Below are 57,671 nucleotides of genomic sequence, written 5' to 3' on the forward strand. Positions count from 1 at the left end.
TCCCGAACTCAGCAGTGAAACGATGCATCGCCGATGGTAGTGTGGGGTTTCCCCATGTGAGAGTAGGTCATCGTCAAGATTAAATTCCGAAACCCCTATCTGCGTATGCAGGTAGGGGTTTTGTTTTTGGCCCCCCTGTAGGAGCGAGCCCGCTCGCGATGAACCCGAGCGCACAGCGGGGTACCAGATTTCCCGCGTCATCGTTGGCGTCCATCGCGAGCGAGCTCGCTCCTACAAGGTCATTGTAAAAAAAATCACATAAACCTGACTCCGCGCTTTTGCTAAGGTGCAGCTCATTTTTAATGGACTGAGTTTGCGCCCACGGATCGGCATTCTTTTCAAAGAGTTGCTGTAGAAATGCCCGAACCGATACCCATCAAGGACCACGAGAAAGAGACACGTCTGGTCAATAAAAGGCTGATGGCCTGCGGCTTGTTCGTTGCCGCTGTCACCTGTGCGCTGGTAGTGCGCCTGTATGTCCTGCAGGTAGTCGAGTTCGACTATCACTCAACCATCTCCGAAAACAATCGCGTACATGTCCTGCCAATTACACCGACTCGCGGGTTGATCTACGACCGCAACGGCGTACTCCTCGCGGATAACCGTCCCAGCTACAACCTGACCATCACCCGCGAACGTGCTACCGATGTAAACGAAGAGCTGGACGAGGTAGTCAATCTCCTGCATTTGCCCGCTGAAGACCGCTCGCAGTTCGACAAGGCGATGAAGCAGGCACGTCACCCCTTCGTACCTGTGACGTTGTTCTATGAACTGAGCGAAGAGCAAATTGCCGTACTCGCCGTCAACGAGTTCCGCTTGCCGGGCCTCGATGTCGAGCCGCAGTTCGTTCGGCATTATCCATTGGGCGAGCACTTCGCCCATTCGGTCGGCTACGTCGGACGTATCAACGAGAAAGAGTCAAAGGCTCTGGATACCGTGGAGTATCGAGGCACCCAATCCATCGGCAAGACCGGGATTGAAAAATTCTACGAGAAGCAACTGCACGGCCATGTCGGTTATGAGGAAGTCGAAACCAATGCCCAGGGCCGCGTGCTACGAGTGCTCAAGCACACTGACCCGGTGCCAGGCGAAAACATTGTCCTGAGCCTCGACGTCAAGCTTCAGGAGGCCGCCGAGCAAGCCTTGGGCGATCGCCGTGGCTCGGTGGTCGCACTGGATCCCTCGACCGGTGAAGTGTTGGCCATGGTCAGCAACCCGAGTTTCGATCCGAATCTGTTCGTCACCGGTATCAGTTCCAAGGAGTACTCCACACTACGGGACTCCATCGACCGACCGCTGTTCAACCGTGTGCTGCGCGGTCTCTATGCGCCGGGTTCGACCATCAAGCCGGAAATGGCAATCGCTGGCCTCGATGCCGGTGTCGTCACGCCACAGACCCGTGTGTTCGACCCCGGTTATTACCAGCTGCCGGATTTCGATCACAAATACCGCAACTGGAACCACAGCGGCGACGGCTGGGTGGACATGGATGCGGCGATCATGCGTTCCAACGACACCTACTTCTATGACCTGGCACACAAGCTCGGTATCGATCGTCTGCACGACTACATGGCCATGTTCGGACTGGGCGAGAAAGTCTCCCTGGACATGAATGAAGAGTCCCCCGGCCTGATGCCATCCCAGGCCTGGAAACGCGCCACCCGTCGTCAGGCCTGGTTTCCGGGCGAGACGGTGATTCTCGGTATCGGCCAGGGCTACATGCAGGTCACGCCACTGCAGTTGGCCCAGGCGACGGCGCTGATTGCCAACAAAGGCGTGTGGAATCGCCCGCACCTGGCCAAAACCGTGGACGGTGTCGCGCCGGTGGATGAGCATCCGATGCCGAACATTCTGCTCAAGGATCCTCGCGACTGGGAGCAGGTCAACCATGGCATGCAGATGGTGATGCACGATGCCCGCGGGATTGCCCGGGCCGCAGCCGCGGGCGCGCAGTACCGTATCGCCGGCAAGAGTGGTACCGCGCAAGTGGTGGCGATCAAGCAGGGTGAGCGTTACAACCGGGAGAAAACCCGCGAGCGTAACCGCGACAACGCCTTGTTCGTCGGCTTTGCCCCGGCCGAGCACCCGAAAATCGTGATTTCGGTGATGATCGAAAACGGCGAGGCCGGTGGTCGCGTCGCCGGGCCGGTCGTGCGGGAGATCATGGACGCCTGGCTACTTGATCAGGACGGGCACCTCAAGCCGCAGTACGCAGCGCCGGGAAAGGCACCGGGCGATCCTCACGTCTGAACCTTCATGGCTTCACAGCACAGGCTCACGGATGCTGAGCATGTGCTGGAAGCTCTCGAGGAACACCGATTCGGCCTGGCTCATCTTCTGTTCGCGATTCCACAACAGCTGGATATCGAAATCCACCACCCCGTCTTCCGGCGGCAAGCGCCAGAGCAGACCTTGCTCGACATCCCGGCGCACCAGATGGGTGGGCAAGGCGCCGATGCCGTAACCCGCGCAGATCAAGCGGTAAATTTCTTCGAAACTGGTGGAGGAGGCTACGATCTTGCCGGTGAAGCCTTGCTGGTCGCGGAACAGCGTCAGGGGTGAAAGATTGCCGCCGAGTTGATCGCTGGTGAAGCTGACGAAGTTTTCCGCCGCCAGTTGTTCCAGGGTCAGATTCTGTTGCCCGAACAGCCGGTGACGTTGGCCACAAAAGTAAGCATAGGTCTCGCGAAACAGTACCCGTTGTTCCAGTCGTGGCTGTGGCAAGCGGCACAGGCCAACGCCGACTGTCGCAGTTTTTTGCAGCAGCGAACTGATGATGTTCGAGCTGCCCATCACCTCGACTTCCAGCTCGATTTTCGGATGGGTTTCATGGAAATCAGCGAGAAAGTCATCGTAATGCCGAGCCTGCACACCGCTGACGGTGAGGATGCGGATCTTGCCCACCACGTCGTCGTGGCGACTCTCCACCACCGTCCCCAGGCGTGAAATATCTCCGTAGATATCCGCCGCTATGCGCAGGACTTCTTCCCCGGTTTCCGTCAGATCAAAGCGTCGTCCGCTGCGGGCAATCAACACGCATTCCAGTTGTTCTTCCAGTCGTTTCAGCGCCTGGCTGACGGCCGACTGGGTGATGTGCAGTCGCGCGGCGGCACGGCTCATGCTGCCTTCCTGGCCGATGACCAGATAGGTGCGCAGCAGGTTCCAGTCGAGGCGGTCATTGAGAAAGCGGCGGCCGACCCACGGGTTGGAATTGGAAGGCATAAAACCTCATGCAGTAGCAGTGCTAATAGTAAAGATAAGGAATTGAAAATTGACTAATCCTGGCATGGAAGCGATAAAGCCCACAAGTGCCACAGAGCGCAACCGTCATCAGCCTTAACACCTGCCCAAAAACTATAAGTACACAGGGTCCTTGCATGCACACTACTCCCCAACCGCGCCGAGCCGCGGCCGCTGCCTTCATTGGCACGACCATCGAGTTCTACGACTTTTACATCTACGCCACCGCGGCGGCGCTGGTCCTTGGGCAAGTGTTCTTCCCCAGCAGCGACCCGGTCATGAGTACCCTGGCGGCGTTCGGCAGTTTCGCTGTCGGCTTCATTGCCCGTCCCATGGCCGGGATGGTGTTCGGTCATCTGGGCGATCGTCTCGGGCGCAAGAAAATGCTGTTGGTGACCATGGCCTTGATGGGCGTCGCCACGGCGGGTATTGGCCTGTTGCCGAGCTACGCCAGTGCCGGCATCTGGGCACCCATTGGTCTGATCGTGCTGCGTGTCATTCAGGGCATTTCGGTCGGTGGTGAGTGGGGTGGGGCGGTGTTGATGGCGAGCGAACACGCGCCGGCCAAGCGCAAGACGTTCTACGCATCGTTCGCCCAGCTCGGCAGTCCCGCCGGTTTGTTGCTGGCACTGATCGCTTTCCGTCTGGTGACGTCCCTTGAACCAGAGGATTTCCTCGCCTGGGGTTGGCGCTTGCCGTTCCTCGCCAGCGGCGTGTTGATGATGGTCGGGCTGTTGATCCGTTCCGGCGTTCACGAGTCGCCGGAATTCGCCAAGGCCAAGGACAACAACGAGACCGCCAAATACCCGGTGATGGACGTGATCCGTACCTGCTGGCGGCAGATCCTGTTCGCCGCCGCTGCCGTGACCATCGGCTCGGCCGGGTTCTTCTTCACCAACACCTTCATGATCACCTATGTCACCCAATATCAGGGCATAGCCCGATCGACGATTCTCGATTGCCTGTTTCTGGTGACAGTCATCCAGTTGCTCTCACAACCGCTCTCGGCGCTGATCGCCGAACGTATCGGCGAAGGTCGTTTTCTCAAATGGGTCGCGTTGCTTTGCATGGTCACGCCATACCCGATGTTCCTGCTGGTAGGCACGCAGAACATTGTGTTCATGACTGCCGGTATTGCCCTGGCAGTGGTGATTCTCTCGGCGCTGTACGCGGTGATCGCCGGCTACATGACCCAGGCCTTCCCGGTGCACCTGCGCTACTCGGGCATTTCCATCGCGTACCAATTGGCTTGCGCCGTGGCCGGCGGCACCACGCCGCTGATCGGCACCCTGCTGGCCAGCAAGTTTTCCGGACAATGGTTGCCGCTGGCGGTGTTCTTCACCTTGCTCTCGGCCCTGTCCCTGATCGGTGTTTGCGGCCTGGCCCGCCTGCGCGCCAACCCGGTCGTCACCCACGCTGCTAAAGAGGTGTATTCGTGAGTAAACCTGCACACATCGACCCGGTTGAATGGCAAGCCCGTTGCGAACTGGCTGCGCTGTATCGACTGGTCGCGCACTTTCGCATGACCGACCTGATCGACACCCATATCACCCTGCGGATTCCGGGGCCTGAGCATCACTTCCTGATCAACCGCTACGGGGTGATCTTCGACCGCATGCGCGCCTCGGACCTGGTGCGCATCGATCAGGAAGGGCGGGTGGTCGACCCGGAGTACGCGGGCCATCGGGTCAACGCTGCCGGCTTCGTGATTCACTCGGCGATCCACATGGCGCGTCCGGACCTGAACTGTGTGATCCATACCCACACGGCGGCCGGCATGGCGGTCGCGGCGCAGAAGCAGGGCCTACTGCCGATCAGTCAGCATGCGCTGAAGTTCTACGGCAAGCTGGCCTATCACACCTATGAGGGCATCGCGCTGTCGCTGGATGAGCGCGAGCGCTTGATTGCCGACCTCGGTCCGCACCGGGCGATGATCCTGCGCAACCACGGTTTGCTGGTGGGTGGATCGGGCGTGGCCCAGGCGTTCCAGGAAATCCACTTCCTGGAGCGGGCCTGTCAGGCCCAGGTGCAGGCGCTGGCTGGTGGTTCGGCACTGCATTACCCGTCGCCGGAAGTCTGCGCGCACACCGCCGAGCAGTTCGACCGTGATGAGCAGGACAACATCATCGACCTGGCCTGGGAGGCCGCCCTGACGTTGATCGAATCCCAGCGCGAGTCATATTTGTCATGAACGCCGTCATCAACACTGTGGTTCTGCTGTCCCGCGACACCTTGCTGCTCAAGCAATTGCAGGCGGCGTTTGCCCGCAGTGCGCCGCAGCTCACCGCCGTGCTGGCCGACGATTCCCGGGCCGCCAATGCACAGATGGCGGCGTGCTGGTTTCCCTTGCCGGGCAGTCTCGGCGCATTGCCGAACCTGCAGGTGATTCACTCGGTGGCCGCCGGTATCGATCACCTCGATCACGATCCGTCGTGCCCGGATCTGCAGGTTTGCCGTGTGGTCGACCCGGGCCATCGCCAGGGCATGACCGAGTACGTGCGCTGGGCGGTGATCCACTATCACCGCGGTTTCGATCAGGTGTTGTCGCACCAGCGGGAGCAACGCTGGGAGCGGCCGCTGCAACGGGCGGCGGGGCAGTTCAAGGTCGGTGTGATGGGGCTCGGATCGCTGGGCAGCGCGATTGCTCTGGATCTGGTCGCAGCCGGTTACGACGTGCGCGGCTGGGCGCGGCGCAGCAAGGACTTGCCCGGTGTGCGCACGTTCGCCGGGGGTGATGCGTTGCATCCTTTTCTCGACGGCGTCGAGTTGCTGATCAACCTGTTGCCACTCACCAGCGAAACCCGCGGGATTCTCGGACGAGCCACTTTCGAACAGCTCGCCAGCGGCGCGGCACTGATCAACTGTGGCCGGGGCGGTCATTTGAATATCGACGATCTCGAACAGGCCTTGGCGAGCGGGCACTTGCGCGGCGCCTTGCTGGATGTGTTCGAGCAGGAACCGCTGCCGGTCGATCACCGGCTGTGGACGATGCCCGGTGTCACCATCACCCCGCACATGGCCTCGGCGGCTTCCCATGACTGTATTGCCGAGCAAGTGGCGGAGAACTTCCGTCGATTGAATGCTGGCGAGCCGTTACTCAACTGTGCCGACCGAGTATTGGGATATTGAACTAACACACCCCTGTAGGAGCGAGCCCGCTCGCGATGGTCGTTAACGATTTCGCGTGTTTGCCGGTTAAACGCGGTGTTCTTGAGTTCATCGCGAGCAGGCTCGCTCCTACAGGAACCAGCTTCCCGTAAGCCATAACAACAACCGTCGCCTCAACCGTTTTACTGCCAGTTAAAAACAATTAAATAAATTCCTGGAGACAGTGATGAGCGATCTTTCGTCCGCAGAAAAGTCCGGCGCACCACCGGAAGTTGCAATCAGCATGAAAAAAGTCGCGGTGGCCAGTGTGATCGGCACCACCGTGGAGTGGTACGACTTGTTCGTGTTTGCCACGGCTTCAGCGCTGGTGTTCAACAAAGTGTTCTTCCCGGATTTCGTGCCGCTGATCGGAACGCTGCTGGCGTTCGGCACCTTCGCTTCGGCGTATCTGGCACGGATTGTCGGCGCGGCGTTGTTCGGGCATTTCGGTGATCGCCTGGGGCGCAAGTCGATGCTGTTGATCTCGCTGCTGACCATGGGCGCGGCCACCTTCGCCATCGGCTTGTTGCCTGACTTTGCAACCATCGGTATCTGGGCGCCGATCCTGTTGTTGCTGCTGCGGGTCGTGCAAGGCCTGGCATTGGGGGGCGAATGGGGCGGGGCGGTGCTGATGGCGGTGGAGCATGCGCCGGCCAACAAGCGTGGCTTGTACGGCTCCTGGGTGCAGATCGGTGTGCCGGCCGGGACCATGATTGCCAACCTGGCATTCCTGTTGATCGCGGCGTGGCTGTCCCCGGAGGATCTGTTGGCCTGGGGGTGGCGTATTCCGTTCCTGGCCAGCGTGTTGCTGATCGCCGTCGGTTTGTATATCCGCCTGAACATCTCGGAAACCCCGGCTTTCAACAAGGTCAAGGAAGCCGAAGTGCAAGTGAAAATGCCGTTGGCGGAAGTATTCCGCAAATACTGGAAGCAAGTGCTGCTGGGGGGTATTGCCACCATGTCCACGGGCGCTTCGTTCAACATTATCGTGGCGTTCGGCTTGACCTATGGCACACAGAACCTCGGCTTCAGCCGCAGCGTGATGCTCGGTGTGGTGCTGCTGTCCTGCGCCTGGTGCATTGTCATGTTGCCGGTATTCGGTGCGCTTTCGGATCGCTTCGGACGCAAACCGATCATTGTCGGCGGCATCATCGCCGAAGCGCTGGTGGCGTTCCCGATGTTCTGGCTGATGGACACCAAGGAGCTGTCGATGGTGGTGTTCGGTTATCTGTTGTTGATGACCGCGTTCGCCGCCAACTACGGGCCGATCGCGACCTTCCTCGCCGAGCTGTTCGGCACCCGGGTGCGTTATTCCGGTTTGTCCATCAGCTACATGTTATCCGGCCTGCTCGGCAGCGCGGCGACGCCCATCGTCACCACGGCATTGCTGGCCGCGACGGGCAAAGGCTCGTCGGTGGCCTGGTACATGATCGGTGCGGCATTGATTTCCCTGGTGGCCCTGTTGCTGTTGACCGAGACCTTCAAGAAGGACATCAGCGAGATCCCCAGCGTCGTCCCCACAGACGATCCGGCCCCCGGTAAACCCTTCAAATCGGCTACGGCCTGACATCTGGAGTTCTACAACATGCGCAGAATTCAATCGGCCCCGGGCTACATCGGCCCGGTCGGGCCTTACTCCCAGGCCGTGGTCAGCGGCCACCTGGTGTTCACCGCCGGGCAGATTCCGGCCCACGGCAGCCTCGACGAACAGCCTGCTGATTTCCCCGAGCAGGTACGGCAAACCTTGCGCAACCTCGAAGCGATCCTGATCGAGGCGGGCTCCGGTTTCAGCCATGTGATCAAGGTCAATGCCTACCTGACCGACCCTGCGCAACTGGAGCCGTTCAACGCCGTGTACCGCGAGTTCCTGGGCCATGCGCCACCGGCGCGCACCACGGTGTGCGTGGCATTGTGGGGCGTATCGCTGGAGATCGACTGTGTTGCCGAACTGATTGCCGGGGAGCCGCAGCATGGATGAGTCGCAACTGATCGAACAGCTCAAGGCCGTGAGCTTTCCGACCCTCGGGCACTTTCTCGAAGAGGGTTTTGCCGATCCGCAACTGCGGGCCATGGTGCCCAATGTGAAAGTCGTTGGCCGTGCGTTGACCCTGAAACTGGTGGGCGCCGATGCCATTGCCGTCAACCGGGCCCTGGCGCAAATCAGGCCGGGCGACGTGCTGGTGATCGACACCGGTGGCGATCATCGGCATGCGCCGGTCGGTGCGGTGACCAGTTGCGCGGCACGCTTTGCCGGCGCTGTGGGTATTGTGGTGGACGGCGCAGTGACCGATCTGCTGGAGCTGCGTGAAGCCGGGTTGCCGGTGTTCGCCCGAGGCACCAGCCTGTTGACCACCAAGCTGCACGGTCATGGCGACAGCGCCATCAATCAGCCCATCCACTGCGCCGGCGTGACGGTGCAGCCGGGGGATTGGGTGCTGGCGGACGACAACGGCGTGTTGTTTCTCGACACGGTATCGGCGGTGGCAGTCATCGATCAGGCGCTGGCTTCGGATCGCAGCGAGCCGCGCTTGCTCGAACGCTTGCAGGCCGGTGAACCGGTGACGCAAGTCTTGCGCGTTTAGTCCGTCAGCCGTTGTTGCAGGCTTTCGAGAAAGATCGTCTCGGCACGGCTCATGCGCTGTTCGCGGTTCCACAGCAAATGAATGTCCACATCGGCAATCCCCTCGTGGGGCGGCAGGCGCCAGAGCAATCCGGCGTCGACGTCGGCCGCCACCACGTGTTCGGGCAGACAGCCGATACCGAAGCCGGCGATCACCAGTCGCCGGACTTCTTCCAGGCTCGGTGAGGACGCGACGATGCGACCACTGAAACCCTGCTGATCGCGAAAAATCGTCAGCGGCGAGAGCATGCCGCCGATCTGGTCACTGGTGAAACTGACGAAGTTCTCCCGTTGCAAATCCCCTTCGGCGACGTCCTGCTGGCCGAACAGCCCATGGTGCTTGCCGCAGAAAAAAGCATAGCGTTGACGCAGGAACAAGCGCTGCTCCAGGCGTGGCTGCGGGCGCCGATTGAGGCTCAGGCCGAGGGTCGCGGTTTTTTCCTGGAGGGCGCTGACGATGTCGGAACTGCGCATCACGTCGACTTCCAGGTCCACTCGCGGGTATTGGCGATGGAAGTCGGCGAGAAAGTCATCAAAGCGCTCGGAGAAGATCCGGCTGATGATCAGCAACCGCACTTTGCCGATCACTTCGTCGGCCGGTTGTTCCAGCACGCTACTGACCTGGGACATTTGCCCGTAGATTTCTCCGGCCAGGGCGAAGATCTGCTCGCCGACTTCAGTCAGGGCAAAACGTGGCCCGCGACGGGCAATCAATTGGCGGCCCAGTTGTTCCTCCAGGCGCTTGAGCGCCTGACTCACTGCCGGTTGCGTCAGGTGCAGGCGGGCGGCAGCGCGGCTGATGCTCTGCTCCTGGCCAATCACCCGAAAGGTGCGCAGCAGGTTCCAGTCCAGGCGGTCATTGAGCAGACGTTGCATAGGCGGTCAGCAGAAAGTCGGGGGGGCTAATAGGGAGAGTCGACGGCTTGCACACATCCTGCGCAAGCCATGGAAAATCTACAGTCGCGGGATCGTAACACTGTTAGAGCGCAGCAGCAGAGACAACTCGGATCTGCAAAAAAATCTCATGCGTAGGCGAGGGCTTTTTCTTCCAGCAGTTCCTCATACAGCGCTGCCCATTTGCGACCCATTTCGTCCGCGGTAAACAGATTTTGATAACGGGCCTGCGCCTTCTCGCCCATTTGCGCCGCCAGCACCGGGTTTTCCCAAAGCGTGCGCATCGCCTCGCGAAACGCCGATGGATTGCTCGGTGGCACCACCAGCCCGGTCTCGTTATGGATGTTGATGTAACTGGTGCCAGTGCCAATTTCACTGGAGATCATCGGTTTGCCATACATCGCGCCTTCCAGCAGCGAAATGCCAAAGGCTTCGGAGCGCAGGTGCGACGGGAACACCACCGCATAACTCAACTCGAGCAAGGCGACCTTGTCTTCGTCGCCCAGGAACCCGAGAAAGTGCAGGTTCCGCAGGCCCAGCGCCCTGGCCTGGGCATGCAGCTCCGCTTCCAGCGGGCCGGCGCCCACGATCACCACGGGATAGTTCAGCCCCTGCATCGCTTCAAGCAGGATGTGCAGCCCCTTGTAGTAGCGCATCACACCGACGAACAGGAAGAACTTGTCCCCCAGCTTCTGGCGCCAGCGCTCGGTCCGCGCCGCGTCTTGCGTCGGATAACCCGACTTGTCCAGGCCATAGGTGATGACACGGGTCTTATCGTGGTAGTCCTTGAGCACGTCGCTGGTGTGAAAGTAGTTGGGGGACGCCACGGCGATTCGATCCGCGCTGTCCAGGAACCGACGCATCAACGGACGGTACAGTTTGAGCAGATGGCGTTGGCGAATGATGTCGGAGTGGTAACTCACCACGCTGGGCTTTTTGATGTCGCTGACAAAATGCACCAGGTCCATGAAGGGCCAGGGGAAGTGATAGTTGACCACGTCGGCTTCAGCCGCGAGCTCTCGAAACTGCTTGAACACGCTGTAGGAAAAACCGGTGGAGGCGAGTTGAAAATCCATCCTGGCCTGATGCACCTGGTGCTCGCGGATCTGCAACACGCCCGGTGCCGGATTATTGCTCAGGGTCAGCACAGTGCTGTCGACACCATGGCGCGCGCCACTTTCGCTCATCTGGAAAATGACTTGTTCGATGCCACCCATGGAGTCGGGCAAGTAGGTTTTATAAAAGTGCAGAACGCGCATATCAGTTCTCCATTGCCTGGCGGTAGGCGCGGGCGGTCACCGTCGCGCAACGCTCCCAGGAAAAAAGCTTCGCTCGCTGCAAGCCTGCCTCGCGACAGACCTGCCAATGCGCCGGGTCGTCGATCAACCGCAGCAAGGCATCGCGCAAGGAGTCGGGGTCGTGCGCCTTGATGTAGTTGCCGGCATCGCCAGCGACCTCCGGCATCGCCGACTCACCCGTCAGAATCACCGGAGTGCCACTGGCCATGGCTTCCAGCACCGGCAGGCCGAACCCCTCGTACAACGAAGGGAAGACCAGCGCCCGGGCTCCGGCCAGTAGCTGCGCCAGATCGTCGTCCGACAAGTACCCCAGAAGGCACACATGACCTGACGCGAGGGCCGAACGTAATTCGTCGTTGAACTGCTGACGTTGCCAGCCGGCCATGCCGGCGATCAGCAACGGAAAACGCTGGCGCACGGTTTCCGGCAGCCGGGCATGGGCGCGCAGGGCCAGGGTCAGATTCTTGCGTGGCTCCAGGGTACCGACGCAAAGGAAATACTCCCGCGCCTCGACGCCGTGTGACTTGAGGACCTGATCGATGGCCTCGGGTTCACGGGGGTGGAAGCGCGCGGCCACACCCAGCGGTGCCACCACGAAGCGCTCGGCCGGCAGTGCGAACCAGGCCTGCGCTTGCTCGGCGATGTACTGCGAGTCCGTCAGAATCAGTCGCGCCCGCTGTACGCCGTCGGCCAGTCGCCGCTCGATTTCGCGCAGGCGTGCCGGTGGTTGGGTGTCGGGATAGTGCAGGTGCGTGAGGTCATGCAGTGTGATGATGGTCGGGCCGTTGAACGACAGCGGCCACAGGCTTGGCTCGTGATAAAGATCGATGGCCTGGGCGGGGCGCTGGTCGAAACGCTTCTGCTCCAGCCAGCGCCGCGCCTGATAGGCTCCCGGAATCTGTCGCAGCAACGGCGTCAGACGCGAGTAACCGGGCATCGCCGCCTCAGGCAGAGTCGAACTCCAGCCCCAGCCGTGGAACAACGACAACTCGACGTCCGATTCGCGGGCCAGGGCCGTCGCCAGTTCGGCGACGTAGTGGCCGATGCCCGTGCGCGGGGCCTGAAGTATGCGGGCGTTAAGGGCAATTCGCATGCTGACTCTCAGGCACCTTCGCATCGCTGTGCAGATTGCGCTGGATGCGTTCGACCAGTTGCGCACTCGCCTCGCGCCAGCTCAGCCAACGCCAGTTATCCAGGTTGAGGGGCGCGGGAAATGCGCCGCCGCTTTCCATGTCGATGACCAGATCGGCCAGGTTCTGCGGGTCGGAGAGGTCGAAATACGCCATGTACTCGCCACCGATTTCGCGGAACACCGGGATGTCGCTGGCCATGGCCGGCAGGCCTCGCTGCATGGCTTCCACCAGCGGCAAACCGAACCCTTCGACGTAGGACGGGAACACCAGCGATGTCGCGTGGGAATAGGCGTGTTCCAGGCTCTTGTCCGAAAGGTTGTTGAACATGAACAAACGCAGGTTCAATTGCGGATGCTGGCGTATACGCTCGATCAGCGCCTCGCATTTCCAGCCAATCTTGCCGACGATGCATAACCGGGCTTTGGAGCCGGCCGCCCAGGCGCGCTCGAACGCGTCCAGCAGATACGCATGGTTCTTGCGCGGCTCGATGGTGCTGACCATCAGGAACACAGGGTCCGGCGTCTTGAACATCTGCAGCAGCCCCGGGTCGACGGTAGACCGGGCATCGGTCAGGTCGAGTTCGGAGCCGAGGTGGAAATAGTCGAACCAGCGTTGCTGAACCTGCGCGGTACCGATCCTGCGGGTCATCTCCTGGCGGACCTGGTCGCGGATGGTGGTCGAGATCGCCACGTAGCCATCGGCGGTGCGGGCGATCCAGTCGAACCATTCGTTGAAGACCTTCACCAATCCTGCGTCGCAAAACTGCGGGTGGGTCAGGGGAATCAGGTCGTAGATCACCGAAACGATGCCGACCCCGTCACGCTTGAGTTGTTCGGCCAGGGGGAAGAAGTTGGCGTGCCAAGACGAGTCCAGCAGCACCAATTGGTCGCCGGCGCGATGCTGCAACGGCACGCAACGCTCGGGAACCTTCTGGCCCTTGAGTGCCCGATCGAGCAGGCGCATCGGTAGGCTCAGGCAGGCGAACGCGGTCAGACGGCAACCGACGTAAAGCACCCGGCGGGCGAACTTCGATTGGCTGAAAGGACGGCGACGTTCCAGCGCGCGGTGGCGCAGCCAGAACTGATTGGCGAACTGTTCGAGCTTCACCCGCAGGCTCACCAGATCCACTTTGACGGTCGGCAAGGGCGCCAGGCTTTTCACCTCGAACAACGCGCCATTGATCATCACCACCGGAACGCATTCGCGCCGGGCGTTCGCGGCCGGCAATTGCTGAATCACATTGCGAACGACCCGCTGGATGCCCGAGTTGGCATCCGGGTGTTCGAAGACGTAGGTACATTCCACCAACAGTCTGGTCATCGTGTTTCCCCAATGGATGCCACCCGATTCTCACTGGAACGGGTCACGCTGGTCTGCGCTTCGAGCCAGGAGCAACCCACGAAGTCTTCCTGGCGATTGTTGATCACGTGGAAGACCAGCCCGTAGTCACGCCATTCGAAATTGCGATCCAGGTGCGAATCCAGTCGCGACAAGCTCAAGGCCACCGAATAATTGCCCTTGCCCAGGCGCATGTCGAAGGCAAAACGGTAGGTGACGCGTTCGCCGGCACTCAGGTCGGTGAGGGCTTTGTCGACCCGGTGGGTATTGATGCCGTACATGGGCTGGCCAAGGCGATCCTTGATCATGAAGCCGAGAATCAGTCGCTCGATGTCCTGGCGCACCTCGACCTGCACTTCCAGGACCATCGCCTGGCCGACTTCAGCCACCTCCACCGAACGCCCCTTGGGGTCAAGCAGGCGGACACTGAGAATGCCCGCTTCGCCTGTCCCGGATATGGTTTGCACCTGCCCGTTGGCGAGCATTTCCTGACGCACCGTCTGGCCCTCGCGCTGGGCGAGCATGGCGTTGTAGTAGTCCATCACTTCTTCAGGCTTGCCGCGCATGGCCATGCGCCCGTTCTCCAGGAGGATGGCGGTGTCGCAGATCGACTGGATCGCCGAACGGTCATGGGACACGATCAGCAACGTGGTACCTGCCTTGCGGAAGTTGCGGATGCGATCAAAGCTTTTGTGCTGAAAGTAGGCGTCACCCACGGACAGCGCTTCATCGACGATCAGGATGTCCGGCCGCCGCGCGGTGGCCACGCTGAACGCCAGGCGCATCTGCATGCCGCTGGAATAGGTGCGCACCGGATGGTCGATGGCCTCGCCGATTTCGGCGAAGCTCTCGATCTCTGGCATCAGCGCTTCGATTTCTTCGACTTGCATGCCGAGCAACTGGCCGGCCATGAAGGTGTTCTGCCGACCGGTGAAGTCCGGGTGAAAGCCCATGCCCAGCTCCAGCAGCGCCGCTACGCGACCTTGCAGCTGGATGTCGCCGCAGGTGGGCTGGGTAGTGCCGGTGATCATCTTCAGCAGCGTGCTTTTGCCGGCACCGTTGACCCCGACGATGCCCACGGCTTCACCCGGCTGAATCTCGAAATCGACCCCTTGCAGGACCCAGTGCAGGTGATGCCGGGTGCGGGAAAACGGCACCAGCCATTCGAACAGCCGGCTCCAGCGATTCGGGTACTGCTTGTAGGCCTTGCCCAGGCCACTGACACGTATATGTCCCATCAGAGCTCGTCCACCATTTCACCGACACGCTGGCGGAACAGCCGCAGCGCCATCCCACAGAACAACAGGCCGATCACCAGCAACGGGACCAGCGAGCTCCAGTCTGGCCATTGGTTGTAGAGAAACAGGTTCTGGTAGCTGTTCATCAGTGCCGTCATCGGGTTCAGCTCGATAAAGCGCTGGATGCCCGGCGGCAGGATCGACAGCGGATAAACGATTGGCGTCAGCCAGAACCAGAATTGCAGGCAGATGCCGAAAAACTGCCCGACGTCGCGAAAGAACACGTTGAGCACGCCCAGAATCATTCCCAGCCCGGCAGCGAAGATCACCTGCAGGACCAGCAACGGCACCAGCGCCAGCAGCGCCATGCCGGGCAGCCGTCCGCTGATCAGCAGGAAGCCGAGGAACAACCCCAGGATGATCGCGAAATTGATCCCGGCATTGAGCAGCACGATGACCGGCAGGCAGATGCGCGGGAAGCTGATTTTCTTCAGCAGGTTGGCGTTTTCCAGGAACATGCTCTGGCTGCGCGTCGTGATCTCGGCGAACAGGCCCCAGGTCAGCAGGCCGGCGCACAGGTAGACGCTGTAGGCCAACCCGTCGTCCACGCCCGGCAAGCGGGCGCGCATGATGGTGGAGAAGATCACCGTGTAGACCAGGATCATCGACAGCGGATTGAGCACGGTCCACAAGGCACCGAACAGCGAGTTGCGATAACGCGCCTGAAACTCCCGTTTGACGCTGCCGAGGATGAAACCCCGGTAACTCCACAGCGATTGGTAAAGATTACGCAGCATTCAAACCGTCCTGCCGTATTGATCTTCGAAGCGGACGATGTCGTCCTCTCCCAGGTATTCGCCGCTTTGCACTTCGATGATCACAAGGTCGATCACGCCGGGATTTTCCAGGCGATGCTTGTGACCGGCGGCAATGAAGGTCGATTCGTTCTTGGCCACCAGGTGCGTGCCGGTGCCATTGTTGGTGACCTTGGCCATGCCTTCGACCACCACCCAGTGTTCATTGCGATGGTGGTGCATCTGCAACGACAACTTGGCGCCAGGCTTGACCACGATGCGTTTGATCTTGAAGCGCGGACCTTCCTCGAGCACGGTGTAGGTGCCCCATGGCCGGCTGACCGTACGGTGCAGGCGATAGGCTTCGTGCTCTTTATCCTTGAGTTGCCTGGCCACCCGGCGCACATCCTGGGCGCGGTCGGCGTGGGCCACCAGCACTGCGTCGGCGGTGTCGACGATGATCAGGTTATCCACACCCACGGTCGCGACCAGGCGGTTATCGCTCTGGACGAAATTGTTGTGGCTGTCGATGAAAATCGACTCGCCGACGGTGCGGTTGTTCTGTGCATCCGCTGGAACCAGCGCGGCCACCGCCCCCCAGGAGCCGATGTCGCTCCAGTCGAAACGGGCCGGCACCACGACCACTTTGTCGGAGCGCTCCATCAATGCGTAGTCGATGGAAATGTCCATGATTTCGCCAAACAGGACCGGTGACAGTTCCTGTTGCACGCTCCCGGCGTTTTCCACCGCGGCGCTGGCGGCCATGCAGGTTTGCGTCTGCTCCAGCAAAGCCGGCGCATGGGTTTGCAGTTCGGCCAGCAGGCTGGCGACCGAGAAGCAGAACATCCCGGAGTTCCACAGGAAGTTGCCGCTTTCCACGTAATGCGTCGCGGTTTGCAGGTCGGGTTTTTCGACGAAGCGCCGCACGCTGGCAGCACCTTTATCGTCCAGCGATGTGCCGGCTTCAATGTAGCCAAACCCGGTTTCCGGAGCGGTCGGCACGACACCGAAGGTCACCAGGTGACCGCGCCTTGCCAATGCCACGGCATGCTCGACCGCGTCCTTCAGTGCGTCGACATTGACGATCAGGTGGTCGGCGGGCATGACCAGCATGATCGCGTCGTCACCATGCAGGGCCTGGAGGGAGAGGGCAGCGGCGGCAATGGCCGGCGCCGTGTTGCGCCCCGTCGGCTCCAGCAGGAAGTGTCCGCGATGGCGGCCAAGGTGCGCGTCCCGAAAGTGATCCTTGCTCTGGAAGTAGTACTCGCGGTTGGTCACCGTGACGATATCGCCCCAGCCGTCGAGCAGGTCCGCGGCACGCCGATAGGTCTTGCCCAGCAACGACTGGCCGTCGGGCAATGCCATGAACGGTTTGGGATGGCCTTCACGCGACACCGGCCACAACCTTGTCCCGGCACCGCCGGAGAGAATCACGGGAATCAGCATGGCCTACTCCTTGGCGACGCGTTTCATGTCCGCATCCATCATCATGCGGATCAAGGTATCCAGGTCGGTTTTTGGTTTCCAGCCCAGCACACGCTGGGCCTTGGCCGGGTTGCCGAGCAGCACTTCGACTTCGGCCGGGCGGAAGAACGCCGGGTCGATCTTCACGAAGTCGCGGTAGTTCAGGCCCACGTGATCGAAGGCGATCCGGCACATCTCGCGCACGGTGGTGGTCACGCCGGTGGCCACTACGAAGTCATCGGGCTTGTCCTGTTGCAGCATCAGCCACATGGCTTCGACGTAGTCCCCGGCAAAGCCCCAGTCGCGCTTGGCGTCGATGTTGCCCAGGCACAGTTCCTGCTGCTTGCCCTGCTTGATGCGGGCGGCGGCGTCGGTGACTTTGCGCGTCACGAACTCGATGCCGCGCAGCGGTGATTCATGGTTGAACAGAATGCCGCTGCTGGCGTGCAGGTTGAAGCTTTCGCGGTAGTTCACGGTGATCCAGTGGCCGTACAGCTTGGCCACGCCATAAGGGCTGCGCGGATAGAAGGGGGTGTTCTCGTCCTGCTGCTCGGCCTGGATCAGGCCGAACATTTCGCTGGTGGACGCCTGGTAGAAACGCGTGTGCGGGCTGAACTGACGGATCGCTTCGAGCAGGTGGGTAACGCCCAGGCCGTCGACGATGCCGGTGGTCACCGGTTGATCCCAGGAAGCCGCGACAAAGCTTTGTGCGGCAAGGTTGTAGATCTCGTCCGGCGCCGATTTGATCACCGCGCGCTGCACTGAACAGGCATCGGCCATGTCGCCGTCCAGGTAGACGATGTCCGCCTCGACCCCCATCTCGCGCAGGCGCCAGCGCGAGTCGCTGCTGCGACGCGCCACCAGACCGTGGACTTTGTAGCCCTTGTCGAGCAACAGTTTCGCCAGATAAGCGCCATCCTGGCCGGTGATACCTGTGATCAATGCACTTTTAGTCATTCTTGTCGTACTCGCTTCTCCCAGTCGGACAGGATCGCCCGCAGGGATTGTTGTGTTGTGATTTCAGGCTTCCAATCGGTGGTTTGGGTCAGCCTGGCAGGGCTGCCACTCACACGTCGCTGATCCGCGCGGCGAAGTCGCGCAGGGTCCTGGACCAATTGCAGGTCGACCTGGGCAAGATCTGCCAGCTGTTCGATCAAACTGCGAATGCTCTGCTCGCGCCCCGAGCAAATGTTGTAGACCTGCCCCGGTGTGCCTTTTTCCAGCAAGGCCAGGTAGGCCGAAACCACGTCCCCGACATCGAGGAAATCGCGCGTGACGTCGATGTCCCCGACCTCCAGTTGTGGCCCTTGCAGGCCTTGCTTGATCCGGCAGATCTGACGTGCGGCGCTGGCGATGACGAAGCTGTCTTTCTGACCGGTGCCGATGTGGTTGAACGGACGGGCGACCAGTACGGGCCAGTCCTCGCTCAGGCCCCATTGCAAGCTCAGGAACTCGGCCGACAGTTTGCTCACAGCGTATGGGTTGCGCGGGCAGGGTGGCTGCAATTCAGTGATGGGCAGATGCTCTTCAGCGACCTGGCCATAGACATCGCCGGAGCTGACGTACAGAAACGTGCCGCTGAAGCCGCGTGCCTTGAGGGCTTGCAGCAGGTTCAGGGTGCCCAGCAGATTGATATTCAGGGTACCGGCCGGATCACGAAAAGCCTCCGGGACGAACGTCTGGCCGGCCAGGTGGATCACCGCATCGGGCATGACCGGCCACAAGCCTTCGAGGCTGTCCGGCGCGGCAAGATCGTAGCGGCCGGGAACAGGCAGCAGCTCCCATTCCGAGGCGTCAGCCTGCAAACGCGATTGGATGTGTTGTCCTACGAATCCAGTCAGACCCGTGACAAACAGACGTTTTTTCAACAGCGACCCCCCGGTCATACATTTCATCCATTTCCTACTGGCTTAATGGAAGGGTCTCACGAATCAACAGGATCGCTCGTAAGACAGATGAAATGTTTTGTTGTAGTTGTTTGGTAGCCAATCTGTGCCATTTGCTCGGCAATTTCAACAGGTCCAACCGTGACTGATCAGTTCTCGTCCGCGTAGCCTGATTTATTCTCGTCGGGCGGTTCACGAATCCTCAACGGATGTGGTTAGAATGCCCCTCGTCACGATTACCCGGGGTTCGGCAGCGTCGCTTCGAAACTGCGAGAAACTGACCACTAAAACAAGAACGAAGACGGGCAGGAAGACGATGGAAGAGCGCCAGTAAACACGGACTCGAACCGTATCCTCCCCGTCATAGAGTGAGGCTGCCGGGATGGCGGTGTCACCGTGGGATGCCATGAATTTTATTCTTTACTCCGACGTCAACGACAGCTCCATCAGCCAGAGTCTCGGCCGTCCCGAGTACAGTTACTACTTCGTGCTCAAGGCGTATCGACCGCTCTTTGAAAGCCTCGGGCCGGTGCATGTGGTGTCATCGGCCGCCGAGGTCGATCCGCTGTATCGGCAGTTGCAGCAGGCCGGTCAGGACTGCCTGTTCATTTCGTTCGCGCCACCGCACAAGACCCCCACCGACTTGCAATGCCCGATGGTGTGCGTGGTCGCCTGGGAGTTCGATACCATTCCCGCCGAGCACTGGGACAACGATCCGCGTCAGGACTGGAGCCAGACACTGGCACGTCTGGGGCGAGTGATCACCTTGTCCACCCACACCGCCGAAGCCATCCGCCGGACCCTGGGCGACGACTTCCCGGTGTTGGTGCTACCGACGCCTTTGTGGGAACGCTTCGCCGGCATCCGCCAGCAATATCCCGGTACGCCGGTGAACGCGGGCGCCACGTTGCAGATCAAGGGTTGCATCCTGGACAGTCGCTCGATGGGGTTGTCCGCCGATGGTTTGATCGCGCCGATCATCGAGCAACCGCCGCAGGAAATCGCCGAGTCCGAGTCCGAGCCGGAACCCGAACCCGAGCCTGAACCTGAACCTGAACCTGAACCTGAACCTGAACCTGAACCTCCGGTGCCGCCGTTGACCCTGCGTCGACGCCTCTTCATAACCAGACATTACCTGCTGTTGTGGTATCGCGAAGCCGTTCGCGATCTGGTGCCGGATGCGGTTCGCCCATGGCTGGCCAGATTTCGGACACCTCAAGTGTTGCCGGTTGAACACGCAGTCAGCGAAGCGCCCGTGGCGGATGAACCTGTCATCAGCGAGGCGCCCGCGCCGGATGAGCCCGCAATCAGCGAACCCCCCGTGCAGGACGAACATCCACAAGCGGCTTTCCCCGACACCAGCGAAACGGTTGAAATCGAGGTCGATGGCGTCATCTATGTGAGCGTGTTCAACCCCGATGACGGGCGCAAGAACTGGCATCACCTGATCACGGCGTTCTGCTGGGCGCTGCGTGATGTGCAAGACGCCACGCTCGTGTTGAAGATGACCCAGAACGACCTGTCGACCTATTACGTCGAGCTCATCACCTTGCTTTCCCAGCTCTCGCCCTTCGCCTGTCGCGTGGTGGTCATGCACGGTTATCTGCAGGACGAGCAGTTCGCCCGGCTTTATGGCGCGGCGAGTTACTACGTCAACGCTTCACGTTGTGAAGGCTTGTGCCTGCCGCTGATGGAGTTCATGTCCTGCGCCCGGCCTGTCATCGCCCCGAACCACACGGCGATGCGCGACTACATCGACGAGCGTGTGGCTTTCATCGTGAAGTCCAGCCAGGAGCCGACGATCTGGCCGGAAGACGCGCGCATCCTGTACCGCACATTGCGCCACCGTCCGGACTGGGGGTCGTTGAAAACGGCTTATGAGAACAGCTACGCGATGGCAAAGAATCAGCCGGACGCCTGGCAGGCCATGGCGGACGCGGCCAGCGAACGCATGCGCCAGTACTGCAGCTTCGCGCCGGTGCAGCAGCGGCTGGCGCTGTTCTTCAAACAGGAACCTGCCCGTGAAGTCGTGCCGGTGGTTGCCGAAACGGGGGCTGCATCGTGCTGATCATCATTCATTCGGAAACCAACAAGAGCAACATCCAGCAGAATCTTGGGCGGCCCGAGTACAGCTATTACTTCGTCCTCAAGGAATTCCGCCCGGTGCTCGAACGGCTGGGGCAGGTGATCGAGGTCAGCAACCCGGACGAGTTGGTCGATCGGTTGTATTTCGATTGCCTGAGCCGGGGCGAAGACTGCGTGTTCCTGTCCTTCTCCCCGCCGCATCGCACGCCAGTCCACTACGCGTGCCCGACGATTCCGGTGTTCGCCTGGGAGTTCAGCACCATTCCCACCGAGAGCTGGCAGGGCGAACCACGGCATGACTGGCGGACGGTGTTGGGCTCCTGCGGGACGGCGATCACCCACTCCAGTTTTACCGTGAATGCCGTACGCGATGTGATGGGCCCCGATTACCCGATCAGCGCTATCGCAGCACCTGTCTGGGACCGTTTTGCCGCCCGTGGCGAGCTTCTGGACAAGCGTCCGGTCGTGGGCCCCACACGTCTGAACCTGCGCGGGCTGTTGATCGACAGTCGCACCACGGACTTGCGCCCCTACGGCCCCGAACGTTTGCGCGAAGGCACGCCGATCGCCTTCGACCAACCGCCGCGCGATTGTGAGCTGGTGCTCGAGGGCGTGGTCTACACCTCGGTATTCAATCCCTACGACGGACGCAAGAACTGGAAGGACATGATCAGTGCATTCTGCACTGCCTTTCGCGACACACCCGACGCGACCCTGGTGCTCAAGCTCACGCACCATGACATCGCCAACGCTTTGAACGACATGCTGCACCACGTCTACAAGAATCAGTCCTACCAGTGCCGCATCGTGCTGGTCCACGGCTTTCTGTCCGACATCGACTACGAGCGCCTGGTCGAGGCCACCAGTTACGTCGTCAACTGCTCCTACGGCGAAGGGCAATGCCTGCCGTTGATGGAGTTCATGTCCTGCGGCAAGCCGGCCATTGCGCCGCTGAACACCGCCATGGCCGACTACATCGACCGTGACAACGCGTTCATCGTCGAAGGCACCGACGAACTGACATCCTGGCCCCACGATCCTCGCGCCGCGTATCGTACCCTGCGTTACGTCACGGATTGGGACTCACTGTGTACGGCATTTTCCGTCAGCCATGACGTCGCCAGGCAGGACGTCGAGCGCTATCAGCGAATGTCGGCCCATGCCGTGGGCAGCCTGCAGGGATTCTGCAGCCAGGCCGTTGCCGAACAGCGCCTGAAGGCGGTGTTCGAGCAGTTGCTGGAACGGCGTGAAGCAAACTGCGCACAAGCGTCGGGCACATGATTCGGCGCCTGCTTGCGAAGTTGCGGCCCGCACCGGTAGCGGTCGCCCCTCCAGAAACGCGGGTCTCGCCCAGGGACATCGGGTTGTACGATGCCCTGCTCGACGGCTGGTTTCTCGGCGACAGCGGTGAATTGCTCAAGGGGTTTGCCATCACCGCCGACGACACCTTGCTGGATGTCGGCTGCGGTGAAGGCGTGGCGACTTTGTTCGCGGTCCGCCAGGGCGCGTCGGTGATTTTCACCGACAGTGAACACGACAAGGTCCGCGAGCTTGCCCGACAAGTGGCGGCGCAATCAGACAAGCCGAGCCTGGGGTTGGTCAGCAACAGTTTGCCGCTGCCATTGGCCGAGGGCTGCGCCAGCAAAGTCGTGTGCATGGAAGTACTGGAACACATCGATCAGCCAGAACCCTTCATGGCCGAACTGGTGCGCATGGGTCGCCCCGGCGCGCTGTACCTGCTGAGCGTACCGTCCCCGGTGGGCGAACATTTGCAGAAGGGCATCGCTCCGGCCAGCTATTTCCAATCGCCCAATCACGTACAGATTTTCAGCCCCGAGCGATTCGCCGCGCTGGTGGAAGACGCGGGCCTGGTCATCGAGCATCGCCAGGCGTCCGGTTTTTTCTGGGTCATGGGCATGATTTTTTTCTGGGCCAGCGAGCGCGCTGCCGGGCGTGAATTGGGTGGCGCGGTTCGCGACCGGATTCAGGCGCCGTATCCGCCGCTGATGGAGAGCTGGGCGAAAACCTGGCAGGACTTACTGGCCCAGCCCGACGGGTTGGCGATCAAGCAGATGCTGGATCAGTTCATGCCCAAGAGCCAGGTGATCATTGCTCGCAAACCTCATGTCCAGGAGGGCGCATGAGCAACGAAAAACGGATCATGGACATCGAGTTGTTGCGCGGCATTGCGGTGCTCGGCGTGCTGTTTCATCACCTGCAGGACAGCCTGTTCGCGGCGGCTGTGCCGTTGTTGCAAGTCATCACGCTGTACGGTCAGCCGTGGTGGGGCGTGGATCTGTTTTTCGCGATCTCGGGCTTCGTCATTGCCCGCAGCCTGATCCCGGCCTTGCGCCGTTGCACAACGCGTCAGGAATATTGGCAACAGACGCGTAATTTCTGGTTGAGACGGGCCTTTCGATTGCTCCCTTCAGCCTGGTTATGGCTGGCGCTGATGTTGCTGGCGTGCCTTTTTCTCAACCGCTCCGGCGCGTTCGGCACCCTGCACGCGAACATTCAGGCGACCCTGGCCGGCATCGCCCAATACGCCAATTTCCGCTTTGCCGACAGTTTTTATCACTACGAGTACGGCACCAGTTTCGTGTACTGGAGCCTGTCGCTGGAAGAGCAGTTCTACCTGCTGTTTCCGCTGATGATCGTGCTGTTTCGCAAGCATCTGGTGTGGGCGTTGCTGGCGCTGGTTGCGGTGCAATTGTTCACCTTGCGCACGCCGATCCTGATGGTAGTGCGCACCGATGCGCTGGCCCTTGGCGTGCTGTTGGCGATGTGGAGTACGCAACCGTCGTACCTGCGCTGGGAGCCAAAATTCTTGCGTCGTCCATGGGCGGGCGTTGCCGCATTGATCGCGCTGTCGTTGCTGCTCAGCTTCCTGGCAACGGATCGTTTCACCTTCACCTCTTACCGGATCGGCGTGATTGCAGTGCTGTGCGCGCTGCTGGTCTGGATCGCTTCTTACAACCGCGATTACCTGTTGCCGCGCGGCGTGTTCAAAAACCTGATGACGTGGGTCGGCAGCCGTTCCTACGGGATTTACTTGATCCATATCCCGGCCTACTTGCTGGTTCGTGAATTCATTTTTCGTTTGCAGGCTGCCGGGCTGCCCAGTCCGGCTGGCCATCCGATCTTGATGGTGCTGATGGCTGGCGGCCTGATCGTACTGCTGAGCGAACTCAACTATCGCGTCATCGAAATGCCCATGCGCAACCGCGGCGCCTCGCTGGTCAAACGCCTGGGCACTTCCCGAACAGCCGTCACATCCTCTGGAGCCACCTCATGCTGAGCCTTTTGAAGAAACTCACGGCGGGCACGCCCGCGCCTGTGCAGCCAGAGACACCGCCCGCGGCGCCAGTGGCGGAGAAAGTCGACCCTTACATGCTCGGCTTGCACGATGCGATGCTCAGCGGCTGGTTCAATCAGCAGACCGGCGAACTGTTCAGCGGATTCCCGGTGACCCCCGAGGACACGCTGCTGGATGTTGGCTGCGGCGACGGCGGCAACGTGCATTTCTGCGGGATGCGCGGGGCGAAGATCATCATCGCCGATATCGACGCGGCCAAGGTCGAAGCGACCCGCCAGCGCCTGAGCGATACACCGGCCCGCGACGTCGAATGCCATGTCACCGACTGCAACCCGCTGCCGATTGCCGATGCGACCGCCACGCGGGTGGTGTCGACCGAGGTTATCGAGCACGTGGACGATCCAGCCCAGTTCCTCGCTGAGCTGGTGCGCGTCGGTAAACCGGGCGCGTTGTATCTGCTGAGCGTCCCACACCCCAGCTCCGAAGACCTGCAGAAAGATATCGCGGCGGCCGAGTATTTTCAGAAGCCCAACCACATCCGCATCATCAGCGAAGAGCAGTTCAAGGCCATGGTCAGCGATGCCGGCCTGGAAGTGATCAGCCACAGCCAGTACGGATTCTACTGGTCGATGTGGATGCTGTTGTTCTGGGAAGCCAAAGTCGACTTCAGCAACCCGGACCATCCGTTGCTCAACCACTGGGCGGATACCTGGCAGGCGATCCTGGCTTCGCCACGGGGCGCACAGATCAAGCAGGCGCTGGATGCCGTAGTGGCTAAAAGTCAGGTGATCATTGCGCGTAAACCCTGATCAGCAACGCTCACCCGGGCGAGGCCGCGAACTCAAGCCTGATTGCCCGGGTACACCTGCATAACCCTTGCCCATTATTGGCTGGAGCGAACGGCCCCTCCATCGATCAACAGGTTCTGCCCGGTCAGGTAGCCCGCATGGTTGCTGCAAACGAAGGCACACAGCGCACCGAACTCTTCGGGTGAGCCGAAGCGTTTGGCAGGAATTTCGCTACGGCATTGGCCAAGGAATTCCTCGCTGTCCTGCCCCGACTCCTGGGCAGCAGCGACCAGGTTGTCACGCAGTCGATCGGTGTCGAATGAGCCTGGTTGCAGGTTGTTGATCGTCACATTGCGACTGGCGATGTTTTCTTGCCGGGCAAGCCCTGCGATAAAACCCGTCAGACCACTGCGCGCGCCATTGGACAGGCCCAGGCTTTCGATAGGGGACTTCACGGCGCTCGACGTGATGTTGATGATTCGACCAAATCCACGTGCCGCCATACCGTCTACCGTTGCCTTGATCAACTCGATAGGCGTCAGCATGTTGGCATCCAGCGCCTTGAGCCAGGCGTCGCGATTCCATTCGCGAAAATCCCCGGGGGGAGGGCCTCCAGCGTTGTTGATCAAGATATCGAAATGCTCATGGGCCATGAGCGCTGCCGCCCGACCCTCGGCCGTCGAAATGTCTCCGGCTACGGCGATGACCGTCACTTCAGGATTTAGCGCTCTGAGCTCACGGGCTGTTTCATTGAGCGTGTGCTCGCCGCGTGCGGTGATCACCACGTTCACGCCTTCATGGACGAGTGCCTGTGCGCAGGCTTTGCCCAGACCTTTGCTGGCGGCGCATACCAGCGCCCAGCGTCCTGCTATTCCCAGATTCATGTGCGTTTTCCTGAAATAAGAATGCTCAAAGAAAGTGGTTGCCTATTCATGCATGATCCACCGTTGCAGACCGGCTTGGCGATCGAGCACTGATGCCCATGAAGCGCCGCACTCGTTCTCCTTCGGCATCGCATCGTATGGTTTCAGGTGCGGCATCCAGTTGGATATTACCGTTTTCCATGAATACGACCCGGTCGGATATCGACATGGCAAAGTCCATTTCGTGGGTCACGATCAGCATGGTCATGCCCTCTTTGGCCAGGTCGCGGATCACGTTCAGCACGTCGTTGACCAGTTCCGGGTCGAGGGCCGAGGTCGGCTCGTCGAATAGCATGATCTGCGGTTCCATCGCCAGGGCTCGAGCGATCGCCACGCGCTGTTGCTGCCCACCGGAGAGCTGGTGCGGGTACTTGTGGGCATGGGCCAGCAGGCCGACCTTGTCCAGTAGCGCATAGGCACGATGTTCACTCAGCTCGCCCGGCTGGCCATGGTAACGGGGCGCCAGGGTGACGTTGTCGAGAATGGTGCGGTGCGGGAACAGGTTGAAGTTCTGGAACACCATGCCGATGTGCCGCACGCCTTTGCGCAGGCGGGTGCTGTTGGGTTTTTCCGACGCTTCGATGAATTTTTCGCCGAACAACAGAATGTCGCCGGTATCGATGGTTTCCAGGCCGTTGACTGTGCGGATCAGCGACGTCTTGCCGGAGCCGGATGGCCCGATGACCGAGACCACCTGGCCGTATTCGACATTCAGGTCGATGCCCATCAGCACCTGGTGGGTGCCATAGCTTTTCTGGATGTTCTTCAGTTGCAGGATGGGCGTCGCATTGTTGCCTGCCGCTTTGCGCGCAGTGTCGGGCAACGCTTCGGCGCTGGCCCTGAAGTTGGCTATGGCGGCCGCGTCGAGTGTGTGAGGCTTGCGGAAGTTCAGGTCCAGGTAGCGCTCCAGGCGCTGCAGGAAAAAACCGAACACGGTGACGATCAACACGTAATAGACGCCTACCGCCGCCAGGGTTTCCATGACCAGAAAGTTGGTGGCATAGAGGCGTTGGCCGACCGTGAGGATTTCGGTCAGGGAGATGACCGAGACCAGCGATGTCAGCTTGACCACCGTGATGTATTCATTGATCAGCGTGGGCAGCGAAATACGGAATGCCTGGGGGATCACGATCAAGCGTTGCATGCCGAACAGGCCGACACCCAGGGCGCGCCCGGCTTCCTTCTGGCCTTTGGCCACGGAGATCAGGCCACCACGATGGATTTCCGCCATGTACGCCGCTTCAGTGACCACCAGGGCCAGCAGGCCCGAGTAGAAGGGGTTGGACAGAATCGGTCCGCTACCGGGAAACAGTTGCGGCAGGTTGTAGACGAAGACCACCAGCACCAGCAACGGAATGCTGCGGAAGAACCAGATGTAGACCGCTGCGGGAATGCGCAGCAAGGGCGTGTGGGACAGCTTGGCCGTGGCCAGGACAAAACCCAGCAGCATGCCGATGAACCAGGCCAGGGCGCTGAGCTGGACCACCGTTACGCAGGCCTTCCAGAAGTCCGGCAGGGAGAACAGGGACAGGAAATATGACCAATCGAATTGCATGGGGCACCTCGATCTGCCGCCCCGGTGCAGGGGAGGCAGATGACCAGACTACAAGGACAGGTTCTTAATTGGCAGTCGGTTCTTCCAAGCCATATTTCTGGAGAATTGCGGCGTATTCACCGCTCTTTTTGCTCTCCTCGAAGGCCTTTTGCACGGCCTGGAAGGTTTCGTCGTTACCTTTCTTGACGAAGATGCCCAGGGTTTGCTGATAAATCGGATGCTCGGTGGTGATCACTACCCGGCCGTTGGTCTTTTCCGCGATCATTTTTGCCGCGCCGGCGATTTCAACCTGGGCCTGAATGTTCCTGGACAACAAGGCCTGGGTCACTTCGGGGGCCGAAGGGTACTCGCTGACGGTGATGGCGCCTTTGTTGTTCGGCACGCAGTAGTCGTCGGAGAGCTTCTTGAATTCCTTGACCCAGGTGGTGCCCTGTTCCAGGCCCAGTTTCAGGCCGCACAGGTCTTCAGGCTTCTTCGCATTGATCTCGCTGCCCTTGGGCACCATGACCGCGGCACCGGTGTTGGCGTAGGCGATGGTCTGGGCCTGAGTCTGGCGCTCTGGCGTGATGTACATGCCGGAAATGACTGCGTCGTACTTGCCGGAGTTCAAGCCCAGGATCAGGCTCGGGAACTTGGTGTCGACGAACTCCACCTTGGCGTTCATGTGCTTGGCCAGTGCCGTTGCCAGTTCGGGGTCCGAACCCACCACGTTTTTGTCCTTGTCATAGGACTCAAAGGGAGGGTAGGTGATCTCCATGCCGACCTTGAACGTGTCTGCCGCGGCCATGCTCACCGAGGCACCGAACATACCGGCTGCCAATACAGCCAGGCTCAAAAGGTTTTTCTTGTTGTTTTTCATGATGTACTGACTCCGGCGTAGGTAGGGGGTTAGCTGAAAACTTCAATCAGGACGGTTGAGCCTGATTTTTCAAATGTCCGAAACTGGCGGGCTTGCGTGCCTTGCCTGGCAGTTGAACTTCCCCGTTGGCCACCCTCTGGCGCAGATACTGATAGGTCTGCAGCGCCTGACCATACATGTGTTCGCCGATGGTGATTTCTTCGTAGTCGTTGCCTGCCTGTGCGAACCCGGGCAGCGGTTTGATCTGGGTGTGATAGTCGCAGGCATAAAACAGCGGAAAGGAATAACGTTCCTCCTTCACGCTGCGCACCCGGTGCGCGGTGGCAACGAATGCACCTGCGGTCATCACTTCCAGCATGTCGCCGATGTTGACCACAAAGGCATCGGCAATCGGTGGTGCATCGATCCATTGGCCAAGGTTGTTCATCACCTCAAGGCCTGGTTTGTCGGCCAAAAGGATGGTGAAGCATTCATAATCAGTATGGGCTCCAAGACCCGGTGCGTCATGGGCGGCACCGTCGAAGGGGTAGTGGATGAGGCGCAGCTTGGACGGGGGGCGGGTGACCAGGCTGTCGAAATAGTTTTCTTCCAGACCCAGGGTCAGGGCGAAGCCACCGAACAGGCGCCGGCCCAAGGCGAAGATGGCTTCATAGTAGACCTGCACCGACGCCTTGAAACCTTGCAGCTGCGGCCAGTCATTGGGCCCCAGCAATGGCGTGTTGGTCAGCACCAGCGGGTCATCGGCCGGGACTTCGAAGCCGACGTCAAAGGCTTCCTTGTGGTCCGGCTTGCCCTTGGAATAGACCTCTTCGCCTTCGGGCACAAATCCCTTGTGGGTTTGCGAGGTGCCGATGTAGTGCTGCATCTTGGTGTCGAAGGGCTGGTCGAAAAAGTCCTTGGCCGCCTTGCGCAGGTTGGCGATCAGTTGCGGGTCGATACCGTGATCGGTGATGTAGAGGAACCCGACCTCGCTGGCGGCGCGCCCCAATTGTTCGGCGACGGCCAGGCGGTGTTCCAGTTCAAAGCTGAACAGACCGGCGATGTTGACCACCGGGATGCTGTTGAAGTTGGCTTTGTGTGTGTCAGTGCTGGCGCTGTTGTTTTTATTGTCAGGCATGACGCATCGGCTCCCTAAGGATGGCTTGAGTGGCTGAAACGGTCGAAGTGTTCGCGCTCGGTCTGGCCCATCCACACGTTCAACGACCACAGGTCGGCGACCGGGACATTGGTGAAGGGCAAATGATGCAGGTAGCCATCGGCGCCGAATTCCGGAGTCAGGGTGCTGACCTGGTAACCGCGGGCTTGCTGCGAGCGCCAGATGCTTTCCCAGTGCTGCTGGTGGAAGGCCAGTTCCCTTGCATATTCGGGAGCCGCCGGGTGCGGAACCTGCGGGCCCTGGTCGTAACCGACCCGGGCCTGGATATGGTGAACCCGCTCGATGAAAGCGCTCAGGTCATCGGCCGGATCATTCAACAGGCGCTCGCAGGTCACGACCCAATGGCTGATGTCACTGGTGAACAACAGATCGGGCAGTTGCCGGATCAACTCCAGGGTCACCCAGGGGTTGAACAGCGAACGCGAACGGTGGGTTTCGAAACTGCAGACCTGGCCGTGCTTGCGCGCCAGATCCAGCGCCTGGCCGAAAAACTCCACTTGCTGTGGCAAGGCCCAGCGGTCATTGCCCGCCAGCACGTTGACGAAGCGCGGGCCGAGTTCAGCGGCCCATGCGAGTTTCTGGTCGAGGTCATTGAGGTGAATGGCGGGGGACGCAGACTGGTCCGGCAGCACGTCATACGCGGTGAAGACTGTGCTGATATAGCCCAGGCGATTGGCCTGGAGAAAGGCGCCAAACTCGGTCCGTTCACGGGCGTCCAGTGGCAGGCGTGCTTCCATGCCATCAAAGCCCGCTTGCAGCAACTCCTCGAGAGCCTGAGCCTTGCTGGCGGTGTAACCCCACAGCGTGCGAAAAATTTCCAGCTTCATCGGTGATCCTCAAAAAACTCAGGGCCTACTGCAAAAGCACTTCGACGGCGCCAGGCTGCCAAGAGGCTGGTTCGCTGTGGAGCCGATGTTAGGCACAGGCCGCGCGCTGAAAGAATCTGAAAGTTCAAATGAATACTTCAGACTTTCGTTAACAAATAGCTTGCTACTTATAGCGCTGGCCGGAAGGGGTTTTATGGGCGAGAACCTGTCTACGTTGGCTATTAGCGAGAGATGCCATTATTGCGGCATCATTTTGAAGAGTCCCAAGCGACCCCGGGCCGATGAGGGTTCGCTTTTGGTCGGTTGTGGCCCTTGGCGACAGGCAGAAACCTGCCAAAAGCGGTCATCCCCGCTGACGACGAATCTCGCTTAGCCGCCTTCTCAATGCCACATCAAACGCCAGGACGCAGTAAGTCCAGCTTCGGCTGGCCGCGGAGGACTCAGTAATCCTTTCAGCCTTCAATGAAGTACTGGACCTCAAGGGCGGCTCACTCACAGAACATGGTGCGAAAAGGGTCCAGGATTTGGTTACCCGAGACCAATGAACGGTCTTCTATCCCTTTAGTACCAGCGACATGTCCGGGTATTTAGCGCACATGAAATCGACGAATGCGCGAACCTTCGGAGCAGCAAGGCGCCTGGACGTATGCAAGACCCAGAGCTCGGGTTCTACACCCGATACCGTGCCCCATTGGACCAACTCGCCACGGGCAAGTTGGTTCCATGCTATGGACTGTGGAATGAGGGCTGCGCCACCGCCAGCGATAGCAGCATCGCGGATCATCAGTAACGAAGAGAAGCGCAGCTTTGGAATCGGCTCCAGGACCAAGTGTCCTCCATCGAGTTTCCAGTTGGTGGGCTGGAAACTCGAAACCACGATGCTGGGAACCGGTCTGATCGCGCCGGGCATTGGCTTAGGTACTTCGGGCGCAGCCACTACAACTAGCCGGTCCTTGGCGAAGCAGCGGCCGACCAAACTGCTGTCTGGGCTCGGATTGATCCGAATGGCGACGTCAAATTGTTTCTCGACCAGATCGACCAGGCGATCCTCCGCCACGACCTTTGTCCAGGCTGGTGAGATGGTTAGTTTCGACTCCAGCGAGGCACCTATCGCCTTACAGGCGTCAGGTCAAGAGAACGCAGTGTTCGTCTTGGGTTCGGCTGTACCCCATCCGCACTCGCTACACCTTGGATACTATTCTGTGCATGCAAGTGTGCAGGCGCTTGAGGCGGGCGAGCGTCGCATAGCCGAGTTGGCTGTTGAAGGCTGCCGGGGAGCGTCGTACAGCGTCAGGAACGATTCCGGTATTCCGCTGACGGCTTGCAATCCATCGGCGGTTACCGGGTTTATGTCATTTCGTTTCAGCGTCCGCTTTTGGCCGGTTCTATTGAAAAGTCGGATTTTCGACTCGCCTGATCTCAGGCAAGCCGACTACCGGATAGCCAAATTGGACGGCACCGAACATTTGAATGAGTTCTACGTGCGGGAAGTATTATCAAATGTTCCGCCAAACCCAATGATTGCCTTGGTTTCCAGGTATTCCTCCAAACCGTAGACACCATACTCACGACCATTACCAGAACGTTTGTAACCACCGAATGGAGCCATTGGATTCCAGGCGGGGTAATTCAGATGCACTTGTCCCGCGCGGATACGAGAGGCCACTGCACGCGCTAGATCAAGGTTCTGAGACTGAACATGGGCGCCCAGGCCGTATACCGTATCGTTCGCGATAAGGACCGCCTCATCGATCGTCTCATACGGAATGATGCACAGCACCGGCCCGAAAATTTCTTCTTGGGCGATACGCATTGCGGTATCTACCTCGGAGAAAACTGTCGGTCGGGTGTAGAAACCCTTTTCATAACCCGGCACACGTCCTGGTCCGCCGCAAACGAGTTTTGCACCCTCACTCAGGCCAGCCTCGATCATGGCTTGCACACGATTGAACTGGGCCTCGTTGGCAATGGGACCGAGCACTGAATCTTCGGATTGTGGATCACCCACGATGATCGCATTGGCGGTTTCGGCTGCCAGCGATTCGACTTCCGCCAGCCGGTCCTTAGGTACGATCATTCGTGTCGGGGCGCTGCACGATTGTCCGACGTTGCGGAATGCCGACATCACCCCTAATGGAACGGCTTTGGCAAAGTCGGCGTCGGGAAGCAGAATGTTCGGGGATTTGCCTCCCAGTTCTTGCGTGACGCGCTTCACCGTATGGGCGGCTGCCTGCGCGACCAGCGCGCCCGCGCGGTTTGAGCCAGTAATCGAAATCATATCAATATCAGGGTGCGCAGCCATCGCTGCGCCGACCTCGGATCCACTTCCGTTCACGAGGTTGAAGACGCCTGGTGGAAGGCCAGCGTCATGGACCAATTGTGCAAAAAGAAGAGCGCTTAGAGGAGACAGTTCGCTTGGTTTGAGGACCACAGTGCATCCGGCGGCAATAGCCGGGGCGACTTTCGCGGTGATTTGATAAAGCGGCCAGTTCCACGGAGTGATGAGACCGCAGACGCCTATGGGCTCGCGCTCAATCGCAGTTCCACCTTCAATTGTTTGGAAACGATAAGTGGACAGCAGATCGCGGGCGACCCGAACGTGTTCGGCCGCGAGAGGCACTTGCATTGCCCGGGCGGAACCGATGGAAGCGCCCATTTCGAGAGAGAGGGCCTGCGCGAGCACTTCTTTTCGCTCAAGGATGAGCTCATGGATCTTTCCAAGGACAAGCGCGCGCGACTCTGCGCAGGTAGCAGACCAACCAGGAAACGCCGCACGCGCCGCAGCTACTGCCCGATCAACATCCTCGGCGGAGCCTTGCGCGACCTGCGCAACAACCTCTTCAGTTGCCGGATTGACCACCGGCAAACTTGCCGGGATTGCCGGGGAAGACCAACAGCCATTGATATAAAGTTTCTGAGCCATTTGCGGATCAATGCTGTAGCTATTCGAAGATTGTATTGTCATCCAACTGGCTCCCTAGAGCGGTAACAGGCACTGCAAGCAGCAGAGGGCGGTCTGGCTCGCGACCTTGCAAGGCCTTTGAAACAAAGATCAAGCCGAACGTGGAAATCACCAGAACATCGCCGTGACGACCAGGACATTGCTATGCCGGGTCTTCTCAATAAGCTAGCAAAGCGTGCCAGATAAAATGTGCTGTTCTTGAGGTTTGCAAGGGAGAATCTGCTGTATCTGCCAGGCTGACTTTGTATGAGAACAAGTTGACCCGATTTCGTCAGTAACCTTTCATATAGACCGCTTCGTGAGACCATTCCTGCTCAGTGCAAGCGATGTGTCGCAGGCGCATCGGTGGCGGTGATGGGCCATACAGATAAGCAGGAAGAAATGTGGTGCCGCATCGTGCGATGCGCCGCCTTTCTAAAGCTATCGCGACGCGTGTGCAGATGTTGCTTTGACCGGTATGTCAGGCCTATCGCTAATAGAAGCAAGGTTGTCCCAAAGCGCATTGAAGTCTTGAATGGCCCCGGCCTCACCTCGCAGCACAATCAGCGGGCGCGTCCTCAGCGAACGCTCCTGTTCTTCTTCCGCCAGTCATAAATGCCGCCGCACATGGCGCCGTACTGGGCTTGCCAGCGCACCAAAACAGCCCTCAAAGGCTTGAAAACAGGGGGTGGAGCGCCCGAGTCTGGAGCGTCAAGCAAAGTCTGCTGAGCAGGCCCTGTAAAACAGTGGTTTGTACCAAGCAGCCTATACTTTTAACAGTTTATGCATGGTCTCTTGGTGTTGTAATAAATCCGTGATGCAGCGTTGCACCGATGCTTCCAGAACGGAGTAACTGCTTGCCCCGTCATGACCTCAACAATCATTAAGGATCGCACTCATGAGCTTTCTTCGACCCAAGTTTATTACCTTTGACTGCTATGGCACGTTGACCAACTTTCAAATGGGAAACATGACGCGCGAACTGTTCGCCGATCGTGTCCCTTTTGAGCAAATGGATCAGTTCGTCAAGGACTTCTCCGCCTATCGTCTGGATCAGGTGATGGGTGACTGGCGGCCGTATGATGAAATCATCAAGACCGCCCTGGCGCGCGTCTGCAAGCGTTGGGGTGTCGAGTACAAGGGCGAAGGCCAGCTCTACTACGACGCCGTACCGACTTGGGGTCCACATGCCGATGTACCGGCTGGCCTGGCAAAAATTGCCGACAAGATTCCATTGGTGATTTTCTCCAACGCGATGGACGAGCAGATCATGTCCAACGTCGACAAGCTCGGCGCACCTTTCCATAAAGTCTTCACCGCCCAGCAAGCCCAGGCCTACAAGCCGCGCTTGGCTGCCTTCGAGTTCATGCTCGATAACCTAGGTTGCGGGCCTGAGGACGTTCTGCACGTGTCCTCAAGCTTCCGTTACGACCTGATGCCGGCCCACGACATGAAGATCAAGAACAAGGCCTTCGTTGCTCGTGGTCATGAACAGCCGGCGAATGCCGTTTATGGCTACCACCAGATCCCGGATATCGGCGCATTGCCCGGGTTGGTCGGTCTCTAAGTCGCAAGGCACTCTTCAAGGCAAAAGGGGTTAGACATGGGCAGTGAGTCCTATTGGCTCGATACCGCACCGCAATTCACCGGTGCACAGCTCGGCGCATTGCCCGGGCAGGTCGATGTGGCCATCGTCGGTGGTGGTCTCACTGGCCTGGCCGCGGCCCGAGCCCTGGCCTTGAAGGGGGCCAGTGTGGTGGTGCTCGAAGGAGGGCGGGTGATTGGCGAGGCTTCGGGGCGCAATGGTGGCCACTGCAGCACCGGCGTTGCCCAAGACTACGCGGCACTCAGCGCCAGCCTCGGCGCTGATAAGGCGCGTGCTTATTACCAAGCCTATGAAAGCGCCGTACAGAGCGTCGTTTCATTGGTGGAACAGGAGCAGATTGCCTGCGACCTCAAGCGCAATGGCAAGCTGAAGCTGGCCGCCAAACCGATGCATTACGAAGGTTTGGCGCGCACCTGCGAATTGATTCGGCGGGAGGTCGACGCCGAGGTCGAGTTGCTCTCTCCAGAAGAAGCCCGTGCTGAAGCCAACTCGGCCCAGTTCCATGGAGGCATGCTGCAGCGCAACGGCGTGCAGATGCATGTCGGGCGCTTCGGTGTCGGGCTGGCCGAAGCAGCAGCACGTCACGGCGCATCGATCTTTCAGGGCGTGTCAGTGACGGACTGGAAAGCCAGTGCCGGCGGCTATCAGGTCAACACCACCAAGGGCTCGCTACACGCCACGCAGATTCTGCTGGCCACAGGCACGTGCCAGCAGGGCGGATTGGGCTGGTATCGGCGGCGGATCGTGCCGGTGGGCAGTTTCGTGATCGCCACCGAGGTACTACCGCAGGCCCTGATCGACAGCTTGCTACCGGCACGGCGTTCCTATGTCACCAGTCGCATGATCGGTAACTACTTCCGCCTGACGCCGGACAACCGCTTGCTGTTTGGCGGTCGTGCCCGGTTTGCCATGTCTGACAGCATTTCCGACGCCAAGAGCGGCAAGGTGTTGCAGGCGGCGATGGTCCAGATGTTTCCGCAACTGGCTAACGTGAAGATCGATTACTGCTGGGGTGGCCTGGTGGATATGACCTCCGATCGGTTGCCCCGCGCCGGGCAGCATGGAGGGGTTTATTACTCCATGGGTTACAGCGGTCATGGGGTGCAAATGTCGGTGCACATGGGGCAGGTCATGGCTGAGGTAATGGCCGGCAAGGTCGAGGCCAACCCGTGGCGCGAACTCGATTGGCCAGCCATTCCCGGGCATTTCGGCAAGCCCTGGTTCCTGCCTTTGGTGGGGGCGTATTACCGCCTGCAGGACTACCTGCACTGAGTCCATGGAGTTGCTTTACGTTTCAACCACGCTGCGCTTAATCGCCAGCACTCGAGCCTTATCAATGACGAAAGGTAGAACTGACATGACTGACAATAAAAACAATATCGACTCCCAGTTGATCACCGGTGAAGAAAGTCTGCGCGTATTCGAAGGGCTCAATCGCGGCATGTCTCGCCGCAATGCATTGCAGATGCTGGGATTGGCCGGAGTGGCCGTCGCGGGCGCCAGTAGTCTGTTCGGCGCCGCTGGCAAACTGTTTGCCGATGATGAAGCTGCAAGCCCTGGCAAAGGCAAGCCCGGCGGTCGTATCCGCGTCGCAGGCTCGTCCAGTTCCACCGCCGACACCCTGGATCCAGCCAAAGGTTCGTCGTCCACCGACTACGTGCGTCACTACATGTTCTACAACGGCCTGACCCGTTTCGACAGCCATATGGTGCCGCAATTGGAGTTGGCCGAGCGTATTGAAACCACTGACGCCACGCTCTGGGTGATCAGCCTGCGCAAGGAAGTGACGTTCCACAACGGCAAGGCGTTGACCGCCGCCGACGTGGTGTTTTCTCTGTTGCGGCACAAGGATCCACTCACCGGTTCCAAGGTCCTGCCGCTGGCGTCGCAGTTCGCCGAGGTCAAGGCCGTTGGCACCCACGAAGTGCAGATACAATTGAGCGGCCCGAATGCTGAATTGCCGTCGGTTCTTGCCATCTCTCACATGTTGATCGTTCCCGAGGGTACGAGCGATTTCAACCAGGGCATCGGTACCGGCCCGTTCAAGGCCAAGGAGTTCAAGCCAGGGGAGCGTTCGATTGGTGTGCGCAATTCCAATTACTGGAAACCCGGCTTGCCATATCTGGACGAGATCGAATTTATCGCCATTGCTGACGAGTCGTCACGGGTCAACGCCCTGTTGTCGGGCGACGTACACATCGTTAACGAGGTTAACCCGCGCTCAACGGTTCGCATCAAGGGCAGCACCAAGCATCGGGTCGTGGACTCACCGTCGGGTAACTACACTGACCTGATCATCCGTCAGGACCAACTACCGGGCAAAAGCCCGGAATTCACCCAGGCCATGAAATTGCTCCTGGACCGGGAACAGATCAAGTCGGCGATATTCCGTGGCTTCGCCAGGGTCGGCAACGATCATCCGATTGCACCCGGTGCACGCTTCTTCAATGCCGACTTGCCACAACGTGCCTACGATCCGGAAAAAGCCAAGTTCCTGCTCAAAAAGGCCGGCATGGAAAGTATCACCATGCCGCTGATGTGCTCGCCGGCTGCGACCGGTTCGGTGGACATCGCCGTGTTGCTGCAGCAGTCAGCCAAAGAGGCGGGGCTCAAGCTCGACGTCAACCGTCTGCCGAGCGATGGCTACTGGTCCAACCATTGGGCGAAGCACCCGCTGAGTTTTGGCAACATCAATCCGCGGCCAAATGCCGACATGCTTTTCTCACAGTTCTTCCAGTCGACAGCACCCTGGAATGAGTCCGGCTGGAAAAACGAACAGTTCGATCAACTGTTGGTACAAGCCCGAGGTGAAACCGACGAGGCCAAGCGCGGCAAGATGTACGCAGATATGCAAACCCTGGTGCATGAGCACAGCGGTATCGGCGTGCCAGTGTTCATCAGCAACATCGATGGCGCCGATCAGCGAGTCAAAGGCTACGGCACCAACCCCCTAGGCGGTTTCATGGGGTACATGTTTGCCGAGCAGGTCTGGCTGGACGCTTAATGAAAGTTGGGTTTTTGCTGCAGCTACATTGCATGAGGATAGGGTGATGAACAGCAACACACTGCGGTTGATCGGCCGGCGCCTGGGCGCGGCGATCGTGACCTTGTTGATTGTGTCCATGGTGGTTTTCGCCATCACGGCGGTGCTGCCGGGGGACGCGGCGCAACAGTCTCTGGGGCAGTTCGCCACGCCGGAACAAGTGGCAGCCTTGCGCCTGAAAATGGGGCTGGATCAGCCCGGTGTGTTGCGTTACCTGCACTGGTTGATGAGCCTGCTTAGTGGTGACATGGGGCTGTCGGTATCCAACGCCATGCCGGTCAGTGACTTGATGGCCGGGCGTCTGCCCAACACCCTGATGCTGGCGGCCGCGACGGCGCTGGTGTCAGTACCGGTGGCGTTGTTTCTGGGCATCGGTTCGGCCATGGGCCGGGGCGGGCGCATCGACAGCTTCCTGAGCTTTCTCACCTTGACCATGGTGGCGGTGCCAGAGTTTTTGGTCGCGACCCTGGCGGTACTGATTTTCGCGGTGAACCTGGGTTGGTTGTCGGCGCTGTCCTACGCCAGTGACATCACTTCACCCTGGCAGTTCATGCGCACTTACGCATTGCCGGTGATGACGCTGTGCTGCGTGATTGTCGCGCAAATGGCGCGCATGACCCGGGCGGCGGTGATTGATCAGCTCGACAGCCCTTATGTGGAAATGGCCCGGCTCAAAGGTGTAAGCAAGATTCGGATCGTCCTGCGCCATGCCTTGCCCAATGCCATCGGCCCCATTGCCAATGCCATCGCCCTGAGCCTGTCTTACCTGTTGGGCGGGGTGGTGATCGTTGAAACGATCTTCAACTACCCCGGCATCGCCAGCCTGATGGTCGATGCTGTGACCAACCGCGACATGGCACTGGTTCAAGCCTGCACCATGTTGTTTTGTACGGCGTATTTGACGTTGGTGCTGATTGCCGACCTGTGCGCGATTCTTTCCAATCCGAGGCTGAGAAATCAATGAACAATCTCATTGTGAAATCGCCGACTACTACCAAATTGGCACTGGGCAAGGTTTCCCACGGATCGTCCTGGGTCGGCCTGATCGGCGCTGCGATGTGTGTGATCTGGTTGCTGGTGGCCATCTTCGGCCCATGGCTGGCACCGCATCCGGTCGGGGAAGTGGTCTCTGATAATGTCTTCGACAACCTGAGCGCTGCCTACCCGTTCGGCACCGATTACCTGGGCCGCGACATGCTCAGTCGGATCCTCGTCGGCGCACGATTCACCGTCGGCCTGGCGTTGGTGGCCGCTGTGTTGGCCAGCAGTCTGGGGACCAGTTGTGCATTGTTGTCGGTGGTGTCACCGAAGTGGCTGGATGAACTGATCAGTCGCCTGATGGATGCTTTCATTTCAATCCCCAGCAAAATGCTGGCGCTGATCATGGTCTCGGCCTTCGGCTCCTCGGTCACCTTGCTGATCTGCACGGCGGTATTGAGCTTCACTCCGGGCGCATTCCGCATCGCCCGCAGCATGGCGGTGAACATCGAAGCGCTGGAATATGTGCAAGTAGCCCGTACTCGCGGCGAACGTCGGCTGTACATCGCCTGCGTGGAAATCCTGCCGAACATGCTCAACCCCGTGCTGACGGACCTGGGGTTGCGCTTTGGCTTCATCGTGCTGCTGCTCAGTGGCATGAGTTTCCTGGGGTTGGGTGTGCAACCACCGGATGCCGACCTCGGCTCGCTGGTTCGCGAGAACATCGGCGGTCTCAATCAGGGCGCACCGGCCATTGTGATACCGGCCCTGGCCATTGGCACCCTGACCATCGGTGTGAATCTGTTTATCGACCGACTGTCGTCGCGACGTAGTCGACGTTCGGGAGGCCATTGAAATGAGTGAATTAATTAGCGTTAAGGACCTGCGAGTGGTCGCCTGTGGCGAGCTTGGTGAGGTGGAAATCGTCAAGGGCGTAAGCTTCTCCCTGCAGAAAGGCGAAGTGCTGGCGTTGATCGGTGAGTCCGGCTCCGGCAAGACCACTATCGCCCTGGCGTTACTCGGTTATGCCCGACGCGGTTGTCGGCTGGCTGGCGGCATGGTGCAAATCGGCGAGCACAACATGCTGGCGTTGAATGAAAGCCAGTTGCAAAAGTTGAGGGGCAACCGGGTTTCGTATATCGCCCAGAGCGCCGCAGCGGCGTTCAATCCGGCGAAAAGACTCATCGATCAAGTGATTGAGGGGGCGTTGATTCATGGCTTGGGCAGCCAGGCAGTGCTTGAGGCCAAGGCCATCGAGTTGTTCCGCGACCTGGCCCTGCCGGACCCCGATCACATTGGCCAGCGTTACCCTCATCAGGTTTCCGGCGGGCAACTGCAACGTGTGATGGCGGCCATGGCGCTGATCAGCGATCCATTGCTGGTGGTGCTCGACGAACCGACGACGGCGCTTGATGTGACGACCCAGATCGATGTACTGCGGGCGTTCAAACGAGTGGTACGCGAACGTGGCGCGACGGCGGTCTACGTATCCCACGATTTGGCCGTGGTGGCGCAGATGGCCGATCAGATCGTGGTGCTCAATGGCGGTGAGATCTTCGAACAGAGTGCCACGGCACCATTGCTCAAAGGCCCGGCCCACGAATACACCCGCAGCTTGTTGGCGGCAGCCCGGCCGGACACCACGATCCGTCCGCCTTGCGGCATCGCCGAAGAGACGCCGTTGTTGACTATCCAGGGGCTGACCGCCGGTTACGGCAACAAGAACGCGCAAGGCATGCCATCGATCCGCGTATTGGAGGACATTGATCTGACCGTGCGGCGGGGCCAGGCCATTGGAGTCATCGGTGAGTCAGGTTCTGGCAAGTCGACTTTGGCGCGGGTTGTGGCCGGGTTGTTGGAGCCGGCCCTCGGCGGGCTGACCTTCGATGGCCAGCCCTTGAGTGGCAGCCTGTCGTCGCGAACCGACGAACAGTTCCGACGCATTCAAATGGTCTTCCAGAATGCCGACACCGCGCTCAACCCAATGCACAGCGTCAGCACTATTCTAAGTCGCCCGCTGAAGATGTATTTCGGCCTCAAGGGTGCGGCGTTGCGCGAGCGCATTGGTGAGTTACTGGACCTCGTTCGTTTGCCGCGCACGATGGCTGAACGTCGTCCGAACGAACTGTCCGGCGGGCAGAAGCAACGGGTCAATCTGGCCCGGGCTCTGGCGGCCAAGCCAGACCTGATTCTCTGTGACGAAGTAACCTCGGCGCTGGATACCGTGGTCGGTGCAGCGATTCTCGAACTTTTGCGCGACCTGCGCCAGCAACTGGGGGTGTCCTATCTGTTCATCAGCCATGACATCTCCACCGTGCGAGCCCTGTGCGACGACATTGTGGTGATGTACAGCGGCTACAAGATTCAGGCCGGTACTCGACAATCGTACGCTGAAGCACCATTTCATCCCTATACCGATCTGTTGATCCATTCAGTGCCGGAGTTGCGCCAGGGCTGGCTGGAAAGCTGCGGAACAACGACCTGTGGCACGCTGCCGCCCATAGGTGCGAAGGCTAATGTGGCAGGGTTGTGCACCTTCCTCAATCGCTGTCCTGTGCGGGTTGACGGTCTGTGTAATTGCGTCCCGCCGGACCGCCGGATGATTGTTGGCGGCAGTGAAATCCTTTGCCATCACGACAGTGCGGAGTTGATGAAAACTCAGCAGCATTCAAACAACCTGATCGTTGGAGCCTATGCATGAACGGGCGTTTCGTCAGGCTGGCCGAACAGGATCGGCCAACCGTTCAATTAAAGGTCGACGGCATGCCGATCGAGGCGCTGCAGGGCGATACGCTGATGGTTGCGTTGCTGACTCAGGGCTCGGCGTTGCGTCAATCGGAGTTTGATCCGGGTCGGCGCGCCGGTTTCTGCCTGATGGGAGCCTGCCAGGATTGTTGGGTCTGGACCCGCAGCGGCGAGCGTATACGTGCCTGCTCCAATGAGGTCCGTGAAGGTCTGGATATTGTCACCACACAACCGGAGGCGATATGGCCACTGCGCGGCTGAGCACTCATCGAGTCGTTATCGTCGGCGCCGGACCGGCCGGTACACGTTGTGCCGAAACCCTGGTCGCCGCTGGATTCAAGCCCATCCTGATCGATGAAAATCGTCGTGATGGGGGGCAGATCTACCGTCGCCAGCCCGAAGGTTTTACCCGGGATTACGCCACGCTTTATGGTACAGAAGCCGCCAAGGCCAACGATCTGCACCAGAGCTTCGATCGCTTGCGCGGGCAGATCGACTATCGCCCGGACACGCTGGTGTGGAACCTGACACCGGGGCAACTGTGCTGTGTCAGCCAGGGCAAGCACTCGACAGTGGATTACGATGCGCTGATCCTCTGCACCGGTGCCACTGACCGCTTGATGCCGATAGAGGGCTGGCAGTTGGCGGGCACGTATAGTCTCGGCGGTGCGCAGATCGCCCTGAAATCTCAGGCTGTTTCCATCGGCCACCGCGTGGTGTTCATGGGCAGCGGGCCGTTGCTGTATCTGGTTGCCAGTCAGTATGTGAAGGCGGGGGCCAAGGTCGCGGCAGTGCTCGACACTTCGCCTCTGAGCAAACGCATCCTTGCCATGCCGAAACTGCTGGCACGCCCGGGGTTGCTGTTCACCGGGATGAAATTATTGGCGCAGTTGTATCGCGCGAAGATCCCGGTGCACCTGGGCATTTCGCCGCTTCAAGTGCAGGGCGATGCGGCCAGCGGTGTCAGTGGCGTACGCGTGCGTACGGCACGTGGTGAGACCTTGACGGTGGATTGCGATGCCGTGGCCCTCGGATATCACCTGCGCCCGGAAACTCAATTGGCCGACCTGGCCGGTTGCCGTATGCGTTTCGATGAAGCGTCGAGCCAATGGTGGCTGGCTACGGATGAAGACGGCCGGACCTCGGTCAGCGGCGTGTATGCCGCCGGTGACGGTTCGAAGATTCGCGGAGCAGATGCCGCGGAGCACGCCGGGCGCCTGGTGGCCATGGCGTTGCTGGAGGATCTGCAGCAGCCAGTGAATGTGGTGTTGCGCGACGAACAACGCCATGCCCTGGCGGTGATGGATGAATTCCGTCTCGGCCTGGCGCAGGCCTTTCCCTGGCCCTCCACCCAGGCCAAAGCCCTGCCGGACGAGGCCATCGTTTGCCGCTGCGAGATGATCAGCGCCGGCGAGTTGCGCCGGACCGTCAGTGAGAAGGGGGCCTGTGAGGTCAATCGGGCCAAGGCCTTCAGCCGGGTCGGCATGGGCCGCTGCCAGGGGCGTTATTGCTCCCAGGCCGGGGCTGAGGTGATTGCCGCTGCTGCGGGCGTCAGCGTGCAACAGGTCGGCCGACAACGGGGTCAGGCGCCGGTTAAACCCCTTTCGATACTCACCGAGGAGGTGTCGCCATGACGGTACAGAAAGCCGATGTCGTGATTGTTGGCGGCGGCCTGATGGGCGCCGCGGCGGCGTTTTTCCTGCGCCAGCGTGGGCAGTCGGTTATTTTGCTGGAACGCGACCAGATCGGTCAGTACGCCAGCGGCGTCAACTTCGGCAATGTTCGGCGTCAGGGGCGTTACCTTGGGCAGCTCGAGTTGGCCAATCGCTCGTTTGGGTTATGGAAGCGTCTGCCGGAGCTGATCGACGACGACCTCGAGTTCATCGCCAGCGGGCATATGCGGGTGTGTTACCGCGAAGACGAGATCGCCGAGCTGCAAGCCTACGCAGACGCTCCTGAGGCGGAGCAGCTGGACCTGAAGATCTTTAGTGGCGACGAATTACATAAGCGCTTTCCGTTTCTCGGCCCGGATGTGAAAGGCGGCTCCTATGCCCCTCACGATGGGCACGCCAACCCGCGTCTGGCGGCCCCGGCGTTTGCCCGTGCAGCACGACGCCTCGGTGCGCGGATCGAAGAGCGCACGGAAGTGGCAGAGGTGCAAAAGCTCGGCGGTGAGTTCCACATCAGCACCACCGACGGTCGTCAGTTCAGCGCCGCTCAGCTGTTGATCACCGCTGGCGCCTGGGGTCAAAAACTCTCGGCGCAGTTCGGCGAACCGGTGCCGCTGGAAACTCATGGTCCGCAAATGGCCGTGACCGAGCCAGTGCCTTATGCCTTGCCGACAGTACTCGGTGTCTATACCAAGATTCCCGAGGAAGTGATTTATTTCCGCCAGATACCCCGTGGAAACATCATCATCGGCGGCGGCTATCGCAGCGAACCGGACATGCTCAACCGTCGGGCCTATGTCGAGCCGCGCAGCATTCTCAATCAGTTCGATCAGATGCGTCGCCTGCTGCCGGGTGTCGGCAACCTGAACATCATTCGGGTCTGGAGTGGTATCGAAGGTTACCTGCCTGATTCACTGCCCGTGATGGGGCCAAGCGGCACCGTTGATGGTTTGTTCTATGCGTTCGGCTTCTGCGGTCATGGCTTCCAACTCGGCCCGGGCGTCGGCGACGTGATGGCCGAACTGATCAGCACCGGCAGCACCAGCACTTCGATTTTGCCGTTCTCCATCAACCGGTTCGCCTCTTCAGTCGAGCAACGGAGCAAGGTCTCATGAAGCCCCGAGTACTGGAGATTCTTAAACACCTGATGGCCTTTGAAACCGTTTCTTCGGAATCGAACATGGCCTTGATTGAGTACGTGCGCGATCTGCTGCTGACCAAGGGCATCGAGTCGCTGATCGTCAAGGACTCCAGCGGCAAAAAGGCCAACCTGTTCGCCAGTACTGGTCCGCGGGATGTGCCAGGGGTTCTGCTCTCCGGCCATACCGACGTGGTGCCGGCAGCGGGGCAAGCCTGGACCTTTCCGGCGTTTCAGGCGACCGTGCAGGACGGTCGGATCTACGGCCGTGGCAGTTGCGATATGAAGGGTTTTGTCGCACTGGCTATCGACGCCATGCTCGATGCCGCCGATCATCCGTTGAGTCGGCCGTTGCAACTGGCGCTGTCCCATGACGAAGAAATCGGCTGCGTGGGTGTACGACGTTTACTGGATGTATTGCATCTGGCGCCGGTGCGGCCATTTCTGTGCGTGATCGGTGAGCCGACCAACATGCAGTTTGTGCTTGGGCACAAGGGCAAGGGCTCTTACCGTTCTTACTGTCGCGGCCTGGAAGCCCATTCCTCCCTGGCACCGCGTTCGGTCAATGCGATTCACGTGGCTTGTGACTTCATCGCCGCGCTGCGTCAGGGCCAGCAGCAATTGCAAGAGCAGGGCGCTCAGGATACCGAATACGATGTGCCCTACAGCACCGTGCATGTCGGGCAGATTGTCGGCGGCAAGGCGCTGAACATCGTGCCGAACCTGTGCACCCTGGATTTCGAAGTGCGTAACTTGCCGGCGGACGACTTGGATCAGTTCCTGGAACAGATGCGCGAGCGTGCCGAACTGATCGTGCGCGAAGCCAAAAAGCTGTCCAGCGTGGCGGATATCGAGATCGAAACCCTGAACGTCTATCCGGGCCTCGATACCCACCCGAGCGTTGAAGCGGTGCGTTTTCTGAAAAACTTTGCGGCGCCGGACACCGGCACTGCCAAAGTTTCATTCGGCACCGAGGGCGGGTTGTTCAAACAACGCCTGGATGTGCCGGTGGTGGTCTGTGGCCCGGGCTCGATAGAGCAAGCGCACAAGCCTGACGAGTTCATCGAGATCAGCCAGATGGAAGCCGGCGAGCACTTTCTGCAAGGGGTGTTGGGCTCGATGCGGCTCTAGTGTTGCGTTTGCCTACTCCGGACACTCGCTCACCGCGCTTATGGCCTTGTTATGGCATGGCGTCCAGGAACGCTTGACGTCCCGAGCTTGAGTTCACCCGCTCATCGTACTGACAGTGTGGGAGGTGCTGAGAAAGGCTTCCCAGGCTTGCTTGACTGTGCCTGTTCAGAAATATCGCCAGCCACTCGCAACCCTTCCGGAGTCCTCTATGAAAGTGCTTGAGAGCCTGACATTCGCGGGTAAGTTCGTCTTGCTCGGCTTGCTAGCCGTGACCCTGATTACCATTCCTACCAGCCTCTACGTACTGGGTGCGTACCAGAATAGCCACCAGACAAATCTGGAGCTGCGCGGCATACGGCCGGTGCAGGCATTGCTCCAGTTAATTCACTTAACGCAGCAGCATCGCGATTTGGCATCCGTCGTGCTGACCGGCAATCGTGACTTCAATAAAGCCCGACTGGACAATCAGGCCGAAGTGGATCGCGCCGTCAAGGCAACCGATCAGGTTTTACAGGAGGCTCAAGTCTCCCCCAGCATTCTGGCTGCCTGGCGACAGGCGCAGCAACAATGGCAAGAGCTGGTCGGCCAAGTCTCTCAGTCCACAGTCAAGGGCCCGCAGAGTCTGGCCCGTCATAGCCAGTTGATCGCCGCCTACCTGCTGATCGAGGACGCAATGCTCGATCAGTTCAAACTGTCCCTGGATCCAGTTTTAGGGACGTACTCGCTGATGGCGGGCGCCTTGATCGAGTTGCCGCAAGCCAGCGAGTTGTTGGGTCAGTTGCGGGGTGCCGGCGGCCTGTATCTGGCGCAGGGTCGGATCCTGCCTGAGCAACAAGGTGCACTGCGTGGCCTGGCCACACAAGCACTGAGCAGTGTTGACAAGACGGCACGTGCCTTGACCAAGGCGAGTACCGCCGAGCCCGAACTCAAGGCTCTGCTGGAGGTCCCCCTAGCGGCGTTAGGTCCGCAAATCCAGCAGGCGCTTGCACTCAGCAATGCGCGATTGGTATCGGCCGTCGAAATGGACCTGGATTTCGCGCCCAGTGCAAACACCTCCGGGAATAACGAGTCTACCGATGCCCTGTACGCGCTTAAGCTGAATTACCCGGTCGGCGACTATCTCACGGCTTACAAAAAACCTGTTGACGCCTTGTATGCCATTGGCCGCTCAGCGCTGACAGCACTCGATGAGGAGCTGGTGAAACGCCGCGACAGTGCCCGGCAGAGCTTCATCCTGATGTCCACAGGTTTGCTGGTGCTGCTGTTAGCTGGCGGCACCTTGGCCACCTTGATCGTGTTGCGACTGCTTAAACAGTTGGCGATTGCCATGGCCGCAGCCGAACGTATCGCCGAGGGTGACCTGACCCGACCACTGGATATCGTTGGCAGGGATGAAGCGGCGCGCCTGTTGCAGGCGCTTGGGCGCATGCAAATGAACCTGCGCAGTACGGTCAGGCAGATTTTGAGTTCTTCCGAACGACTGGCCACGACGTCCGCTCAGTTAAGTGCAGTGACCGATGACGCCACCCGTGGTGTGCAACGCCAGAGTGCTGAACTCGACCACGCGGCCACAGCGGTAACCGAAATGACGGGTGTGATCGAAGACGTGGCGCGCAATGCCGCCTTGGCCTCGGAGGTTTCCCAAGCAGCAGACCAGCGTTCGCGTCAGGGGCAAGAGAGCGTCAGCCGTACAGTCGGTGCCATCGAATCGTTGACCGAGGATATCGAGGATACCGCAAGTGCCCTGCAAACCCTGGCAGGTCAGATAGGTGACATCGGCTCGGTGTTGGATGTGATTCGCGGCATTGCCGAGCAAACGAATCTGCTCGCCTTGAATGCGGCGATCGAGGCGGCTCGCGCGGGTGAAAGCGGACGGGGTTTCGCCGTGGTGGCCGACGAGGTTCGGGCCTTGGCGCAACGAACCCAGGAGTCGACCAAACAGATTGAGACCATCATCGGCTCGGTGCAAAAAAGCAGTCACGGCACCCTACGAGCCATGCAAAGCAGTAATGGTAAAACCCGGGGGACCCTGGAGGTCGCCCGTGCGGCAGGCGCGGCACTGAATGCCATCGTAGACGACATCGCCCAGATCAACGAACGCAATCTGTGTATTGCAAGTGCCACCGAAGAGCAATCCCATGTTGCCCGTGAGGTGGATCGCAACCTGCTCAATATCCGTGATGTTTCCCAACAGGCCTCGGCCGGCGCCAATCAGAGCCAGGCCTCTAGCCGAGAACTCGCGGGCTTGGCCAGCGAGCTGAATAGCATGGTCAAGCATTTTATCGTCTGAGCGAGACTCGTAGCGCCTCATTCATGCTCGGTGACCGGCTGCATCTCGGCATCGGAGAGCGTGAAGATAGCCCTCATAAACCAACAGTAGAGCCTGCTGTCGAATGCTGATTTTCAGCATTCGAGGCTGCCTGGGCGGCGCTTTCAGCATCCTCGTCTGTGGCGACACAATAGACTGAAGGCTGTCTCGGAACAGGACTCGACCATGCTCAAGAATCGCCTGAAAGACCCCAGTCTACTGGTAGAACTCGCTTACATCGACGGTCAGTGGATCAGCGCCGACAACGCCGCCACCCTGGACGTTATCGACCCGGCCAGCGGCCAGTTGCTCGCCCGCGTACCTGCGATGCAAGGCAGCGAAACCCGACGCGCCATCGAAGCTGCCGAACGCGCCTGGCCGGCCTGGCGCGCACGCCCGGCGGCAGAACGGGCGGCACTGCTGGAACGCTGGTATCAGGCGATGATCGACAACCTGGACGATCTCGCGTTGATCATGACCTGCGAGCAAGGCAAGCCGCTGAATGAAGCCAAGGGCGAGGTCCGCTATGGCGCCAGTTTCGTCAAATGGTTCGCCGAAGAAGCCCGTCGGGTTTACGGCGAAACCATCCCGGCACCCAGCGGCGACCGCCGCTTGCTCACGCTTAAGCAGCCGGTTGGTGTTTGCGCCGCGATCACTCCGTGGAACTTCCCTAACGCGATGATCACCCGCAAATGCGCACCCGCTTTGGCGGCCGGCTGCCCGGTCATCGTCAAACCCTCGGATCTGACTCCACTGTCCGCCCTGGCTTTGGCGGTGCTCGCCGAGCGTGTCGGCATTCCGGCCGGGGTTTTCAACGTGGTGACCGGTATGCCCGCCGGCATCGGCGAAGAACTGACCGGCAACCCGACGGTGCGAAAGATCTCCTTCACCGGCTCCACTGCTGTCGGTCGATTGCTGATGCGCCAGAGCGCCGAACACATCAAGCGCTTGAGCCTGGAACTGGGCGGTAACGCGCCGTTCATTGTGTTCGACGACGCTGATCTGGAACAGGCAGTGGCTGGCATCATGCTCAGCAAGTTCCGCAACGCCGGCCAGACCTGCGTTTGCGCCAACCGGATTCTGGTGCAGGACGGGATCTACGAGCGCTTCGCCCAACGTCTGGTGGAGGAGGTGGGCAAGCTCAAGGTCGGCAATGGCCTGGACGCCGACGTGACTATCGGCCCACTGATCAATGCGGCGGCGGTGAGCAAGGTCGCTCGACATATCGACGATGCTTTGAGTCAGGGAGCCCGTCTGCTCTGTGGCGGCATCCCCGAGGGCGACAGCCAGTTCGTCCAGCCGACGGTGCTCGGTGAGGCTCATGCCGGGATGTTGCTGGCCAATGAAGAAACCTTCGGCCCAGTTGCACCGCTGATGCGCTTTACCAGTGAAGAAGAAGCGCTGGCCTTGGCCAATGCCACGCCTTATGGCTTGGGCGCCTATTTCTTCACCCAGGATTTGCGCCGTTCATGGCGGTTCGGCGAGGCGCTGGAGTTCGGCATGATTGGTCTCAACACCGGGCTCATTTCCATGGAAGTCGCCCCATTCGGCGGTATCAAACAATCGGGTCTGGGCCGTGAAGGCAGCAAGTACGGCCTGGATGAATACCTTGAAGTCAAAGCCTTCCACATCGGTGGGCTGTGATCCGGTCACCGTTTGAACAGGACATTGAGGAGCCACGATTGATGAGTAAACCATTTAGAATCGCCGCGATTGCCGGCGATGGTATCGGCAAGGAAGTCTTGCCTGAAGGGCTGCGGGTACTGGAGCAGGCCGCGAAGAAATGGCAGCTGGACTTGAGCATCGAAGTGCTCGATTGGGCCCACTGCGATTACTATCTGGAACACGGGCAGATGATGCCTGCCGACTGGTTCGAACAACTCAAGGGCTTCGACGCGATTTACTTTGGCGCCGTGGGCTGGCCGGACAAAGTACCGGATCACATTTCCCTGTGGGGTTCGCTGCTGAAGTTCCGCCGTGACTTCGACCAATACGTGAACATCCGCCCGGTGCGGCTGTTTCCCGGCGTGCCGTGTCCGCTGGCCGGTCGCGAAGCGGGGGACATCGATTTCGTGGTGATCCGCGAAAACACCGAGGGCGAGTACTCGTCGGTCGGCGGCAAGATGTTCGAAGGCACCGAGCATGAGTTCGTGCTGCAGGAGTCGGTGTTCACCCGGCGCGGCGTGGACCGGATTCTCAAGTTCGCCTTCGATCTGGCCCAGACCCGGCCGCGCAAACGTCTGACCGCAGCCACCAAATCCAACGGCATTTCCATCAGCATGCCCTACTGGGATGAGCGCACGGCGACAATGGCCGCGAAGTACCCGGACGTCACTTGGGACAAGCAACACATCGACATTCTCTGTGCGCGCTTCGTGCTGCAGCCGGATCGTTTCGATGTGGTGGTGGCGTCGAATTTGTTTGGCGACATTTTGTCCGACCTGGGACCGGCCTGCGCCGGAACCATCGGCATCGCCCCCTCGGCCAACCTCGATCCGGAGCGGCGCTTTCCCTCGCTGTTCGAGCCGGTCCATGGCTCGGCGCCGGATATCTATGGACAGAACATCGCCAACCCGATTGCGATGATCTGGTCCGGTGCCTTGATGCTGGACTTCCTGGGCAATGGCGATGAGCGCTACCGTGCGGCCCATGACGGCATTCTCAGGGCTATCGAGCAGGTCATCTCCGAGGGGCCGATCACCCCTGATTTGGGTGGACAAGGCTCGACCCAGGATGTCGGTATGGCCATCGCAGCGGCGCTTTAACTCCAGATAACAACAGGTCGGCTGGAGAGCTCCACCCCTTCTTGTGTCTCACCCTTTTAGCCCGTCTCACTGCGGGCTTTTTTTATCGCGTGCCAATACCCCTCTGACAGTCTCTTTTCAAGGTGCCCTGCTGAGCGCCTGCACTGTGGAACTGCTTCTAACGGCTCTTTCCTTCAGTGTTGCGAAGATCCAGAGAAGTGGGTTCAAAGGAATGTGAAGGAAGGCGAGTATGCGGTTGTTATTGATGATTTTGGTGGGCTGCGCCATACACGCCAAGAGTTGGGCAAACGCCCCCATAGACGTGGTCATTCTCTGTGACGCCGGCTATCCACCCTATAGCTATGCCGAAGGGGATGAGGCCAAGGGGCTTTACACCGATATTCTGCGCAAAGCCTTTACCCGCATGCCGGAATACAACGTGCAAATTCGTCCCGTGCCCTGGGCGCGCGGTCTGGCGGAAGTGGCCAGCGGCCGCGCCTTTGCTCTCTATCCACCCTACCATCGACCCAGCGCACGGCCCTGGATGGACTTCTCGCGGCCTATATTGAGGGAGAAGGTAGTCGTCTTTGTGCGCGCAGAATTGGCGCGAATACGACCGGTCGAACACTTCCCGTTCGGCTATAGCGGTCTACGAATTGGCATGAACAGAGGGTTCATGAGCATTGATGATCAGGACTACCAAAGCATGCTCGCTACAGGTGCCTTGAAGCAGAGTTATGCCAACGACAATCGTACCAACCTGGCCAGGCTCTATCATGGGCGAATAGATGTCTATATCAATGACCGCCTTTCGGTCCAATGGGAACTTGACCAGATGCAACGCGAGGGCGTCTTTGCCCAGAACGATCTCAACTGGCTAGTCGAAGGACCTTGGCTCTCCGGTGAGGCGGGGTATCTTGGTTATACCCGGCTCAATGCTTCGGCTTATCCTTACAAGCCCAAATTCATGCAGCGTCTCGATAAGGTTCTGGCGGAGTTGGAGCGTGATGGCAGCATTGAGCGTCTGACAAAGAGTTACGATTTGGTTAACCCTTTGTACTCCCCGGGTGATGGCATCTAGCTTCGGTAGGGGAACACGCCCAAGTCACCTTCAGGGGGCTTCTGCCTCCGCGGGTCTCAAGTGTATCCCCTGGCCAGCCGGGCTACCTGCTTGCAATCACCTGCCTTAGCGCCTCGACAAAGCGGCACAGATCGCTCTTCTGCGTGTAGATGCTCGGCGATACCCGAAGTCCGCTGATGTGCCTGATCTGGCGGAACTTGACATGCACCTGGTGGTTTTTTCGAAGCTCCTGCTCAACCCATCGAGCATCACATTGATCGATAGAGAACAGGCTTACTGCGCCCAGCTCGACGGTATCAAGTGGCGTGTGGAGCCTGAAACCAGGAATGTCTTTGGCGAGGTCAACCCAGTAACGGGTCAGCTCCTGTAGGCGCGCGTGAATGACTCGCGTGCCGATTTGTGAGTGGAAACGGATAGCCGGGGCAATGCCCGCCTGTATCGCTGAGTTATAGGTGCCGAGATTCCAGTGGTCGAATTTGTCGATTTGAAGCGGCGGTGGATCGAAAGGCCCCAGCAACGGCCAAGTGCTGTCGATTCGGTCGCGCCTGACAATTAGCATGCCATTGCCGACCGGCGCCCCCAGCCATTTGTGGAGGCTGGTGATGAAGAAGTCGCAATCCAGTTCGCGGAAGCTGAGCGGCATCTGCGCAAACGTCTGGGCACCGTCCACCACAGTGACAATCGCCCGCGCTCGGGCTAGCGCACAGATGCGCTTGACCGGCAGGACTCGCCCGGTCCAATGCAGCATGTGGGTCAGCTGGATCACCCGGGTACGCGGGGTAATGGCCTGTGCATACGCTTGCACGATGACATTATCATCGTCCATCAGGTCGAAGTCGACAGTCACCACTTCGATGCCTTCGCGCTGCTGACGCTGCAACCATCCGGCTATTACGCTCGGATAGTCCCACTGTGATACCAGCACTTGGTCGCCAGCCTTCAATGGAATGCCGAAGATGGCTGTCGACAAGCCTTCGGATGAGTTGCGGTTCAGGGCGATCTCATCGGGATCGCAATCGGCCATGTCAGCCAGCTGTTGCTTGATCGTAGGGAGCTCGGCGTCGAGGTTGCTCCACATATTGACGTCCGGGTTGTGGCTGATCAGCCGATAGGCATCAATCATAGCCTGCTCTACCACCAGCGGTGGCGGACTCACGGCCGCGTTGTTCAGGTTTAATAGGGGGCGCTGCTCTGGATAGGCTGCGTACACGCGCTCCCAGAATGCTTCCCCAGCTACAGGCTTGTCTGACATCAGCTGCACTTCCATTCCCGCTTCTCACCTCTGTTTGAATTGTGACTGGGGCTTGCGCGCTCGCCATGCCCACGATCTTCAACGCCACGATTAGTGATCTCTTCAGAGCTGCCTGGACCATCAGTAGCAGTTCACTAAAGCCGATATAGATAAGGGGTTAGTATTTTTTTACCGAGTCTTCGAGCGTGTGCCCCTGAGCGTCAATGGGCGGGTCGCTGGGCTCCTCGGTGACTGGCTTATCGTCGCCCATGGATTTGCGAAATCCCCTGATCGTGTCGCCGAGATCCGATCCCAAGCCTTTCAGACGCCTGGTTCCGAACAGCATGACCACGATCAACAGGATGATCAGGAGTTTTCCGGTACTGAAGCCACCCAATCCCATTGTCTGTACTCCGCAAGTGATTGATCGGTTTTGTGGTGGGCCGGCGAAGGAGAAATCCATCTGCCGGCGCTAACGCGGTTCGAGTTATTTGACGACGTAGAACTTGCGCACATAGGCGCTGCTGTTCCAGGCGCATGGTGCGCCTCGGGGCACGAACACGGTATCGCCAGTGTTGACCGTCAGATGCGTCCCGCCCGCAACCTGGAGGGTCACACTGCCTTCGAGCAGGTGCATCAATTCGTGCAGCATGTGCGGCCTCGCCCTGCGGGTATAGGGTGTCGAGTCCCAGACGCCGATGCGCAGGTTGGTCGCTTCTTCGACAAACAAATTGTGCGAGCGACATTGCGGTGCCGGGCTTAGCAGAATTTCTGCATCCGGTGCTGCAGAGGGAGAGAGCAGGGTTTGCTGGGGGAGGGGCGTTAACCCGGGATTGCACGCCTCTACGAGCTGGGTATCGGCGCAGAATGCCCAGAGAGAGTCGGGTTGTGCCTCGACCTGAATCGATGTGCCCCGGGCAATCACGGCGCTGTCACCGGGATTGAGTTGGAGCGTGCCATCCTGGCTCTGCAGGGTGACTTGTCCCGCGTGTACCACGATCATTTCGCTGTAGGGATATTCATCGACGCTGAATTGTCCGCTCGCCTGGATCACGCCGGCAGCAATGTCATCCGGCCCGACATAAGCAATATGCCTGTCGAAAGGATCGTTTGCCCCCAACGAACCGGGGGTAAATTTTGTTAGAACGGGACTGCCGTCGGCGTGTGCCAGCAGCACTGCAGTGGGCTCTTGCATGAAGGAGTTTCTCCAGAAATATACGTCGTGTGGCGTTGGATGGATCTATGGGGGGTGTCAGCCGATGGCCTGAGTCACCAGCGCAAATTGGCGCACTCCGCCGATAGCCCGCGGCGGGGTGCCACGAGCCATTTGCGCAACGGTGTCGACCTGCTTCAGCCCGGCCTCTTCCAGCCAAGGGGCCAGCCCGCTATCGGACGGTATATCCATGCGCACGAATGCGTTCGGCACTTGGGCCAACAACACCGCGATCAAGTGCTTGGCCTGCTCTGGATTTTCTGCGATGACCGGGCCGATGCAGCGACCACGGCCGAATGGACGCAGCATGGCGAAGGCGCGAAGCTGACCATCGCGCTCGATACCAACCGAGTGTTCGACACTATCGAACAGATCATTGAGTACGGCCTGTCTGTTCAGGCCGCTGCCGGCGTTGGCCAGTTCGATTTGATCGTTTCTATCGGCCTCGGTCAGCGGGCGGCAGTGCTCACCGGCTGGCAGATCATTTGGTACTGGAGACAGCGCATGCCCCTGATGTTGTTGAATATGTCCAAAGTCAATGAATCCCTGACTGGCATAAAGTGGGGCACCGGCTAACGTCGCATTGAGCATGGCGGTACGTGATCCGCAAGCCTCAAGTGCCAGTTCCATCAGCTTGCGACCTATACCCTGGCCCTGGTACTCATCACTGACGATCACCAAGCCGATAGTGGCGTAATCTCCCTGCGCACAGGTGAACGCGGTACCTATCAGGCGACCTCCATCTTCTACGACAAAACCCTGCGCGATGCGCTGCAACATGGCCCATTCCTCCAGGCGGTGGGGCCATTTCAGCTGTACGGACAAGGCGTGGGCCAACGGCACATCGGCCGGGGTCATGGGGCGATAGCTATACGTAGGGCGTTGCGAGTTGGACATGACAGATCTCCGTATACAGGGAGCGTGACCGGTCGGATTTCTCCGTGGAAAGTATTGGTATCTCACCTGCTGCGAGGCCTGACAAGAGGCCTCCATTGATTCGGTAGATTCATTAAGCGACAGCTTTGTAGACCCCATTTACTGCTCAAATGAGAAGCATGATCGGCAGCAAATACTGGATCGGCTTTCAGGATGCAGACCAAAGCAAAAGGCACTTCTGATGGGGAGATTGCTTAAAAAAAGGCGCCCGGATGGGCGCCTCAAGGCTAAGGGAGCAGGGAGCAGACCTTCAATAAAACCGGCCGGTCCACAGGTAAAACCGGTCGGGACCAATCGTTACAGAATGCTCAGCGGATACTCGATGATCAGGCGCACCTCGTCGATATCGCTCTCGAACGAGGTCGCACGGTGTGTAGCCTGGCGCAGGCGGAAGGACAGGTCCTTGGCGGCCCCTGCCTGGACCACGTATTTGGCTTCCAGGTCGCGCTCCCACTCCTTCTGGTCGTCACCCACCTTGTTGGCATAGGCACCGTGCGGATCGGCTTTGGTGCCATCGATTTGATCACCTTTGACATAGCGGGCCATAAAACTCAGCCCCGGTATGCCGAACGTGGCCATGTTCAGGTCATAACGAGCCTGGATGGAACGCTCGTTGGGGGCGTTGAAGTCGGAGTACTGAATCGAGTTGGCGAGCCAGATCGAGTCCACACCGATGTAGTCGAAATACTCGTCACCATCGATCTTCTGATAGGCCAGGGTGAGCTTGTGTGCCCCCAAGGAATAGGCCGCCTTTGCCGACCAGCTCGTCGTGTCCAGTTTACCGGCACGCGCTTCGCCCTGGTCCTGGGTTTTATAGGCCGTCAAGCCAAAATTCAGCGATTGCTGATCAGTCAGAGGGATCGTATAGGAGGCACTGCCGAAGTGCTGACGCCAGACATTGACGGCCTCACTGGTGTACGCCATCAGGCTGAGGTTGTTGTTGACTTTATAGGTGCCGCCAATGAAGTCGACACTGTCAGCTTCGGTCCCACCGTAAGTGGTGAGCAGTTTGTCATCGGAGTTGGTCGAGGCTCGATTGTTGAATGCGGTGAAGTGGCCAGCCTCGAAAGAAACAGCGTCGAACTCTTTGCTCGACAGTTGGAAGCCGGTAGCGGTTTCCGGCAGCAAGCGGTTGTCGCCGGTGGCGAATACCGGAGCGGTCGGGCGTTGTTCGCCGTACTTCAGCACGGTAGAGGAAATGCGCATCTTCACTGCGCCGCCGATCTCGCCATAGCTGTCCGGCACTTCAGCTTCGGCGGTGCGGTTGTTGCTGATCGGCAGCAGACCGTTGCCGACTCGACCGCGGCCAGTGTCCAGCTTGACCCCACCGTACGCGAAGGCATCGGTGCCGAAACCGATGGTGCCCTGGGTGAAACCGGAGGCGAAGTTGAGCATGGCCCCTTGTGCCCACTCCTCGCGATAGCCATTGCGCTCGCTGGCGGGCTTGGAGCCGTTAGTACCTTGGCTATTGCTGCCGCCATTACGGAAGTCGCGATTCATATAGAAATTACGATTGAGCAACCCGAGGCTGCTGTCTTCAATGAAGCCATTGGCTTCCTGTTGCTGACCAGCTATTGCCAGTTGCGTGGTGGCGGCAATGACAGCCAAGGAGAGAGAGCTTAGTTTTGCGATGTTCATCGCTTACTCCATGAGTACTTATTAGTGTTCGTTGCATGCACGGCAAACAACGCTCTTGCGGCAGCTCAGGTAAACCACTGCGAAGTAAACCCGGGAGAGTCCTGTCGATCAGCGCCTAGCGGTGGACTTGGCCAGCAGCCGGGCTCCGCAGCGGTGGCTGTATCGCAGTTACGGCGAGACCTGACAATGGGGTGCAGTCAATTCGGTAGATTGCATAAGTTGTGGCTTAACGGGCCGCAATTACTACTCAATTTTGGGGAGGGATCAGCAGCAAATGTCGGCTGATTTTTTGGGGCGGGTATGCGCAGAAACAGCAAGATTGGATGAACAACAGGTTTGTTTTGTATAGCGCCAGACTTGCCTCAGAGAAGTAAAAAATCTGGCGCCGGTTGGTTGTTGCCGGTGGGTTGGCAGTCGTTGGTCAGTAACTTCGCTCGCGGTCAACCTGGCCAAGCATTGACTCACCGCGTTGATGACGGCGGATATTCTCCAGCAACACGCTAAACGCACTTTCCGGTTGGGTCATCGCAGCGATATGCGGTGTCAGCAATATCTGCGGGTGGTGCCAGAAGGGATGGTCCGGCGCCGCTGGCTCCTGTTCCAGTACGTCGAGCACCGCCGCGCTGAGCTGGCCGCTGGCCAAAGCCTCAAGCAGATCCTCTTCTATCAGGTGCCCACCCCGGCCCATGTTGACCAAGGCAGCACCT

At 59.6% G+C, this 57,671-nt stretch carries 48 protein-coding genes and 2 pseudogenes (1 of these 50 running past the window's edge); 27 read left to right on the forward strand and 23 right to left on the reverse strand.

Features of this window, described 5'->3' with window-relative positions:
- Positions 1-357: 357 nt before the first annotated feature.
- The gene (gene mrdA / locus KGB20_RS14875; protein ID WP_223532638.1) at positions 358-2,250 is read left to right on the forward strand and encodes a penicillin-binding protein 2; all 1,893 of its coding nucleotides are present in this window, start codon (positions 358-360) and stop codon (positions 2,248-2,250) included.
- Positions 2,251-2,262: 12 nt separating this feature from the next.
- Here the strand turns inward: mrdA and KGB20_RS14880 are convergent, their stop codons facing one another.
- Positions 2,263-3,222 (reverse strand): LysR family transcriptional regulator, encoded by a 960-nt coding sequence (locus KGB20_RS14880; RefSeq protein ID WP_154861517.1) that lies wholly within the window; start codon positions 3,220-3,222, stop codon positions 2,263-2,265.
- Between the two features lie 155 nt (positions 3,223-3,377).
- Here KGB20_RS14880 and KGB20_RS14885 point away from each other — a divergent pair, with 155 nt between their 5' ends.
- From KGB20_RS14885 to KGB20_RS14910, 6 genes are all read left to right on the forward strand, one after another.
- Positions 3,378-4,679, forward strand: coding sequence for an MFS transporter (locus KGB20_RS14885; protein WP_057713891.1), 1,302 nt, complete (start codon positions 3,378-3,380; stop codon positions 4,677-4,679).
- Positions 4,676-5,431, forward strand: coding sequence for a class II aldolase/adducin family protein (locus KGB20_RS14890; RefSeq protein WP_007988289.1), 756 nt, complete (start codon positions 4,676-4,678; stop codon positions 5,429-5,431). The genes KGB20_RS14885 and KGB20_RS14890 overlap by 4 nt, the downstream gene beginning before the upstream one ends.
- The gene (locus KGB20_RS14895) at positions 5,428-6,369 is read left to right on the forward strand and encodes a 2-hydroxyacid dehydrogenase (RefSeq protein WP_223532640.1); all 942 of its coding nucleotides are present in this window, start codon (positions 5,428-5,430) and stop codon (positions 6,367-6,369) included. Before KGB20_RS14890 ends, KGB20_RS14895 begins: the two co-directional genes overlap by 4 nt.
- Before the next feature lie 205 nt (positions 6,370-6,574).
- On the forward strand, positions 6,575-7,954 hold the full coding sequence (locus tag KGB20_RS14900) for an MFS transporter (protein ID WP_057713892.1): 1,380 nt from the start codon (positions 6,575-6,577) through the stop codon (positions 7,952-7,954).
- A gap of 18 nt (positions 7,955-7,972) precedes the next feature.
- The gene (locus tag KGB20_RS14905) at positions 7,973-8,365 is read left to right on the forward strand and encodes a RidA family protein (RefSeq protein WP_090456976.1); all 393 of its coding nucleotides are present in this window, start codon (positions 7,973-7,975) and stop codon (positions 8,363-8,365) included.
- Positions 8,358-8,969: an RraA family protein gene (locus tag KGB20_RS14910; protein ID WP_223532642.1), complete on the forward strand. Its 612-nt coding sequence runs from the start codon at positions 8,358-8,360 to the stop codon at positions 8,967-8,969. Before KGB20_RS14905 ends, KGB20_RS14910 begins: the two co-directional genes overlap by 8 nt.
- Here KGB20_RS14910 and KGB20_RS14915 read toward each other — a convergent pair.
- The 9 genes from KGB20_RS14915 to KGB20_RS14955 form a co-directional block, all read right to left on the reverse strand.
- Positions 8,966-9,883 carry a LysR family transcriptional regulator gene (locus KGB20_RS14915; RefSeq protein ID WP_154861514.1) on the reverse strand — a complete coding sequence of 306 codons (918 nt, stop codon included), beginning with the start codon at positions 9,881-9,883 and terminating at the stop codon, positions 8,966-8,968. The genes KGB20_RS14910 and KGB20_RS14915 overlap by 4 nt on opposite strands.
- 146 nt (positions 9,884-10,029) lie before the next feature.
- Entirely contained in the window at positions 10,030-11,160 is a 1,131-nt protein-coding gene (locus KGB20_RS14920; RefSeq protein ID WP_090456972.1) for a glycosyltransferase family 4 protein, read from the reverse strand.
- A 1-nt stretch (position 11,161) separates the two neighbouring features.
- Positions 11,162-12,292: a glycosyltransferase family 4 protein gene (locus KGB20_RS14925; protein ID WP_223532644.1), complete on the reverse strand. Its 1,131-nt coding sequence runs from the start codon at positions 12,290-12,292 to the stop codon at positions 11,162-11,164.
- Entirely contained in the window at positions 12,276-13,652 is a 1,377-nt protein-coding gene (locus KGB20_RS14930; protein ID WP_223532646.1) for a glycosyltransferase family 4 protein, read from the reverse strand. The genes KGB20_RS14925 and KGB20_RS14930 overlap by 17 nt, the downstream gene beginning before the upstream one ends.
- Positions 13,649-14,908, reverse strand: coding sequence for an ABC transporter ATP-binding protein (locus KGB20_RS14935; RefSeq protein ID WP_223532648.1), 1,260 nt, complete (start codon positions 14,906-14,908; stop codon positions 13,649-13,651). Before KGB20_RS14935 ends, KGB20_RS14930 begins: the two co-directional genes overlap by 4 nt.
- Positions 14,908-15,705 (reverse strand): ABC transporter permease, encoded by a 798-nt coding sequence (locus KGB20_RS14940; RefSeq protein WP_154947769.1) that lies wholly within the window; start codon positions 15,703-15,705, stop codon positions 14,908-14,910. The genes KGB20_RS14935 and KGB20_RS14940 overlap by 1 nt, the downstream gene beginning before the upstream one ends.
- Positions 15,706-17,148: a mannose-1-phosphate guanylyltransferase/mannose-6-phosphate isomerase gene (locus KGB20_RS14945; protein WP_223532650.1), complete on the reverse strand. Its 1,443-nt coding sequence runs from the start codon at positions 17,146-17,148 to the stop codon at positions 15,706-15,708.
- 3 nt (positions 17,149-17,151) lie between these two features.
- Positions 17,152-18,123 (reverse strand): GDP-mannose 4,6-dehydratase, encoded by a 972-nt coding sequence (gene gmd / locus KGB20_RS14950; protein WP_057713902.1) that lies wholly within the window; start codon positions 18,121-18,123, stop codon positions 17,152-17,154.
- Entirely contained in the window at positions 18,120-19,034 is a 915-nt protein-coding gene (locus KGB20_RS14955; protein WP_223532710.1) for a GDP-mannose 4,6-dehydratase, read from the reverse strand. The genes gmd and KGB20_RS14955 overlap by 4 nt, the downstream gene beginning before the upstream one ends.
- Positions 19,035-19,458: 424 nt before the next feature.
- Between KGB20_RS14955 and KGB20_RS14960 the strand changes: the two genes are divergently transcribed.
- The 5 genes from KGB20_RS14960 to KGB20_RS14980 are packed head-to-tail and all read left to right on the forward strand — an operon-like array spanning position 19,459 to position 25,262.
- Positions 19,459-21,120: a glycosyltransferase gene (locus KGB20_RS14960; protein WP_223532652.1), complete on the forward strand. Its 1,662-nt coding sequence runs from the start codon at positions 19,459-19,461 to the stop codon at positions 21,118-21,120.
- The gene (locus KGB20_RS14965) at positions 21,114-22,418 is read left to right on the forward strand and encodes a glycosyltransferase (RefSeq protein ID WP_223532653.1); all 1,305 of its coding nucleotides are present in this window, start codon (positions 21,114-21,116) and stop codon (positions 22,416-22,418) included. The genes KGB20_RS14960 and KGB20_RS14965 overlap by 7 nt, the downstream gene beginning before the upstream one ends.
- A complete protein-coding gene (locus KGB20_RS14970; protein ID WP_150814931.1) occupies positions 22,415-23,281 on the forward strand; it encodes a class I SAM-dependent methyltransferase in 867 nt (288 codons plus the stop codon). Before KGB20_RS14965 ends, KGB20_RS14970 begins: the two co-directional genes overlap by 4 nt.
- Positions 23,278-24,435 carry an acyltransferase family protein gene (locus KGB20_RS14975; protein WP_223532655.1) on the forward strand — a complete coding sequence of 386 codons (1,158 nt, stop codon included), beginning with the start codon at positions 23,278-23,280 and terminating at the stop codon, positions 24,433-24,435. The genes KGB20_RS14970 and KGB20_RS14975 overlap by 4 nt, the downstream gene beginning before the upstream one ends.
- Positions 24,429-25,262, forward strand: a complete 834-nt coding sequence (locus KGB20_RS14980; RefSeq protein ID WP_223532657.1) for a class I SAM-dependent methyltransferase — start codon at positions 24,429-24,431, stop codon at positions 25,260-25,262. The genes KGB20_RS14975 and KGB20_RS14980 overlap by 7 nt, the downstream gene beginning before the upstream one ends.
- Positions 25,263-25,336: 74 nt before the next feature.
- Here KGB20_RS14980 and KGB20_RS14985 read toward each other — a convergent pair whose 3' ends face one another.
- The 7 genes and pseudogenes from KGB20_RS14985 to KGB20_RS15015 form a co-directional block, all read right to left on the reverse strand.
- On the reverse strand, positions 25,337-26,125 hold the full coding sequence (locus KGB20_RS14985) for an SDR family oxidoreductase (protein WP_057713909.1): 789 nt from the start codon (positions 26,123-26,125) through the stop codon (positions 25,337-25,339).
- Between the two features lie 46 nt (positions 26,126-26,171).
- Positions 26,172-27,719: an amino acid ABC transporter permease/ATP-binding protein gene (locus KGB20_RS14990; protein WP_223532659.1), complete on the reverse strand. Its 1,548-nt coding sequence runs from the start codon at positions 27,717-27,719 to the stop codon at positions 26,172-26,174.
- A gap of 64 nt (positions 27,720-27,783) precedes the next feature.
- The gene (locus KGB20_RS14995) at positions 27,784-28,578 is read right to left on the reverse strand and encodes an ABC transporter substrate-binding protein (protein WP_057713911.1); all 795 of its coding nucleotides are present in this window, start codon (positions 28,576-28,578) and stop codon (positions 27,784-27,786) included.
- Between the two features lie 46 nt (positions 28,579-28,624).
- Positions 28,625-29,695 carry an isopenicillin N synthase family dioxygenase gene (locus KGB20_RS15000; RefSeq protein ID WP_223532661.1) on the reverse strand — a complete coding sequence of 357 codons (1,071 nt, stop codon included), beginning with the start codon at positions 29,693-29,695 and terminating at the stop codon, positions 28,625-28,627.
- Positions 29,696-29,709: 14 nt separating this feature from the next.
- A complete protein-coding gene (locus KGB20_RS15005; protein ID WP_223532663.1) occupies positions 29,710-30,561 on the reverse strand; it encodes a sugar phosphate isomerase/epimerase family protein in 852 nt (283 codons plus the stop codon).
- Positions 30,562-31,114: 553 nt separating this feature from the next.
- Positions 31,115-31,624: pseudogene (locus KGB20_RS15010) on the reverse strand (LysR substrate-binding domain-containing protein); the annotation flags it as partial.
- 414 nt (positions 31,625-32,038) lie between these two features.
- Entirely contained in the window at positions 32,039-33,526 is a 1,488-nt protein-coding gene (locus KGB20_RS15015) for an aldehyde dehydrogenase family protein (RefSeq protein WP_223532664.1), read from the reverse strand.
- Between the two features lie 874 nt (positions 33,527-34,400).
- On the opposite strand from KGB20_RS15015, the gene KGB20_RS15020 reads away from it, so the two are divergent.
- From KGB20_RS15020 to KGB20_RS15085, 15 genes and pseudogenes are all read left to right on the forward strand, one after another.
- Complete coding sequence (locus tag KGB20_RS15020) at positions 34,401-35,069, forward strand: haloacid dehalogenase type II (RefSeq protein ID WP_223532666.1); 669 nt, start codon at positions 34,401-34,403, stop codon at positions 35,067-35,069.
- Between the two features lie 36 nt (positions 35,070-35,105).
- Complete coding sequence (locus KGB20_RS15025; RefSeq protein ID WP_223532668.1) at positions 35,106-36,380, forward strand: NAD(P)/FAD-dependent oxidoreductase; 1,275 nt, start codon at positions 35,106-35,108, stop codon at positions 36,378-36,380.
- Positions 36,381-36,465: 85 nt separating this feature from the next.
- Positions 36,466-38,112: an ABC transporter substrate-binding protein gene (locus tag KGB20_RS15030; protein ID WP_223532670.1), complete on the forward strand. Its 1,647-nt coding sequence runs from the start codon at positions 36,466-36,468 to the stop codon at positions 38,110-38,112.
- Between the two features lie 46 nt (positions 38,113-38,158).
- The gene (locus KGB20_RS15035) at positions 38,159-39,115 is read left to right on the forward strand and encodes an ABC transporter permease (RefSeq protein ID WP_223532672.1); all 957 of its coding nucleotides are present in this window, start codon (positions 38,159-38,161) and stop codon (positions 39,113-39,115) included.
- Entirely contained in the window at positions 39,112-39,984 is an 873-nt protein-coding gene (locus tag KGB20_RS15040) for an ABC transporter permease (protein ID WP_223532674.1), read from the forward strand. Before KGB20_RS15035 ends, KGB20_RS15040 begins: the two co-directional genes overlap by 4 nt.
- Position 39,985: 1 nt before the next feature.
- Positions 39,986-41,830, forward strand: coding sequence for an ABC transporter ATP-binding protein (locus KGB20_RS15045; protein WP_223532676.1), 1,845 nt, complete (start codon positions 39,986-39,988; stop codon positions 41,828-41,830).
- Positions 41,827-42,135, forward strand: coding sequence for a (2Fe-2S)-binding protein (locus KGB20_RS15050; protein WP_223532677.1), 309 nt, complete (start codon positions 41,827-41,829; stop codon positions 42,133-42,135). Before KGB20_RS15045 ends, KGB20_RS15050 begins: the two co-directional genes overlap by 4 nt.
- Complete coding sequence (locus tag KGB20_RS15055) at positions 42,117-43,508, forward strand: NAD(P)/FAD-dependent oxidoreductase (RefSeq protein WP_223532679.1); 1,392 nt, start codon at positions 42,117-42,119, stop codon at positions 43,506-43,508. The genes KGB20_RS15050 and KGB20_RS15055 overlap by 19 nt, the downstream gene beginning before the upstream one ends.
- On the forward strand, positions 43,505-44,659 hold the full coding sequence (locus KGB20_RS15060; RefSeq protein WP_223532681.1) for an NAD(P)/FAD-dependent oxidoreductase: 1,155 nt from the start codon (positions 43,505-43,507) through the stop codon (positions 44,657-44,659). The genes KGB20_RS15055 and KGB20_RS15060 overlap by 4 nt, the downstream gene beginning before the upstream one ends.
- Positions 44,656-45,813 (forward strand): acetylornithine deacetylase, encoded by a 1,158-nt coding sequence (gene argE, locus KGB20_RS15065; protein WP_223532683.1) that lies wholly within the window; start codon positions 44,656-44,658, stop codon positions 45,811-45,813. Before KGB20_RS15060 ends, argE begins: the two co-directional genes overlap by 4 nt.
- 208 nt (positions 45,814-46,021) lie before the next feature.
- A pseudogene (locus tag KGB20_RS29295) lies at positions 46,022-47,245 on the forward strand (nitrate- and nitrite sensing domain-containing protein); the annotation flags it as partial.
- A 153-nt stretch (positions 47,246-47,398) separates the two neighbouring features.
- Positions 47,399-48,103 carry a methyl-accepting chemotaxis protein gene (locus tag KGB20_RS29300; RefSeq protein WP_411740893.1) on the forward strand — a complete coding sequence of 235 codons (705 nt, stop codon included), beginning with the start codon at positions 47,399-47,401 and terminating at the stop codon, positions 48,101-48,103.
- 204 nt (positions 48,104-48,307) lie between these two features.
- Positions 48,308-49,765: an NAD-dependent succinate-semialdehyde dehydrogenase gene (locus tag KGB20_RS15075; protein ID WP_223532687.1), complete on the forward strand. Its 1,458-nt coding sequence runs from the start codon at positions 48,308-48,310 to the stop codon at positions 49,763-49,765.
- A gap of 41 nt (positions 49,766-49,806) precedes the next feature.
- A complete protein-coding gene (locus KGB20_RS15080; RefSeq protein ID WP_223532689.1) occupies positions 49,807-50,886 on the forward strand; it encodes a tartrate dehydrogenase in 1,080 nt (359 codons plus the stop codon).
- Between the two features lie 229 nt (positions 50,887-51,115).
- The gene (locus tag KGB20_RS15085) at positions 51,116-51,946 is read left to right on the forward strand and encodes a substrate-binding periplasmic protein (RefSeq protein WP_223532691.1); all 831 of its coding nucleotides are present in this window, start codon (positions 51,116-51,118) and stop codon (positions 51,944-51,946) included.
- An 82-nt stretch (positions 51,947-52,028) separates the two neighbouring features.
- Here the strand turns inward: KGB20_RS15085 and KGB20_RS15090 are convergent, their stop codons facing one another.
- The 6 genes from KGB20_RS15090 to KGB20_RS15115 all read right to left on the reverse strand — a co-directional run.
- A complete protein-coding gene (locus KGB20_RS15090; RefSeq protein ID WP_223532692.1) occupies positions 52,029-53,213 on the reverse strand; it encodes an aminotransferase class V-fold PLP-dependent enzyme in 1,185 nt (394 codons plus the stop codon).
- Positions 53,214-53,355: 142 nt separating this feature from the next.
- Positions 53,356-53,580 (reverse strand): twin-arginine translocase TatA/TatE family subunit, encoded by a 225-nt coding sequence (tatA, locus tag KGB20_RS15095; RefSeq protein ID WP_223532694.1) that lies wholly within the window; start codon positions 53,578-53,580, stop codon positions 53,356-53,358.
- Positions 53,581-53,664: 84 nt separating this feature from the next.
- Positions 53,665-54,372, reverse strand: a complete 708-nt coding sequence (locus KGB20_RS15100; protein ID WP_223532696.1) for a cupin domain-containing protein — start codon at positions 54,370-54,372, stop codon at positions 53,665-53,667.
- A 57-nt stretch (positions 54,373-54,429) separates the two neighbouring features.
- Entirely contained in the window at positions 54,430-55,287 is an 858-nt protein-coding gene (locus tag KGB20_RS15105; RefSeq protein ID WP_223532698.1) for a GNAT family N-acetyltransferase, read from the reverse strand.
- Positions 55,288-55,623: 336 nt separating this feature from the next.
- Positions 55,624-56,964: an OprD family porin gene (locus KGB20_RS15110; protein ID WP_223532700.1), complete on the reverse strand. Its 1,341-nt coding sequence runs from the start codon at positions 56,962-56,964 to the stop codon at positions 55,624-55,626.
- A 421-nt stretch (positions 56,965-57,385) separates the two neighbouring features.
- On the reverse strand, positions 57,386-57,671 hold the 3' end of the coding sequence (locus KGB20_RS15115) for a 2-hydroxyacid dehydrogenase (RefSeq protein ID WP_223532702.1). It continues 641 nt past the right edge of the window; the window shows 286 of its 927 coding nt (coding positions 642-927); the start codon falls outside the window, past its right edge; it ends in the stop codon at positions 57,386-57,388.

The organism is Pseudomonas sp. BF-R-30 (assembly GCF_019956175.1).
Classification (GTDB): Bacteria; Pseudomonadota; Gammaproteobacteria; order Pseudomonadales; family Pseudomonadaceae; genus Aquipseudomonas; species Aquipseudomonas jessenii.

What these genes read in the sequence shown, in the direction of transcription:
- mrdA (WP_223532638.1), top strand. Translation starts at nt 358, where the DNA reads ATGCCCGAACCGATACCCATCAAGGACCACGAGAAAGAGACACGTCTG.
- KGB20_RS14880 (WP_154861517.1), bottom strand. Translation starts at nt 3,222, where the DNA reads ATGCCTTCCAATTCCAACCCGTGGGTCGGCCGCCGCTTTCTCAATGAC.
- KGB20_RS14885 (WP_057713891.1), top strand. Translation starts at nt 3,378, where the DNA reads ATGCACACTACTCCCCAACCGCGCCGAGCCGCGGCCGCTGCCTTCATT.
- KGB20_RS14895 (WP_223532640.1), top strand. Translation starts at nt 5,428, where the DNA reads ATGAACGCCGTCATCAACACTGTGGTTCTGCTGTCCCGCGACACCTTG.
- KGB20_RS14900 (WP_057713892.1), top strand. Translation starts at nt 6,575, where the DNA reads ATGAGCGATCTTTCGTCCGCAGAAAAGTCCGGCGCACCACCGGAAGTT.
- KGB20_RS14905 (WP_090456976.1), top strand. Translation starts at nt 7,973, where the DNA reads ATGCGCAGAATTCAATCGGCCCCGGGCTACATCGGCCCGGTCGGGCCT.
- KGB20_RS14910 (WP_223532642.1), top strand. Translation starts at nt 8,358, where the DNA reads ATGGATGAGTCGCAACTGATCGAACAGCTCAAGGCCGTGAGCTTTCCG.
- KGB20_RS14915 (WP_154861514.1), bottom strand. Translation starts at nt 9,883, where the DNA reads ATGCAACGTCTGCTCAATGACCGCCTGGACTGGAACCTGCTGCGCACC.
- KGB20_RS14920 (WP_090456972.1), bottom strand. Translation starts at nt 11,160, where the DNA reads ATGCGCGTTCTGCACTTTTATAAAACCTACTTGCCCGACTCCATGGGT.
- KGB20_RS14925 (WP_223532644.1), bottom strand. Translation starts at nt 12,292, where the DNA reads ATGCGAATTGCCCTTAACGCCCGCATACTTCAGGCCCCGCGCACGGGC.
- KGB20_RS14930 (WP_223532646.1), bottom strand. Translation starts at nt 13,652, where the DNA reads ATGACCAGACTGTTGGTGGAATGTACCTACGTCTTCGAACACCCGGAT.
- KGB20_RS14935 (WP_223532648.1), bottom strand. Translation starts at nt 14,908, where the DNA reads ATGGGACATATACGTGTCAGTGGCCTGGGCAAGGCCTACAAGCAGTAC.
- KGB20_RS14940 (WP_154947769.1), bottom strand. Translation starts at nt 15,705, where the DNA reads ATGCTGCGTAATCTTTACCAATCGCTGTGGAGTTACCGGGGTTTCATC.
- KGB20_RS14945 (WP_223532650.1), bottom strand. Translation starts at nt 17,148, where the DNA reads ATGCTGATTCCCGTGATTCTCTCCGGCGGTGCCGGGACAAGGTTGTGG.
- gmd (WP_057713902.1), bottom strand. Translation starts at nt 18,123, where the DNA reads ATGACTAAAAGTGCATTGATCACAGGTATCACCGGCCAGGATGGCGCT.
- KGB20_RS14960 (WP_223532652.1), top strand. Translation starts at nt 19,459, where the DNA reads ATGAATTTTATTCTTTACTCCGACGTCAACGACAGCTCCATCAGCCAG.
- KGB20_RS14970 (WP_150814931.1), top strand. Translation starts at nt 22,415, where the DNA reads ATGATTCGGCGCCTGCTTGCGAAGTTGCGGCCCGCACCGGTAGCGGTC.
- KGB20_RS14975 (WP_223532655.1), top strand. Translation starts at nt 23,278, where the DNA reads ATGAGCAACGAAAAACGGATCATGGACATCGAGTTGTTGCGCGGCATT.
- KGB20_RS14980 (WP_223532657.1), top strand. Translation starts at nt 24,429, where the DNA reads ATGCTGAGCCTTTTGAAGAAACTCACGGCGGGCACGCCCGCGCCTGTG.
- KGB20_RS14985 (WP_057713909.1), bottom strand. Translation starts at nt 26,125, where the DNA reads ATGAATCTGGGAATAGCAGGACGCTGGGCGCTGGTATGCGCCGCCAGC.
- KGB20_RS14990 (WP_223532659.1), bottom strand. Translation starts at nt 27,719, where the DNA reads ATGCAATTCGATTGGTCATATTTCCTGTCCCTGTTCTCCCTGCCGGAC.
- KGB20_RS14995 (WP_057713911.1), bottom strand. Translation starts at nt 28,578, where the DNA reads ATGAAAAACAACAAGAAAAACCTTTTGAGCCTGGCTGTATTGGCAGCC.
- KGB20_RS15000 (WP_223532661.1), bottom strand. Translation starts at nt 29,695, where the DNA reads ATGCCTGACAATAAAAACAACAGCGCCAGCACTGACACACACAAAGCC.
- KGB20_RS15005 (WP_223532663.1), bottom strand. Translation starts at nt 30,561, where the DNA reads ATGAAGCTGGAAATTTTTCGCACGCTGTGGGGTTACACCGCCAGCAAG.
- KGB20_RS15015 (WP_223532664.1), bottom strand. Translation starts at nt 33,526, where the DNA reads ATGACAATACAATCTTCGAATAGCTACAGCATTGATCCGCAAATGGCT.
- KGB20_RS15020 (WP_223532666.1), top strand. Translation starts at nt 34,401, where the DNA reads ATGAGCTTTCTTCGACCCAAGTTTATTACCTTTGACTGCTATGGCACG.
- KGB20_RS15025 (WP_223532668.1), top strand. Translation starts at nt 35,106, where the DNA reads ATGGGCAGTGAGTCCTATTGGCTCGATACCGCACCGCAATTCACCGGT.
- KGB20_RS15030 (WP_223532670.1), top strand. Translation starts at nt 36,466, where the DNA reads ATGACTGACAATAAAAACAATATCGACTCCCAGTTGATCACCGGTGAA.
- KGB20_RS15035 (WP_223532672.1), top strand. Translation starts at nt 38,159, where the DNA reads ATGAACAGCAACACACTGCGGTTGATCGGCCGGCGCCTGGGCGCGGCG.
- KGB20_RS15040 (WP_223532674.1), top strand. Translation starts at nt 39,112, where the DNA reads ATGAACAATCTCATTGTGAAATCGCCGACTACTACCAAATTGGCACTG.
- KGB20_RS15045 (WP_223532676.1), top strand. Translation starts at nt 39,986, where the DNA reads ATGAGTGAATTAATTAGCGTTAAGGACCTGCGAGTGGTCGCCTGTGGC.
- KGB20_RS15050 (WP_223532677.1), top strand. Translation starts at nt 41,827, where the DNA reads ATGAACGGGCGTTTCGTCAGGCTGGCCGAACAGGATCGGCCAACCGTT.
- KGB20_RS15055 (WP_223532679.1), top strand. Translation starts at nt 42,117, where the DNA reads ATGGCCACTGCGCGGCTGAGCACTCATCGAGTCGTTATCGTCGGCGCC.
- KGB20_RS15060 (WP_223532681.1), top strand. Translation starts at nt 43,505, where the DNA reads ATGACGGTACAGAAAGCCGATGTCGTGATTGTTGGCGGCGGCCTGATG.
- argE (WP_223532683.1), top strand. Translation starts at nt 44,656, where the DNA reads ATGAAGCCCCGAGTACTGGAGATTCTTAAACACCTGATGGCCTTTGAA.
- KGB20_RS29300 (WP_411740893.1), top strand. Translation starts at nt 47,399, where the DNA reads ATGACGGGTGTGATCGAAGACGTGGCGCGCAATGCCGCCTTGGCCTCG.
- KGB20_RS15075 (WP_223532687.1), top strand. Translation starts at nt 48,308, where the DNA reads ATGCTCAAGAATCGCCTGAAAGACCCCAGTCTACTGGTAGAACTCGCT.
- KGB20_RS15080 (WP_223532689.1), top strand. Translation starts at nt 49,807, where the DNA reads ATGAGTAAACCATTTAGAATCGCCGCGATTGCCGGCGATGGTATCGGC.
- KGB20_RS15085 (WP_223532691.1), top strand. Translation starts at nt 51,116, where the DNA reads ATGCGGTTGTTATTGATGATTTTGGTGGGCTGCGCCATACACGCCAAG.
- KGB20_RS15090 (WP_223532692.1), bottom strand. Translation starts at nt 53,213, where the DNA reads ATGGAAGTGCAGCTGATGTCAGACAAGCCTGTAGCTGGGGAAGCATTC.
- tatA (WP_223532694.1), bottom strand. Translation starts at nt 53,580, where the DNA reads ATGGGATTGGGTGGCTTCAGTACCGGAAAACTCCTGATCATCCTGTTG.
- KGB20_RS15100 (WP_223532696.1), bottom strand. Translation starts at nt 54,372, where the DNA reads ATGCAAGAGCCCACTGCAGTGCTGCTGGCACACGCCGACGGCAGTCCC.
- KGB20_RS15105 (WP_223532698.1), bottom strand. Translation starts at nt 55,287, where the DNA reads ATGTCCAACTCGCAACGCCCTACGTATAGCTATCGCCCCATGACCCCG.
- KGB20_RS15110 (WP_223532700.1), bottom strand. Translation starts at nt 56,964, where the DNA reads ATGAACATCGCAAAACTAAGCTCTCTCTCCTTGGCTGTCATTGCCGCC.